This is a genomic window from Pseudomonas sp., assembly GCF_050739935.1.
Taxonomy (GTDB): Bacteria; Pseudomonadota; Gammaproteobacteria; order Pseudomonadales; family Pseudomonadaceae; genus Aquipseudomonas.
The window spans coordinates 57,672-114,214 of sequence record NZ_JBOICF010000010.1 but is presented as its reverse complement, the minus strand read 5'-3'; the positions used below and the strand labels follow the sequence as shown (position 1 = coordinate 114,214).

The following is a 56,543-nucleotide window of genomic DNA, read 5'->3' as shown; positions in this document are numbered from 1 at the left end:
AGGCGAGAAAGGCCTGCTTGGCGTAGGGATGGATACGCCCGTCGAAGTTGCGGTTGCCGGACAACACCGCCGTCGCGTACAGATCGCGGTCGATGATTTCCTGCTGAATCACCGGATCCAGTGCGCCGGACATGCCGTTGCAGGTGGTGCAGGCAAACGCCACTACGCCGAAACCCAGCTGCTCCAGTTCGCGGGTCAGTCCGGCTTCGTCCAGATACAGGGCGACCGTCTTCGAACCCGGTGCCAGCGAGGACTTGACCCAGGGTTTGCGGGTCAGGCCAAGCTTGTTGGCATTGCGTGCGATCAGGCCTGCGGCAATGACGTTGCGCGGGTTGCTGGTGTTGGTACAGCTGGTGATCGCGGCAATGATGACCGCGCCATCGGGCATCAGACCGGGGGTTTCTTCCCAGGCGCTGGCGATGCCTTTGGCCACCAGATCAGCAGTGGCGACCCGTGCATGCGGATTGGAAGGCCCGGCCATGTTCCGCACGACACTCGACAGATCGAAGCTCAGCACGCGCTCGTATTCGGCAGTCGCCAGGGTGTCGCCCCACAGGCCGGTGTGTTTGGCGAAGGTTTCGACCAGTTTCACCTGCTGGTCATCGCGACCAGTGAGCGTGAGGTAGTCGATGGTCTGCTGGTCGATGGAGAACATCGCCGCGGTGGCGCCGTATTCCGGGGCCATGTTGGAAATGGTGGCGCGGTCGCCCAGGGTCAGCGCGCTCGCACCTGCGCCGTGGAACTCCAGCCATGCACCGACGACCTTTTGCTTGCGCAGGAACTCGGTCAGCGCCAGCACCACGTCAGTCGCGGTAATGCCCGGCTGTGGGCGCCCGCTCAGCTCGACGCCAATGATGTCCGGCAGGCGCATCCACGAAGCGCGGCCGAGCATGACGTTTTCCGCTTCCAGGCCGCCGACCCCGATGGCGATCACGCCCAATGCGTCCACGTGTGGGGTATGGCTGTCGGTGCCGACCAGCGTGTCCGGGAACGCCACGCCATTAAGGGTCTGGATCACCGGCGACATCCGCTCCAGATTGATCTGGTGCATGATGCCGTTGCCCGGCGGAATCACTTCGACATTTTTGAACGCCTGCTTGGTCCAGTTGATGAAGTGAAAACGGTCCTCGTTGCGACGGTCTTCGATGGCGCGGTTCTTGTCGAATGCGTCCGGGTCATAGCCGCCACATTCCACCGCCAGCGAATGGTCGACAATCAGTTGAACCGGGACCACGGGATTGACTTGAGCCGGGTCGCCGCCCATGTCGGCAATGGCATCACGCAGGCCGGCCAGATCCACCAATGCGGTCTGCCCGAGGATGTCATGGCACACCACGCGGGCCGGGAACCAGGGAAAATCCAGATCGCGCTTGCGTTCGATCAGTTGCGTCAGGGACGCCTTGAGGGTCGCCGGATCGCAGCGCCGCACCAGGTTTTCGGCCAGCACGCGCGAGGTGTATGGCAGCGTTGCATAGGCGCCTGGCTTGATCGCATCGACAGCCTCGCGGGCATCGAAGTAATCCAGTGAAGTGCCGGGCAGTGTTTTGCGGTATTCAGTGTTCATCGTCTGGACTCGATCACGGTAGTTTCAAAGGCGGGCCTGCACCGGGACTGAACTGAACGCGGTGCAGGCATGTCGCCATTCAGCGTTGTTCGATTGGCACGAACTTGCGCTGCTCGACGCCGACGTACTCGGCGCTCGGACGGATGATGCGGTTGTTGGCACGCTGTTCGAACACGTGGGACGCCCAGCCGGTCAGGCGCGAGCAGACGAAGATCGGCGTGAACAGCTTGGTCGGGATGCCCATGAAGTGGTACGCCGAGGCATGGTAGAAGTCGGCGTTGGGGAACAGCTTCTTCTGCTCCCACATGGTCTTGTCGATGGCTTCGGAAACCGGGAACAGCACCGTGTCGCCCACTTCGTCAGCGAGTTTTTTCGACCAGCCCTTGATCACCTCGTTGCGTGGATCGTTGTCCTTATAGATCGCGTGGCCGAACCCCATGATCTTGTCCTTGCGCTCCAGCATGCCCAAAGTGCCCTTGACCGCCTCTTCAGCAGACGAGAACTTTTCGATCATCTCCATCGCCGCTTCGTTGGCGCCGCCGTGCAGCGGACCGCGTAAAGTGCCGATAGCAGCGGTGATGCAGGAGAACAGATCCGACAGGGTTGAGGCGCAGACTCGTGCAGTGAAAGTCGAGGCGTTGAATTCGTGCTCTGCATAGAGGATCAGCGAGACGTCCATGACCTTGCGATGCAGGTCGCTCGGCGTCTTGTCCAGCAGCAGCTTGAGGAAGTGGCCGCCGATGGACACTTCGTCGGTTACACAGTCGATGCGCTTGCCGTCGTGACTGAAGCGATACCAGTAGCACATGATCGCCGGGAATGCGGCCAGTAGACGGTCGGTGGAATCGCGCTGCTGCTCGAAGCTGGTTTCCGGCTCCAGGTTGCCAAGCATCGAGCAGCCGGTGCGCATCACGTCCATCGGGTGAGCATCGGCCGGAATGCGTTCGAGCACTTCTTTCAAGGCCTGCGGCAAGTCGCGCAGACCCTGGAGTTTTTTCAGATAACCGTCCAGTTGCGTCTGGGTCGGCAACTCACCGTACAACAGCAGATAAGCCACTTCTTCGAAGCGGGCGTCGGCGGCGAGTTCACGCACGTCATAACCACGGTAGGTCAGCCCGGCACCCGCCTGGCCAACGGTCGACAAGGCAGTCTGTCCGGCAACCTGGCCACGCAGACCAGCGCCACTCAATACTTTTCCTTCAGCCATTGCTCTCTCCAATCTTGTAGTTTTCGGGGAATCGGCAATTCATTGGTTCGTTCGCACGATCTTCAGAACGATGATATTTCCATGGAAGCGAATTTATTCGCGATTGGCCGGTACAGTCGCCCCATCCCTATCGCCTGACAGATCTTTCGCGAATGAATTCGCTCCCACAGGGTCCGCGTTCCAATCTGTAAATCGGCGCGGACTTCAGCTCTTCTTCTGCGCAAACAACGCATCCAGTTTTTGTTCGAAAGCGTGGTAATCAATGCGTTCGTACAGCTCCATCCGGGTCTGCATGGTGTCGACCACATTCTTCTGGGTGCCATCGCGGCGGATCGCGTTATAGACGTTCTCCGCAGCCTTGTTCATCGCACGGAATGCCGACAGCGGATACAACACCAGCGCCACTTCAGCCGACTTGAGTTCATCGGTAGTGAACAGGGGCGTCGAGCCGAATTCGGTGATGTTGGCCAGAATCGGCGCCTTCACCCGTGAGGCGAACAGCTTGTACATGTCGAGTTCGGTGATGGCCTCAGGGAACACCATGTCGGCGCCCGCTTCGATGCAAGCGGCGGCGCGATCCAGAGCCGATTCCAGCCCTTCCACCGCCAGCGCGTCGGTGCGCGCCATGATCACGAAACTGTCGTCGGTGCGCGCATCCACGGCGGCCTTGATCCGGTCGACCATTTCCTGCTGCGAAACGATTTCCTTGCCTGGACGGTGGCCGCAGCGCTTGGCACCCACCTGATCCTCGATGTGCATGGCGGCAGCGCCGAACTTGATCATCGACTTGACGGTTCGCGCGACGTTGAAGGCCGAAGCGCCGAAACCGGTGTCTACGTCCACCAGCAATGGCAGATCACAGACATCGGTGATGCGACGCACGTCTGTCAACACGTCATCGAGACCTGTGATACCCAGATCCGGCACACCCAGCGAGCCGGCGGCCACCCCGCCACCGGACAGATAGATGGCCTTGAATCCGGCACGTTGTGCGAGCAGTGCATGGTTGGCGTTGATCGCCCCGACCACCTGGAGCGGATGCTCGCTGGCGACGGCATCACGGAAGCGTTGGCCGGGAGTCATTCTTGAAGTCATTGTTCACCTCGGGCAGTGGCAGCTTGGTAGTGCTGTTCGATGTTGCGTTTCGACGCGCCGATATGACGACGCATCAAGAGTTCGGCCAATTCGCCGTCACGGTCGGCGATGGCATCGAGAATGCGATGGTGCTCGGTAAAGGCCATGCGCGGCCGGTTGGGCGTTGTGGAGAATTGAATGCGGTACATGCGCACCAACTGATACAGCTCGCCGCAGAGCATCTGGGTCAGGGTGCTGTTGCGCGCGCCTTGGATGATCCGGTAATGGAAATCGAAGTCGCCTTCCTGCTGGTAGTAGCCGACGCCAGCCTGAAACGCAGAATCGCGCTCGTGGGTTTCCAGTACATGACGCAACTCGTCGATCTCGTCGATGGTCATGCGCTCGGCCGCCAGGCGACAAGCCATGCCCTCCAGCGATTCGCGGATTTCGTAGAGCTCGACCAGCTCGGCATGACTCAACGACACCACACGAGCGCCGACATGGGGCACGCGCACCAGCAAACGCTGGCCTTCCAGCCGATGAATGGCCTCGCGCAAGGGGCCACGGCTGATGCCATAGGTGCGGGCAAGTTCCGGCTCGGAAATCTTGCTGCCGGGCGCGATCTCGCCTTTGACAATCGCTGCCTGAATGCGCCGGAATACGTTCTCCGATAGCGTCTCGGAATCGACCGGAATGGCATTGATGATTTCGGTGGCATCCAACATTGTCGACACCTTCTCATTGAACGAGGCTAAATCTAGCCAAATACCGCTCAATCAGTCAAAGACATTTTGCATAGTGTCGACAATCGTCTAATAACCTTCAAGCATGAGACGCTTCCTACGAACCCTGTCAGCCGTGCCCTTTGCTGGCGCTGCAAAACCTTCATGCTAGAATGCCGACCGCATTTGCCTGCCGTGACAGGCGATCCAGGGACGTCCTTACTGGCCGCGGCCCGCGCCTAACCCAATCCCGAGCGGACGTAAGCACTGCTCCTTGTTCCCCATCACCGCGCCAGGACCTATGAGCCGCCATCCTCTACTCTCTCTTTTCTGCCTGTATCTGCCGGGCCTGTTTTTCAGCGATTTCTGCATGGCCGCAGGCAAGACCGTCTACGGGTTGAACGAGTACGCGGAACTTGCCGGCATCGACCTGCAGGTCGCGGCAAAACTGGATACGGGCGCGAAAACCGCCTCCCTCAGCGCCCGTGACATCAAACGCTTCAAACGCGATGGCGAATCCTGGGTGCGCTTCTATCTCGCCATCGACGACGCCCACGAACATCCCATCGAACGACCTTTGGCACGAGTCAGCAAGATCAAGCGCCGGGCTGGCGATGTCGATCCGGACGATGAAAAGAAATACACCTCGCGGCCGGTGATCAGCCTCGACGTGTGCATGGGCAGCGCTTTGCGAACCGTGGAAGTGAACTTGACCGACCGAAGTGCTTTCCAATACCCGCTTCTGATTGGCTCCGAAGCCCTGAAGCACTTCGACGCGCTGGTCGACCCAAGCCTTAAATATGCAGCGGGCAAACCTGCCTGCATCACTGATGCTCAAACCGCAGAGTAACGACATGCGCTCTCTTACGCTCCATCTGAAAATCCTGATCACAGCCCTGGTGACACTGGGGATCGCGATCACGGCCTATCAGATATTGGTGCTCGGCATCCCGGTGACCGAAGACGAAACCGACGACCTCTGGAACATCGACGCCAAGGTCGAGTTCGTCGCCAACCCGAAAGACACGGTCAAGGTGCAGATGTACGTGCCGCCGCTCTCGCGGGATTACATCAGCCTCAACGAAAGCTTCATCTCCAATAATTACGGCGTGAACGTCAACCGCGTCGATGGCAACCGCAAGGTCACCTGGTCGGCACGTCGCGCCACCGGCAATCAGACGCTGTATTACCGGCTGGTGCTGACCAAGCGCTACAGCGGCGAAAAAGCCAAGGTCAAAGGCCCGATCTTTCGCGACAGCATTGCCGTCGAAGGCCCGGAAAAGATTGCCGCCGACGCCCTTCTCGCGCCGATTCGCCAACACTCCGCCGATGTGGAAACCTTCGTCAGCGAAGCGATTCGGCGTGTCAATAATCTGAGTGACGACAACGTCAAGCTGTTGCTGGCCGGCGACACATCGGTGCAGAACAAGGCCCGCATCACCGAGATCCTGCTGTCGGTGGCCCACGTTCCGGTGGAAAAGGTCCACACCATCCGCCTGGTTGCCGATCAACCGCAGATGCCCGAACTCTGGTTGCGTAGCTTCAACGGCAAGGACTGGCTCTATTTCAATCCGGAAACCGGCGAGGCCGGCCTGCCGCAGGATCGCCTGCTGTGGTGGGTGGGCAACGACAACCTGATCTCCGTCGAAGGCGGCAAAAAGGCCACGGTCAACTTCAGCCTGAACAACAGCGAGATGAATGCCATCCGCCTGGCCAAACTGACGGACGAAAGTACCGACGCCGACTTCCTCGAATACTCTCTGTACGGCCTGCCTCTACAAACGCAGCAGACCTTCATGATCATGGTGATGATCCCGATCGGGGTGCTGGTTATCCTGATCCTGCGTAACCTGATCGGCCTGCAGACACTTGGGACGTTCACGCCGGTGCTAATCGCCCTGGCCTTCCGCGAAACCCAGCTTGGCTTCGGCATCGTGTTGTTCACGATCATCACCGCATTGGGCCTGTCGTTGCGTTCCTATCTTGAGCATCTGAAGCTCCAGATGCTGCCGAGGCTGTCGGTGGTGCTGACGTTCGTGGTGGTGCTGATCGCCGCCATCAGTCTGTTCAGCCACAAACTGGGGCTGGAACGCGGCTTGTCCGTGGCGCTGTTCCCGATGGTCATCCTGACCATGACCATCGAGCGCCTGTCGATCACTTGGGAAGAACGCGGCGGCGGTTATGCGATGAAGGTCGCCATCGGCACGCTATTCGCGGCCTCACTGGCGCACATCATCATGAGTGTGCCGGAGTTCATCTACTTCGTATTCACCTTTCCGGCCATCCTGCTGATCCTGGTGGGCTTCATGCTGGCAATGGGGCGTTATCGCGGTTACCGCTTGACCGAGCTTATCCGCTTCAAGGCCTTCATCAAGGAAGACGCCGAACGGGAAAACATCAAATGATCGGCTGGTGGAAAACCTGGAAAGCGCTCGAAGCCAAAGGGATCATGGGCATCAACCGGCGTAACGCCGATTACGTGCTCAAGTACAACAAACGCAGCCTTTACCCCATCGTCGATGACAAGATCATCACCAAGGAGCGTGCCATCGCCGCCGGCATCCATGTGCCGCAGATGTACGGAATCATCTCCACCGAGAAGGAAATCGAGAAGCTCGACGACATCATCGGCGGGCGCAGAGATTTCGTGATCAAGCCGGCCCAGGGCGCGGGGGGCGATGGGATTCTGGTCATCGCCGATCGTTTCGAGGAGCGTTTTCGCACGATTTCCGGACGCATCATCAGCCACGAGGAAATCGAACATCAGATTTCCAGCATTCTCACCGGTCTGTATTCACTGGGTGGCCACCGGGATCGCGCGCTGATCGAATACCGGGTCACGCCTGACCCGATCTTCAAGAGCATCAGCTATGAAGGTGTTCCGGACATTCGCGTGATCGTGCTGATGGGCTACCCGGTAATGGCCATGCTGCGCCTTCCCACGCGCCAGTCCGGCGGCAAGGCCAACCTGCATCAGGGCGCCATCGGGGTCGGCGTCGACCTGGCGACCGGGCTGACACTGCGCGGCACCTGGCTTAACAACATCATCAGCAAACACCCCGACACCACCAATGCCGTGGATGGCGTGCAACTGCCGAACTGGGACGGTTTCATGCGCCTGGCCGCCGAATGCTATGAACTGTGTGGCCTCGGCTACATCGGTGTGGACATGGTGCTGGATCAGGATCGCGGCCCGCTGATCCTCGAACTCAACGCGCGCCCTGGGCTGAACATCCAGATCGCCAACGACTGCGGGCTGACCCATCGCACGCTGGCGGTAGAGCAACGACTGGATGAGCTGACTGCCGAAGGTCGTCACGACAGTCCTGATGAGCGGGTGAAGTTCGTTCAGGAGTTGTTTGGCCACGTTTGACTGATTTTTCCGGGGCCGTAGGTGAGCAAGCTCATTCCCACAGAGGCAGGCAGGATACCGGCGCCGTGGCACCCAATTCCGACACACCTCTAGGAGTCGGGTCGCCGGAAGACTACAATCGCCCTCCGCGCACCACGACTGATTTCCCTCGCATGCCAACCTGTTCCGTACACCCGCTCGCCTACCACGTCGACCCGGCCGGGTATTTTTCTCTGGTTCATCGCGCGCCTGGCGCCGTTCTGCTCGACAGCGGCCGACCTGCGGCGGACCGAGGCCGTTTCGACATTCTCAGCGCCTGGCCCGTTGAGACATTCATCCCCGGCTCAGAGGAAAGCGGCGCGGTGTTTCTGCACCGACTGCGCGACAGTCTGGCCGCCATGGGGCACGCCGATCTACCCGACAACAGCCCACTGCCTTTCGCTGGCGGAATGATGGGGTATCTGGCCTATGATTTCGGCCGCTTGCTTGAACCGCTGCCGAGCCTGGCCGTCGATGACCTGTATTTGCCCTCGGCACAACTGGGGTTGTACGCCTGGGCGCTGATCAGTGATCACCAGCAATGCACCACCGAACTGGTTTTCCATCCCACCCTTGGTAATGACGAACGTCAACGTTTGATCGACCTGTTCGAGCATCCGCACACCCCTGCCGATGCGGCCTTCAACCTCACTCAACCCTTCGCGCCGGACACCAGCGCTGAGCAATACCGACAGGCCATCGAGCAAATCCACGCCTACATTCAGGCAGGCGATTGCTATCAGGTGAATTTCGCCCAGCGCTTTCGCGCCAGTTACAGCGGCGATCCATGGACGGCGTATCAGGCATTGCGCCTCGCCTGTCCGACTCCGTTCGCCGGTTACCTGGGTTTGCCAGCGGGCGATGCGATCCTGAGTCTGTCGCCTGAGCGCTTCGTCAAAGTCAGCCAGCGGCAGGTCGAAACCCGCCCGATCAAGGGCACTCGCCCCCGAGGCAGGGATGCCGTCGAAGATGCGGCATACGCCAAAGAACTGCTGGCGAGCGAAAAAGATCGCGCTGAAAACCTGATGATCGTCGACCTGTTGCGCAACGATCTGGGACGCACCTGTCGCATCGGTTCGGTGAAAGTCCCCGAATTGTTCAGCCTGGAAAGCTATCCGAACGTGCACCATCTGGTCAGTGCCGTCACCGGTGAACTGGCGACGGGCAAGGACGCCCTGGACCTGATCGGCGGCAGTTTCCCCGGCGGTTCGATTACCGGCGCGCCGAAAATCCGCTCGATGCAGATCATCGACGAACTGGAACCCACTCGCCGCGCGTTGTATTGCGGGTCGCTGCTGTATCTGGACGTTCGAGGCGAAATGGACAGTTCCATCGCCATCCGCAGCCTCTTGGCCCAGAGCGGTCGGATCGCCTGCTGGGGTGGCGGCGGCATCGTCGCCGACTCGGACTGGGAGGCGGAGTATCAGGAGTCCATTACCAAGGTGCGGGTTTTGCTGAGTACCCTTGAAGCGTTGTGATCCATATTTTCATGTTGCCGCGCCGAGGGATTATGACCAACGGAATCTGTAGAAGCCGCTGGAGTTTGCGACAGTGGCGAATGCGGTGGATCAGATATAAGTGCATTGCATGACCTATCGCGTTCGCTGCCGTCGTAACCTCCGACGTCTCCTACAAGGCGCGTCAGTCATGGCATCTGCGGCCTACGCCGATCGCCCCTCACACTCTGTCCACGCACCGGAGGATTCAGGCAAACGAGCGTAGGTTTTTGATACCATCTGCGCCATTACGAGCGCCTAAGCGCCAATTCATATTAGGAAGCCGCCTGATGAGCCATCCCTTCGACGTCGCCGAGATTGCCGCGACCTACGCCGATAAATCCGCCTATGACATCCTCAAATTTGCCTTCCAGCACTTCGGCGACGAGCTGTGGCTTTCCTTCAGTGGCGCCGAAGACGTGGTGTTGGTGGACATGGCCTGGAAGATCAACAAGAACGTCAAGGTGTTCAGTCTGGACACTGGCCGTCTGCACCCGGAAACCTACCGTTTCATCGACCAGGTTCGCGAGCAGTACAACATCGCCATCGATATCGTCTCCCCTGACCGGGAAAAACTGGAGCCTCTCGTCAAGGAAAAGGGCCTTTTCAGCTTCTACAAAGACGGTCACGGCGAATGCTGCGGGATACGCAAGATCGAACCACTGCGGCGCAAGCTCAGCGATGTGAAGGCCTGGGCCACCGGCCAGCGTCGCGACCAGAGCCCGAGCACCCGCAACAACGTGGCTGTGGTCGAAATCGACAGCGCGTTCTCCACGCCGGAGCGCACGCTATACAAGTTCAACCCGCTGGCGCAGATGAGCAGCGCAGACGTCTGGAATTACATCCGCATGCTGGAACTGCCCTACAACAGCCTGCACGAGCGTGGTTTCATCAGTATCGGTTGCGAACCGTGCACGCGCCCTGTCCTGCCGAATCAGCATGAGCGCGAAGGTCGCTGGTGGTGGGAAGAAGCGACGCAAAAGGAATGCGGGCTGCATTCGGGGAATTTGATCACCAAAGCCTGACGGTCTGCGATCGAAACTGTGGGAGCGAATTCATTCGCGAAGTGGCGGTACAACCGATAAAGATCTATCGGCTGTACCCATGCTTCGCGAATGAACTCGCTCCCACAGGTTTTTACACGTCAGCTTGACCGAATCAATGCTCCGGCAGGACAACGCCGTCGAACAGCTCTTCGAGTTCCTGCTTGTTGTGACACTGGATGGCCTTGGCCATCACGTCGCGGGTCAGGTGCGGAGCGAATTTCTCGATGAAATCGCACATGAAGCCGCGCAGGAATGTGCCGCGGCGGAAGCCAATCTTGGTGATGCTGGCCTCGAACAGCTCGCTGGCATCCAATACCACCAGATCGCTGTCCAGCTTGGGATCCACGGCCATCTTGGCGACGATGCCGACACCCAGGCCCAGACGAACGTAAGTCTTGATCACGTCGGCGTCAGCTGCGGTGAATACCACCTTGGGCGTCAGCCCGCGATGGCTGAAGGCTTCGTCGAGCTTGGAGCGACCGGTGAAACCGAACACATACGTGACGATCGGGTATTCGGCGAGGATTTCCAGGGTCAGTTTCGGCAGCTTGGTCAGGGGGTGCCCCTGCGGTACGACCACGCAGCGGTTCCACGTGTAGCACGGCATCATCACCAGATCGCCGAACAGCTCCAGCGCTTCGGTGGCAATGGCGAAATCAACGGTGCCATCGGCGGCCATCTCGGCGATCTGCATCGGTGAGCCCTGATGCATGTGCAGCGCGACGTCCGGGTACTGTTTGATGAAATTGCTGATCACGGGTGGCAGCGCATAACGCGCCTGGGTGTGAGTGGTGGCGATCGACAGGGTGCCTTTCTTCTCGTTGGAGAACTCCTGAGCGATCTGCTTGATGCTCTCGACTTTGCGCAGGATTTCCCCCGCAGTGGTGATAATGCGTTCGCCGGCCGGCGTCACGCGGGTCAGATGCTTGCCGCTGCGCGCAAATACCTCGACCCCCAGCTCATCTTCCAGCAGACGGATCTGCTTGCTGATACCCGGTTGCGAGGTATAAAGGCTCTGCGCCGTCGCCGAGACGTTGAGGTCGTGGTGCGCCACTTCCCAGATGTAGCGCAATTGTTGAAGCTTCATATGTATCCCTCAAAGCCGGAAGACGCCACGGGCATCAGCGACGGTATATAACTGGATTAATGGTCAGGAAGGCAAATCTAGAACTTTTTATCACTTTTATTCGGTAATGGCACGCAGCTTTTTCAATGCCGTCATAATTTCCCGTATACCCTTAACCCCCGGCGCGGTTCTGTAGCATCGGCACCATGTACACCGGCACTTCTGAAAGCTGTAAAACCCGCGCCGCCGTGCGCCCGATCGGTGTATCCCCCTCGGCACCGTGGCTGTGACTGCCGACCACAAGCAAATCGACCTCAAGCCGTTGCGCCTGCTCGAGAATCACGTTGGACGGGTCGCCCTGCACGACGCGCACGCTGCGGATCAACTCCAGATCCTGGTTATCCTCCCCCAGCTCATCACGAAAACCGGCCAACATCCGCAGCTCGATGCCTTCGATGACCGTATTGACGCCCTCGCTGTGCAGCTCCCTGAGCACGTCTTCGGCCAGATAGCTTTGAAGCACGGATTCGGCGAACAGCCCCATGGGTTCGACGACATGAATCACATGCAGCTCCGCATTGAACGTTCGGGCCAGAGCCAGTGCATGCTGCAGGACGTATGGCGCATAAAGACCGAGGTCCGTGGCAAACAACATCGAGCGAATCATGTGACCTCCAGGCAAGCATGACAGGCGCAGACTCAACTGAGAGTAGCAGCGCGCGGACGAATCAGCCGGTTCGATACAGCTTTCCGGTCTAAAGATTCACTGTTTTAGCTCATTGCTGATGCCATGGGGTACGTGACCGGTGGCCACTACGTCACGCGCTTTCTCGCAATGACCGGGCTGGTCGTCGAAGAAGACGTCCGCTGCAAATGCCTCCAGAAACGCCGATTTTTCCAGACCGCCGAGAAACAGCGATTCATCCAGACGAATGTCCCACTCGCGCAAGGTGCGGATGACCCGTTCGTGGGCCGGCGCCGAGCGAGCGGTGACCAGGGCGGTGCGAATCGGGCACGACTCTTCCGGAAACTCACGCTGCAGCAGGTTCAGAGCCGCGAGAAAGGGTTTGAATGGACCACCAGGCAGCGGCAGCCGCGCCGCTTCGCGCTCACTGGCCTGAAAGGCTTGCAGGCCGCCGGACTGATAGATGCGTTCGGATTCGTCGGAAAACAGCACCGCATCGCCGTCGAAGGCGATACGCAGTTCCGCACTGGCGGCGCGTCGGGCACCCCCGGAAAGAATGGTTGCCGCGGCAAAGCCCGCATCCAGCGCGCTGCGCACGTCCTCGGCATGTGTGGAAAGGAAGAGGTGACTGCCGAAAGCCGCCAGATACGGAAACGGGCTACGACCACCGACGAATGCCGCCCGGGAAATGTCCAGACCGTAATGCTGAATGGAGTTGAAGACCCGCAGCCCGGTATCGGCACTGTTGCGTGATACCAGGACCACTTCCACTCGCGAGTGAGTCAGGCTGGCGTTCAGGCTCAGCAGTTTTTCCACCAGCAAAAAGGCATCACCAGGCTCCAGCACCTCGTCTTCGTGGTCGATCTGGTACTGCCGGTAAGCCGCCACGCCATCGCTCACGTAGATCGCGTGGCTTTCCCGCAGATCGAACAGTGCCCGCGAGGAAATCGCCAATACCAGTTTGCTGCCTGCGGTTTTCTTGGTCAGGTCGTTGGACATCATTTTTCCCTCAATCCATCACAATGAAAGCTGCCGGCCGTGTAATACCCCATCCCAGGAGGGGTTAAATTCATTCGCGAAACTGCCTTTTCCATTGATGGCGGCACGCTCAAGGCAGTGGTTTTTCAAGGTAAATCGTCGGGTGCTCGCGCCAGCGACTGATCAAGCCCTTGGATAATGGCTTCGGCAGAAAGCTTGCAACGCAACGCGCCATAGAATTCGCCGTCGCGCACGACGAACAGCGTCGGTAGGTGAAAAACACCATAACGCTGCACGGCCCCGCCATTCTCCTCAGCATCGATCCAGCACAACCGCTCAACCGGCAATGTCTGCTCTGGCAAATGCTGTCGTGCCCAACGGCAACTGGAACAGCCGAGGCTGGTGAATATCAGCAGCGAAACCCCGGGCAGCGTCAGCAATTGCTGATCCACGTCGAAATCCGTCAGTTGCAGTTGATCCACGCCAATCTCCCCTGGGTCTGCGGCACACTATATCCGCACACAAGCGGCAGTTTACAAACTTCGGGCCTGACGACTGACCGCTCAAACGGAAAATGCGTCCGAGAATGCCGCGCCTGTTGGACGAAAGCCACGTTTACCCATTGTCGAAGCACGGGTTAACGCGCTAAGGTTCCGCTCCCCGCTGCGCTCAACCATGCTGAGCTCCGCCGTAGGCGGCCAGCACCCGTGACCTGATGAGTAACACGATGGCTGATTTACCGATTGACGACCTCAACGTTGCTTCCAACGAGACACTGATCACTCCGGATCAGCTCAAGCGCGAAATTCCTCTCACCGCTGCCGCCCAGGCAACCGTGAGCCAGGGCCGCGAAGTTATCCGCAACATTCTCGATGGCAAGGACCACCGCCTGTTCATCGTGATCGGGCCATGCTCGATCCACGACATCAATGCCGCCCATGAATACGCCGAACGCCTCAAGGCGCTGGCTGCGGAACTGTCCGATACCCTTTATCTGGTCATGCGCGTGTATTTCGAAAAACCGCGCACGACTGTCGGCTGGAAAGGCTTGATCAACGACCCGTACCTGGACGACTCCTTCAAGATTCAGGACGGCTTGCACATCGGCCGTCAGTTGCTGCTGGATCTGGCCGAAAAAGGCCTGCCGACCGCCACCGAGGCCCTGGACCCGATCTCCCCGCAATACCTGCAGGATCTGATCAGTTGGTCAGCCATTGGTGCGCGCACAACGGAATCCCAGACCCACCGAGAAATGGCTTCCGGGCTGTCATCGGCGGTCGGTTTCAAGAACGGCACCGATGGCGGTCTGACCGTGGCGATCAACGCCCTGCAGTCAGTCTCCAGCCCGCACCGTTTCCTGGGTATCAACCAGGAAGGTGGCGTCTCCATCGTCACCACCAAGGGCAACGCCTATGGTCACGTGGTGCTGCGCGGTGGTAACGGCAAGCCGAACTATGATTCGGTCAGCGTTGCCCTGTGCGAACAGGCGCTGAACAAGGCGAAGATCAAGCCGAACATCATGGTCGACGCCAGCCACGCCAACTCCAATAAGGACCCTGCCTTGCAGCCGCTGGTCATCGAGAACGTCGCGAACCAGATTCTGGAAGGCAACGAGTCGATCATCGGTCTGATGGTCGAAAGCCATCTGAAATGGGGTGCGCAGTCGATTCCGAAGGATCTCGCGGACTTGGAATACGGCGTATCGATCACCGACGCCTGCATTGACTGGGAAGCTACCGAGAAGACCTTGCGCAGCATGCACGCCAAGCTCAAGGACGTGTTGCCCAAGCGCAAGCGTGGCTGATCAGGGCTTTGGAAACGACAACGCCGAGCATACGCTCGGCGTTCTTCATTGCGGGGATGGCATTTCAAAATATCATCTGACGCGTCTGGTCAGATCTTCGCCGCCTGTCGCTGATTGCGCTCCATATAGCGCTCGACATATGAGCACGACGGGATGACGGTGTAGCCGTTACTCTCGGCATAATCAAGCGCAACCTCGGTCAAGGCCGCGGCTATGCCTCGCCCCCGCAGTGCGTTGGGAACGAACGTACGATAGATATCCAGGGTCTGCTTCCCCAGATCCATATACGTCAGATAGGCGCGGTGACCGTCGATGTTGATCTCGAACTGGTGACCGGTCTCGTCATGGTGGATAGACAACGCCTCGCTCATCACTACTCCTCGCGGGTCTTGGAATTTGACCCCTACCTTACCGATGTTTGTCCGGCGAAGGAACTATCAGGCGGCGTGAAAACGACGTGAGCAGCAATATGGTCCTAAAACACCGGATAAAAATGCTCATTGAGAACACTTTCGCGATTTTACTGCGCCGGTTTTTACCTGGTCTTGCCTTCGCTCACGACTTTTTCTTGTCACCTGCAACGCCACCTCGTGCCTATTTGGGACACCCAGAAGCCCGCTTCTGCTCAACAAACGAGCACCCCGAATAGTAGGCGCCATTGCCGAATCTGCTCAAGGGAATCGAGGGCAATACGCGCTGCCGCACATCTGACCGCTCTGCCGGTTGAACCTGAAGCCTCCAGTGAATGTCCATTGAGACGCAAACGGCGTGCTTGAGTCACTCAAGCAGCACAGAACGAGCGTCATGACCGATCATCGTCTATACAAAAAAGGCTGCACGCGGTTAAACCTTTGCAGGCTCCAGAGCCCGCGGGCACATCGCCGACCCGCTTGACGATCTCGGGAACACGCCGCTCTGCTCATTTGCATCTGGCCCACTGACAGACGTTTCGCCTGGCAGCGCCGGGGTTTTTTCGAGAAAAAACGTGAGGAGTTGCACGGAAGCCTTTCTAAGCAAAGAATTTTATGCGGTTCTTGCGCTTAGTCCGTTTACTTACTACAAACAATGAGTAGTATGTACGCCGGTCATTTTCTCATTTTCGAGAGATGACTAATTTGATAGAAGTCCTTTAAGGGGAACACGATGAACAACGTTCTGAAATTCTCTGCTCTGGCCCTGGCCGCAGTTCTGGCTACCGGTTGCAGCAGTGCATCCAAAGAAACTGAAGCTCGTCTGACTGCAACTGAAGACGCAGCCGCTCGTTCGCAAGCTCGTGCCGATGAAGCCTATCGCAAGGCTGATGAAGCTCTGGCTGCTGCCCAGAAAGCTCAGCAAACTGCTGACGAAGCCAACGAGCGCGCTCTGCGCATGCTCGACAAGGCAAGCCGCAAGTAATAGTCCCTCGGGATTATTGATAAGCCGGTCCGGTTTCGGATCGGCTTTTTTGTTGCCCGTTTTTTGTGAGGACAACCTGTCCTCGAACGATTCTTCAGGCGATAAAAAACCCGTTCACCCTGCCCTGTCTCCAGAGCCCGGTGGACGGGTATCGGCGTCGAACCAGACTTATTGCAATGTCACCGGCGCATCGTTAACAACCGGAGCCTGCACGCCTGGCACCGCGATTTCGACAGGCATGCCATCCTCGGCAGCCACTACGTCACGCACTTCATCCCAATTGATACGCAGGCTGTTGGCCAGGTCTTCGCGCTTGAGCAGCGCGTTGATAACGGCGGTGTGCTTGTCGACCACCGAAGGGTTGCCGCTTTCGTCCAGGGGCGTATGCGCCTCGAGGTACACCTTGCCGCCGCTGACACCGAACTTGTAAGGCTCGTTCATGATGCGTACGGGTGTACCAATCGGAACCATGTCAGCCATTTCCAGCACGTTGTTGTTGTACATGCGGAAGCAACCGTGGCTGGTTCGCATGCCGATGCCGAACTTCTTGTTCGAGCCGTGGATCAGGTAGCCCGGCAAGCCCAGGCCGAACTTGAACGGCCCCAAGGGGTTGTCCGGGCCAGCAGGCACCACGTTCGGGAGGATGTCACCATCGGCAGCGTGCTCGGCCTTGACCGACGCTGGCGGGGTCCAGGTCGGGTTCGGGGTCTTGGCGGTCACCTTGGTGGTGGAAACCGGCGAGCCCCAGCCTTCGCGGCCGATACCCAGCGGGAAGGTGTACACCACGTTCTGGCCTTTCGGGTAGTAATACAAACGGTATTCGGCGAGGTTGATGACGATACCTTCGCGCGGCCCCGGCGGCAGGATGAAACGGGTCGGCAGAATCACCTGAGTGCCGGCGCCCGGCAGCCATGCATCGACGCCCGGGTTGGCCGCGATCATTTCCAGATAGCCCAGATCGTACTGGGTGCCCAGGTCAGCAAAGGTGTCTTCGTACTTGGCGGTGACGGTCTGCACCTGGCCGATGATGTCTTCGCCTGGCGGTGGCAACGGAAACTCCAGAGCGGAGACAGGGCCGGCCGCACACAGTGCAGCGAGCGACAGACAGCGGGCGAAAGCTGGAATGCGCGACAACATCCGGGGAATCCTTGGGTAAGCGGAAGGCTTGAATGAGCGCGATTGTACACGCACGCCGGGGCCTTCGGGAGTAGGCGCGATGGCTTACACGGTGTAATCGCTTTTACAGGGTCTGGTCCAGCTCCGGCCAGATCGGATGCCAACCCCTGCGCTGCGCATCGATGATTGCCCGGCACAGTGGACACAGGCGCTCATCCTGATAAATCGCCTGCTCGACGTTGGACCAGCGTGGTTGGGCGGGCAGCAGAGTACCGCAGAGAGTGCGGTCGGCGGAACCGGCCAGTTCCAGCTGCCGGGCGACGAGATGTACACGAACTTCCTGGCACGCGAACAGGTCGAGCTGCTCGTCAGGCTCGATCAATTGATAGGCGAAAAGGGACCAGGCAGGGCGGCGCATCAGGGGGCTCCGGATCGGGGGCGCCACATTAGCCGAAAGGCTTCGTTGGGAAAAGGGCTGGAGGGCTTTAATTTTGGCGGTTGTGGTGGGTCGAGGTTGGCTTTGGAAACGCGTGTAAATCCATTATCGGCGCGATGCTGATTACGGTTCTGCCTGACGGCATAAGCGTTTCGACTTCGTCGAGTTACTTGGAAAAGCCGGAATGCCGGACCAACCCCAAGCAACCAAGGGTGCCTGCTCCTGGTTTGGCCCTCCTGCGCCGGGTTCCCTCACTCCAACGAGGCCTGCATTAGGCTCGTACCCGGGTCGAGTTCTGCGGTGTCTGGACTATCGCGAAAAAGAACTGTAGCAGCACGGTTGGCAGGCGTGGCGTCCGCAAGATCGCTGCCGGCGAGCCGCACGGCCACAGGATTGCGCCATGCGATAAATCCCGATACCCCGCACAACCTGTAGGAGCTGGGTCAGCCAACCCATCTGCAACTGACCTACCGCCTTCGCCAGCAAGCCGGCTCCTACCGTAGGTCGAACTGTAGCGAAGAGCTGTGACCCCCTATCAGCGCCAACCAAGATTATGGATATGCTCCAGACCCCAACGCCAAAACTCCAACTTAAAGAAGCGCCTTCAGCTGCGGCCAAACATTCTCCAATAATCGAGCCTGAGCATTGGCCGCCGGATGTAACCCATCCGCCTGCGTATACTCAGGCACACCACCGACGCCTTCGAGCATGAACGGCACCAGAGCAACCTTCTTCTCGCTGGCCAGGTTGCTGTAGACCTCTTTGAACGCCGTGGTGTAACGCGCGCCATAGTTGGGTGGAATCTGCATCCCCAGCAGCAACACCTTGGCCCCCGCCGCACGCGAACTGTCGATCATCGACGCAAGATTTTGTTGCAATTGCGCAGGAGGTTGACCCCGCAGGCCATCATTGCCCCCCAATTCGAGGATCACCAGATCCGGCTTATGCTGCGCGAGCAGCGCCGGCAGCCGCGCCTGACCTCCGGCACTGGTGTCGCCGCTGACGGATGCATTGACCACCTTGTCCTTGTAGCCCTGCTCTGCCAGGCGCTTCTCCAGAAGACTCACCCAGCCCAAACGGGTATCCAGGCCGAAAGCCGCGCTGATACTATCCCCAACGATCAAAACCGTGCCTGCCATGGCTCCTTGAGACAACAGCAGCAAACCCAGGCCAGCACTTAAAAACCACGCACGCATCGGATTCTCCATGAGCGAAAGTATTCTCAGTGCTCGGAACCTCAGCAAAGTGGTCCCAAGCACCGAAGGTGACTTGACCATCCTGCACGAACTCTCCCTGGAACTAAACAAGGGCGATACCCTGGCCATCGTCGGCGCCTCCGGTTCCGGCAAATCCACCCTGCTCGGCCTGCTCGCCGGTCTGGACCTGCCCAGCGCAGGCTCGGTGACGCTGTCGGGGCGCAATCTCAGTGAGCTGGATGAAGACCAGCGCGCCAGGGTTCGCGCCGAACACGTGGGTTTCGTCTTTCAGTCTTTTCAATTGCTGGACAGCCTCAACGCGCTGGAAAACGTCATGCTGCCCATGGAACTGGAAGGCCGCAAAGACGCCCGCGAGCAGGCGCGCCACCTGCTGGAGCGCGTCGGTCTCGGTCAGCGCCTGACTCACACGCCCAAACAGTTATCGGGGGGTGAGCAGCAACGCGTTGCCATCGCCCGCGCCTTTGCCGCCGAGCCCGACGTACTGTTCGCCGACGAGCCCACCGGCAACCTCGACAGCCACACCGGCGAGCGCATCAGCGACCTGTTGTTCGAGCTGAACCAAGAGCGCAATACCACGCTGGTGCTCGTGACCCACGATGAACGCCTGGCTCACCGTTGCCGGCGCCTGATCCGTCTTGAAGGTGGCCGCCTGGTCGCCCCTATGGAGCCTTGATGGCACGTCTGCCGCTTGCCCGACTGCTGAGCCTCGCCGCCCGCCAATTGATGCGCGACGCCCGCGCCGGCGAACTGCGTGTGCTGTTCTTCGCCCTGGTGGTGGCGGTTGCCGCCAGCACCGCCATCGGTTATTTCGGCTCGCGACTGAACAGCGCGATGCTGCTGCGCGCCACTGAATTTCTCGGTGCGGACCTGATTTTAAGCGGCTCAACGCCCGCCAAACCCGAGCAGATCGAGGCCGGAGCGGCGCTCAGGCTCGACCACTCGCAGATCGTCATCTTTTCCAGCGTGGTCGCCACCGACAACGGCATTCAGCTTGCCAGCGTGAAGGCGGTGGATGCGGCCTATCCCCTGCGTGGCGAGCTGAAGAGCGCCGAGGCGCCTTATCAGCCGGAAGTCAGCGGCGGCGAGCCCCAACCCGGTGAAGCCTGGGCCGAAGCGCGAATTCTGGTGGCGCTGAATCTGAAGGTCGGTGACAGCATCGACGTCGGCTCCACGACCCTGAAACTCACCCGCGTACTCACTTACGAACCCGATCGCGCCGGTAATTTCTACAGCCTGACGCCGCGGGTCATGATCAACATGGCCGATCTTGAAGCGACCAAGGTCGTGCAGCCGGGCAGCCGGGTCAACTTTCGCGATCTGTGGCGCGGCACGCCGCAGGCGCTGGCGGCCTATCGCAAGGCTGTGGAACCCGGACTGGCGCCTAATCAGAAAATCGACGATGCCCGCGATGGCAATCAGCAGATTGGCGGCGCACTGGGCAAGGCCGAGCGTTACCTGAACATGGCAAGCCTGGTGGCCGTGCTGCTGGCAGGCGTTGCCGTTGCGTTGTCGGCGGCGCGCTTCGCGGTGCGGCGTTTCGACGCCAGTGCGCTGTTGCGCTGCCTTGGCCTGTCGCGTAACGAAGCGTTGGTGCTGTTCGGTATGCAGCTGGCGATGCTCGGCATCGCCGCCAGCGTAACCGGCGCCCTGCTCGGCTGGTTCGCGCAACTGGGTCTGTTTTACCTGCTGGAAGATCTTTTGCCGGCAGCGGTTCCGCCGGGGGGCTGGCTGCCGGCGTTGGCCGGCATCGGCACCGGGCTGGTCGCCTTGGCCGGTTTTGCCTTGCCGCCGCTGGCAGCTCTGGGTCGCGTGCCGCCACTGCGGGTGTTGCGCCGCGACATGCTGCCGATTCCCGCCAGCACCTGGCTGGTCTATGGCGCAGCGCTGTTTGCACTGGGGCTGATCATGTGGCGCCTGAGCCTGGATCTGGTGCTCACGTTCGCCCTGCTTGGCGGTGGCCTGATCGCGGCGCTGGTGCTCGGCGGCATCCTGCTGCTGACGTTGCAAAGCCTGCGCCGGCTGCTGGCCAACGCTTCGCTGCCGTGGCGCCTGGGCCTTGGCCAACTGCTGCGTCACCCCATGGCGGCGGCCGGGCAATCCCTGGCGTTCGGCCTGATCCTGCTGTCCATGGGATTGATCGCCCTGTTACGCGGCGAGTTGCTCGACACCTGGCAAAACCAGCTGCCGAAAGATGCGCCCAACTACTTCGCGCTGAATATCCTGCCCACCGAGCGTGACAATTTCGCCGAGCGCATGACTCGCCTGTCGACCCACAGCGCGCCGCTGTATCCGATGATCCCGGGACGTCTGATGAGCATCAACGGCGAGCCGGTGAGCAAGTTCGTGACCAAGGATTCACGGGGCGAGAACGCGACTCAGCGTGACCTCAACCTGACGTGGTCGGCCAATCTGCCGGAGGGCAACAGCATCACCGAGGGCCAGTGGTGGAATGATCAACTGCCCGCCGCTGACAGCATTCCCGGCGTTTCGGTGGAAACCAAACTCGCCAACAGTCTGAACATCAAGCTCGGCGACACCCTGAGCTTTGTGATCGGCGGCGCCAATCATGAAGTCAAGGTCACCAGCCTGCGTGACATTAACTGGGATACCTTCCAGCCGAACTTCTTCGTGATCTTCCAGCCCGGCACGCTCAAGGATGTACCAACCACTTACCTGACCAGCTTCTACCTGCCTCCCGGTCACGATCAGCAGATCGTCGAGCTATCCCGTGCCTTTCCGGCGGTGACGATCCTGCAAGTGGAGGCGCTGCTGGAGCAACTGCGCAGCATTCTCGATCAGGTCACGCTGGCGGTGCAGTATGTGTTGCTGTTTGTGCTGGCAGCGGGGCTGGCGGTGCTGTTCTCGGGTCTTCAGGCGACGCTTGACGAACGCATTCGCCAAGGTGCGTTGCTTAGGGCACTGGGCGCCAACCGCACGCTGCTGATCAAGGCACGACGCATCGAATTTGGTCTGCTGGGGGCGGTCAGCGGGGTGCTGGCGGCGCTCGGTTGCGAGCTGGTGAGCTTTGCGCTTTATCGCTCCGCGTTCAGTCTGCAGTGGTCACCACACCCGTGGCTGCTGGTGCTGCCGCTGATCGGCGCGCTGCTGGTCGGTGGCGCGGGCGTGTTTGGCACGCGTCGAGCGCTGAATGCCAGTCCACTGACGGTGTTGCGCGAGGGATAAAGCTCGATAGGGAGGGGGCCGACGCACAGCGTGTCGGCCCTTTTTCGTGACTACTCGCTGACCTGGTATTCGATTTTGGTCACCCACCAGAGCTTCTCCCCGGCAGGAATCCTGACCGTCAGTTCATCGCCCACTTCTTTTTTCAGCAGCGCGCGAGCCATGGGTGAATCGATGGAGATGTAGTCCATGCGCCCGTAGATTTCGTCATAACCCACGATGCGGAAACGCTTGGTCTCCCCCTCTTCGTCCTCGATCTCCACCCATGCACCGAAAAACACCCGGCCTTCCTGCTCCGGCGAATAAGCCACCACCCGCATATCTTCCAAGCGCTTGCGCAGATAGCGGATTCGACGATCGATCTCCCGCAGCAGCTTCTTGTTGTACTGGTAGTCGGCGTTCTCGCTGCGATCACCGAGCGATGCCGCCCAGGCAACCTTTTGCGTGATGTCCGGGCGATGCTCGCGCCACAGATAGTCCAGCTCTTTCTTCAGCGCCTCGTGGCCTTCGGTGGTGATGATTTTGGTACTCGACTCTGCCATCCGCAGCTTCCACGTAACGATCAGGTGATGCCACACGGCCGGGCCGAACGACAAGGGTCGTCACTACACTACATGGATGCGGCGACGGCAACCCATGGCCTGCGGATCGTGCGCAAATCTTTCAGTCGTTGGCTCGCTGATTATGACTGGCAACGAATTGGCGGAAACGCTCGGTGGGCAGGCCTTCGAACAATTCATCCGGCGTGCCCTGGGCATCGATAACGCCCTCGGCCATGTACACGACGCGGTTCGACACATGCCGAGCGAAGCCCATTTCGTGGGTGACGACCAGCATGGTCCGGCCCTCTTCCGCCAATGAGCGCATGACCCTCAGCACTTCGCCTACCAGTTCCGGGTCCAGCGCCGATGTGGGCTCGTCGAACAGCATCACTTGCGGATTCATCGCCAGGGCGCGGGCAATCGCCACCCGCTGTTGCTGCCCGCCGGAAAGGTGCGCGGGATAGTAGTCGCGACGATCATAGAGGCCGACTTTGTGCAGCAACTGTTCGGCTTCTTCGACGCATTCGGAGCGAGATCGCTTGAGTACCCGCAGCGGGCCTTCGATGATGTTTTGCAACACAGTCATGTGCGACCACAGGTTGAAACTCTGGAACACCATGCCCAGCTTGCTGCGCATCGCCTCGACCTGGCGCGTGTTGCTCGGCAGCAGGCGTCCGCTGGCGTTGTGTTTCATTTCGATGACTTCGCCATCCAGCACGATGCGGCCTTCGTCGGGGGATTCCAACAGATTGATGCAGCGCAGGAAGGTGCTCTTGCCGGATCCGCTGGCCCCCAGAATGGAGATGACGTCGCCTCTATGGGCGTCCAGCGAAATCCCCTTGAGCACCTGAACCGAGCCGAATGACTTACAGATGTTGCTGACCGACAACGCGGTTTCGAAGGTTTGATTCATGAAAGGCTCCGCGGCAATCAAAGGGATGAAGGCGTTTCAGCGGCCGGGGCGACCACACGTTGTACAGGGCGCTCGCGCAGATGCGGGGAGAGCCGATACTCGATCCACGACATGAAACGAACGATGAGGAAATTCAGCACCAGATAAATCAGCGCGGCACACAGGAAAACCTCCATGGTGCGGTAGGTACGCTGAATGATCTGCTGAGCGATGCCGGTGACATCCCACACTGTCACCAGGCTGGCGATCGCGGTGGACTTGACCATCAGAACCGCCTCGGTGGAATACGCAGGCAACGCCTGACGGAGCGTGACCGGACCGATAACCCGATACAACAGAGTCCAGCGACTCATGCCGACCGCCAGACCGGCCTCGATCTGGCCAGGGGGTACGCTTTGCAGGCCGCCGCGAATGATTTCGGCGGTATAGCCGGCGGTGCACATCGCCAGGGCTACCACTGCGCAACCGTAGGGGGACCTGAGGATTTCCCACATGAAGCTGCTGCGAATGGCCGAGAATTGCCCCAGTCCGTAATAGATCAGGAACATCTGGATCAGCAACGGGGTGCCGCGAAACAGCATGATGTAGAAGCGCGCCGGATAACTCAGGACCGGCCAGCGGCTGACCCGCATGGCGACCACGCCCAATGACAGCAGCAAACCAAGGGAGAGACTGGCAAAGAACAGGCTCAGTGTCGTGGGCAATGCGGCCAGCAGTTTGAGCATGGTGTCGCTGAGAAAGGCAAAGTCGATCATCGGTGTTCCCCACTCAAGCGTTCGGGTTGCGGCGTTGGGTACGCTGCACGCGCGTTTCGGCAATGTTGAACAGGCGCCCGGACAGGCCGGTGAGAATCAGGTAACAGGCCCCGCCGACGATGTAGAAGGTGAAGTATTGGCGCGTGGAGCCGGCGGCGACCTGGCTTGCGCGCATCAACTCGACAAGTCCGATAACCGAGATCAGCGCCGAATCCTTGAGGGTCAGTTGCCAGACGTTACCCAGACCCGGCAACGCGTAGCGCCAGACTTGCGGAATCAGCACGCGCCTGACCCGCATGCCCCAGGTCATGCCGATCGCCAGGGCAGCTTCCAGCTCGCCTTTGGCAACGGCCAGGTACGCGCCTCGATAAACTTCGGCCTGATAAGACCCCGAAATCAGCCCTACTGCCAGCGCGCCCACCAGGAACGGAGGCGTGTCGACGAAGCCTTCGCCACCGAACCAGTGGTGGACGGCACCCATCACGGTGGCCCCGCCGAAGTAGAACAGGTAGATCACCAGCAGTTCGGGAATGCCTCGAAACAGGATCGAGTAGATATCGCCGATATAGCGGAACAGTCGACGGCGCGAGAGCTTCGCGGCCGCCACCGCACTTCCTGCCACAGCCCCGACCACTAGCGCCGATAAGGTCAGCAGAACCGTCATGCCTGCGGCTTTGAGCAGCGCCGCGCCCCACCCGTGGTCGCCGAAGCTGAGCAGCTGAAAGAGATCCATAGCGTTATTCCCACCGCGAACAGTGAAAGGCCCGGCGTCCGAGGACACCCCTGAACCCATACATACTTGTCTTTACAAGCATATGCAATTTGGTTGCCAGATTGTTTCGAGCACTGCATGAAGCGTGGTGCAAGCTCTCTGTTCAGGCGATCTGCAACCCATAAGGTTCCACAGGCGGAACTGGAGTTCGTGATCGAATAGCTGTGGGACGCTTCACGCCGGGGCAATGGGAAACGTCCGGCCCCATGAAAGTGCGTAACGCCGTAACAACCGAATTATTGTCCTGCCAGCAGTTCGATGAGGTTCTGCACATTGGGCCGTTGGCGTTTTTCCGCCGGCACGAAGGCGCAGTAAGGATGCCCGAGCGGCAGGGATCTGGCCGACAATACGATCAGACGCCCCGCCGCCAGATCAGGCTGGGCGATGAGCTTCTGCCCTAGCGCGATTCCGCAGCCGAGCTTCGCCAGGGTGATCGACAGGCTCGACAAACCCGAGCGACGACCCAGCGCCGGATCAGGAGGCGCCTCGCCGATCTCACTGGCATACCAGTCGCTCCACGTCGGGTGGGAAGCATAGTTCGGACCCCACTGGGTATGGATGAACAGACTCGGGTGAACGCGCGTGAGGTCGAAATCACTGTTGCCATGGCGATACCAGAGTTCCGGCGCGCACAGCGGCACCACCTGATCGTGGACGAGGGGAATCACTTCAAGCACCGGGTAATGGTAGTCGCCGTAGCTCACGCGAATATCGACATCGTGCCGGGCCAGATCTACCGGATCGTCCTCGACCCGCACATCCACCGACAGCTGCGGATGGCTCTCCAGCAGCGCGGCCAGTTTCGGCGCTAGCCAGACTTCTGCCAACGAAAACGGCACGCTGACAATTAACCGCGTGCGCATCTCGCCTTCCAGCAAGCGCACGGTCATGGCAGCGATATCGTCAAGGGCGCGGGAGGTTTGTGGAAAGATCGCCAGTCCTGCATCGGTCAGGGACAGACGATTGCCGCTGCGTACGAATAACTTCTTGCCGAAATACTCTTCGAGATGACGGACTTGCTGACTCACCGCGGCGGCAGAGACACCCAATTCCTTCCCCGCCGCCACGAAGCTGGCCAGGCGTGCAGCCACTTCGAACGTTTTCACGGCATTCAGCGGCGGCAGTCTTTTCATCCATGCTCTCTCCAAAGTTTTTCTGAGGGGAGGCTAACAATTTTTGCCGTTGTCGCGAAGATTTTCCCACGTTAGCTTTAGGCCATAACCTATTCGGGAGGCTGACATGAACACCGTCATCGATCTTCAGCGCTATCCTCTGGATCAAGAAGGCACCGAGGCATGGAACACCCTGGTCGACAAGGCGCGGACAGAATTGGCCCACAACGGCATGTTCAGCCTTGAGGGCTTCATTCAGGCAGATAACATCGCGCTGGCGGCCGCGCAGATTCAGCCGATCATGGACGCCGAATCCCACACCCACAAGCGCTCGCACAACATCTACTTCAAGCCGCAAATTCCGGAGCTGCGGCCGGATCACCCAGCGCTGAAAAAAATCGAGACGGTCAGCCATACCCTCTGCGCCGACCAACTCAAGGACAGCCTGGTCACCAAGGTTTACGAGTACCCGCCCCTGGTGTCGTTTCTCAGCGCCGTCATGGAAAAGCCTGTGTTGTATGTCATGGCCGACCCCCTGGCGCGGGTCAATGTAATGAGTTATCGCCAGGGCGAAACCCTGAACTGGCACTTCGACCGCTCGGAGTTCACCACCACGCTGATGCTTCAAGCGCCGGAGCAAGGCGGCGAGTTCGAGTACCGCACCGATCTGCGCACTGCCGACAATCCCAACTACGAAGGCGTGGCCGAGTTATTGGAAGGTCGCGATCCCAAGGTGCAGAAACTGCGCTTGAGTGCTGGCACACTGAATGTGTTTCGTGGCAAAAATACCGCGCACCGGGTCACTCCCGTACAAGGTCAGCGCGAACGCATGGTCGCGGTGTTCTCGTATTACGAAAAACCTGGCGTGATGTTCACCCCCGAAGAGCAGATCGGCTTTTACGGGCGCGCTGCCCAACTGAACTCCGATGACACGGCGGCATAATAAAAATTAGCGATTCGCGGCTTTTGATCTAGCTTGACCCTGCCAGTCTTTTTTCAAACAAATCAGATGGGGAAACACATGGGCCACACCTACCACGTCACGAGAAGAATCCTCGCCTGTGCGGCATTGGGCAGCAGCCTCCTGTTCGGCCCGGCGGCGTTCGCCAAAGACTGGACTTCGGTTCGGGTCGCCACCGAGGGTGCCTACGAGCCCTGGAACATCACCCTTCCAAGCGGGGAAATCTCCGGTTTCGAACCTGAATTGCTCAAGGACGTCTGCGCCCGCATCAAGATCGAATGCAAGCTGCAGGCTCAGGATTGGGACGGCATGATCGCCGGGCTCAACGCCGGTAAATTCGACGTGCTGATGGACGCCATCGTCATCACCCCGGAGCGGGAAAAAGAGATCGCCTTCTCCAAACCCTACGCCAATACCCAGGCCGTCTTCGTCAGCGCCGATCCAAAGATCATCGCCAGCATGCCGAGCAATGACGTGATCAAACTCAGCGGCGATCCGACCAAGGACAAAGCCGCGGTGGACAAGATGAAAGAGTTGCTTAAGGGCAAAACCCTGGGCATCCAATCAGGCACCGCCTACACGAAATTCGTCGAGGAGAACTTCAAAGACATCGCGACCGTTCGCGAATACAGCAAATCCGCCGAGCACCTGCTGGACCTGAACGCGGGGCGCATCGATTTCGCCTTTGACGACGTGACCTTTTTCACCTCCGCTTTGGAAAGCCCCGATAACAGCGCCGTGAAAATGATCGGCCCGAAAATCGGTGGTGATATCTGGGGTCCGGGCGAGGCGCTGGGCTTTCGCAAAGCCGATAACGATCTTCGCGAGAAGTTCAACGGCGCCCTTACCGCTGCGCTGGAGGACGGAACCGTGAAGCGTCTTTCGGAGAAATGGTTCAAGGCTGACATTCGGCCTTGATGCCCTGCCGGGACAGCGGCTGACGTCGCTGGCCTGACCACTTGTGGGAGTGAGCTCGCTCACCAATAGCCAGGCAGGCCCCTGCATCTTCGGCGGCTGAAACAGGGCTTTAGTGAGCAAACTCACTCCCAAGATATTTATTGCCCCATCCGCGCCATCATTCCTTCCCACGAAAAATACCGCTTGGCGCTGAATTATTTCGTGTCCTCATGTATCTGATCGGAAAGTGCTGTGCCGCCAAAACGATGGCATTGACGCCAGGCAATACCGATTCAGCAACAGAGTGGCCCCTATGAAATTAGGCAAGAAAAAAGTCAAACCGATTGGATTGAGCGACATCACCATCGTCGACGACGCAAAGATGCGCAAAGCAATCACTGCCGCTGCGTTGGGCAATGCCATGGAGTGGTTCGACTTCGGCGTGTACGGTTTTGTCGCCTACGTGCTCGGCAAAGTGTTCTTTCCCGGTGCTGACCCCAGCGTACAGATGGTCGCAGCGCTGGCGACCTTCTCGGTCCCATTTCTGATTCGCCCGCTGGGTGGGCTGTTTTTTGGGGCGTTGGGCGACAAATACGGTCGACAGAAAGTCTTGGCGGCGACCATCGTGATCATGTCCCTCAGCACCACCGCGATCGGTTTGATCCCCTCTTACGCCTCGATCGGTATCTGGGCGCCGATCCTGCTGTTGCTGGCCAAGATGGCCCAAGGCTTTTCGGTGGGCGGCGAGTACACCGGCGCCTCGATCTTCGTCGCCGAGTACGCTCCAGACCGCAAACGCGGCTTCCTTGGCAGTTGGCTGGACTTCGGGTCGATCGCAGGCTTCGTGCTCGGCGCCGGCCTGGTGGTGATGATTTCCACCGTCATTGGCGAAGACCAGTTCCAGGAATGGGGCTGGCGTCTGCCGTTTTTCGTCGCTCTGCCTCTGGGCATGCTTGGGCTGTATCTGCGTAATGCCCTGGAAGAAACTCCGGCGTTCCAGCAGCACGTGGAAAAGCTCGAACAGGGCGATCGTGAAGGCCTGTCGGATGGCCCGAAAGTATCGTTCAAGGAGGTGGCGACCAAGCACTGGCGCAGCCTGCTCACCTGCATCGGCATCGTGGTCGCAACGAACGTTACGTATTACATGTTGCTAACCTATATGCCCAGCTACCTGTCGCATAACCTGCACTACAGCGAAAACCGCGGCGTGCTGATCATCATCGCAATCATGGTCGGCATGCTGTTCGTCCAGCCCCTGATTGGCTTCATCAGCGACAAGATTGGCCGCAAGCCCTTCATCATCGTCGGCAGCATCGCCCTGTTCATCCTCGCCATTCCGGCGTTCATGCTGATCATCAGCGGCAAGATCGGGCTGATCTTCGCCGGATTGCTGATCCTCGCCGTGGTGCTCAATTTTTTCATCGGCGTCATGGCCTCGACCCTTCCCGCGATGTTCCCTACCCACATCCGCTACAGTGCGCTGGCCAGCGCCTTCAACGTCTCGGTATTGATCGCGGGCCTGACCCCGACCCTGGCGGCCTGGCTGGTAGAAGCGACCGACAACCTGTACATGCCGGCGTACTACCTGATGGTGGTTGCGGTGATTGGCCTGGTGACCGGCGTGACCATGAAAGAAACCGCCAACAAACCCCTGCGCGGAGCGGCACCATCGGCATCGGATATTCATGAGGCCAAAGAGTTGTTGCAGGAACATCACGACAACATCGAGCAGAAAATCGAAGACCTCGACGCGCAAATTGCCGAGCTTGAAGCCAAGCGCAAGGAGCTGGTGGCGCAGCATCCGCGGATCAACGAGTAAACCAACGAGCCGCCTCCCCCGAAGGCGGCTTGATGCCTAACAAGCGGGAAAGGAGTTCTCAGTTGTGAGTCAAATCACCGCCCCGCTGCGTTTCATACGCCTCATCAGCACCCGCGTCCTTCTGATTCTCATCCATACAGCAGGAACATTCCGCAACGGCGTTATACATAGCCTGATGGTCCAGTAAACCTGCGCGCGAGTTTTGCGTAACAGGAGCGGTTCTTCTCGATCATGTAGTTCGAGTATCTGAGAGATAAATCGGTAAAAAGCTTTCTGACTCAAGTACTGATCATTAAGTCTTTCGATGAAGAGTTCCAGCAGGTCTTTTACAAAAGAAATAATAAGTGCACCCGGCAGCACGCACGCCGCAAAAGGGATAACCACAACCCACAGCATCAGTCGAATCAACGACCATGCATCTTCGAGATAGTCCGCCATCGAGGCGAAGACAGCCTCGGGAGTGATAGTCGCGATGACGATACCGGCAACCACGGCGACGAGCCCCGTCATGTACGCGGCGAAATTTGATCCTGTCGGAAGCCGGTAGAACGCGATAGCGTGAGTCCACATTGGATCCTGCGCCCGGCGTTTGACTTCACGGCGCCACTCCCATTCATCGATCAGCCGTTTTGCAAGCTGCTGCAAGTCATCTTCAGACTTGAAAATGTTTCTTAGATAGGCATGTTTTTCGCTATCCAGCGAGGCGTAAGGCGTCCTGAAGTTAACGCGTTTTATTGCCGGGTTTAGGCGTCGAAACCGTCGCTCGGCTCCTTGGAAATAGACCTGAAGCATGCCGAAGATTAATGGTATTTCGCACAGGAAAAGCCACGCTTGATCCCATGGCCGCAGCAATTGAATGTCGCTGGCCACCAGTAGATACAGATTCACGAACAGTATGGCCATGATCAGGCAGGCGAGCGCCACCGATAACCAAAGGACATAGGAGTCCAGCGCATAAAAAACCGGCGGCCGAAAAGTCTTGCGATAGTGCCGAATTTTGTCAGCGATTCCTTGCATTAATACCACCCTCCGTTCAAGGGCGGAGATATTAGCGATTTCGTTGGCTGCGGTCGTCTGCTGTTTCAAATCTGCGCCGTTTTCGCCATTTAGTACGACACATCCACGGGGGTTCCCGGTGATTCCCTGGCGATTCGAAGTGATCTTAGCGCCCTGGCCCTCGGTATTACGACGTGGAAACGTTGCCATTCCGGTACCGTAACCCTGTTCGGCCATACCGTGCCCGGCGGCGTGGCGATTAACCAAATCCCATCGAGATCGGTCGCCACGCTGTTGACCGACAAACCCGCCGAGCTTGCGGCCAGTCTGCAAAAAACCGACGCTGAATATGGCCGGCGCAACGGTGGAGACTTTGAAGTAAGCGCCAAGATTGAGGGCAAGGACGTCAATCTGGCAGTGACCGGGCATATCCGCGCACTCCTCCGAGCCGCAGTCGAGCGTGAAGCCGGTGGCGAGGATGCTGGACTTGATCAATAGCCTCGATGAAAGTTGCGCTCAAGCACAACCAGATCACCGATGCCGCTCGCTACGCCGCCGATAACTGGGGCCTCGACTACCTGGGCAGCAAGCTGGTGGGTTGGTTTTCTCCGATCGGTCATGGGCCGCTCACGGCATCGTCGATTATGTCGCGATGGACGGCAAAGCCTCCCGGAGCGCCGTAGATTTGTTGACTCTTTACTCAACGTTTACGGAGTCTGGACGTTCGTTTACGAGGAAACGGTGTTTCATAGGTCCATGGCGAACCCAAACATCTCGCCAGAGGAGACACCATGATTTCGAAGATGACCCAAGCCTTGATCCTGTCCGGTTGCCTGGTCGCTGCGGGTGCAGCGTCGGCGAGTGAACGCGATGTGGTGGTGCCAGTCATCGCCGGAGCGGCAGTCGGTGCAGTGCTGGCGACCGTGATCAGCGGTTCCGGCCACGATCGCAACCGCTCTCATTATCAGGATTACCGGCCACAGCCGCGTTATCAGCCGGTGTATCAGCCAGTGGCCTATGTGCCGGTGCAGCGGGTGGAATATCGCCGCTTCGCCCCGCCGCCGCCTCGCGGGTATCACGGTCGGGGTTATGACCGTCACTTTGATCATCGTGGGCAAGGTCGTTGGTAAGTGCTGTTGTTGTGAGGAGACCGCCGTCAGTGATGAGGGCGGTTTTGTTTTTGGGAGGAAGCATCGCGCTGGGTTTGGGCGGTTGCTGGTGGGGCCGGTAGGCCCTGCCTAAACGGCACGGAGGCCGCGCGAGCCGCCTCCCGCCATGAATATTGCGGATGGAAGCGGGCCGCTGCGCCCAACTGACTGGCAACCGTCTCAATGCCCGTGCACCGTCCACCCGACCAGACGCACGACAATGGGCCGAACCACCAGCACACAGACAAAGGCCGAAGGCATCGCCACGCGGTAGGCATTCATCACATTTTCCACATAGTTTGCGGTCAGCCCGAATTCAGCGAGGGTGATCACAAGGCACATCAAAAACGCCATGATCGTCGCCATGTACAGCGCAAAGACATAAGGCGTCATGTGTTTGGGGAAGCGAAATCGTACGCTTTTCCGGGCTCTGGCTTCAGTCATCAGCTCCTCCTGTTTCATCCTGAACGCAAAAGAGCGGCTAACTTAGCAACCGGTCACAGACACCGGTAGATCCACTGTGCTTGAATCACTGCTAAGTAAAATCAACGAATTGAGGCATCGAGCGATGGATATTCTCGGTTTGATCAACACGTTTATCCGCGTGGTAGAGAACGGCAGTATCGCCGCCGCCGCGCGCGCGCAAGGCGTGAGCCCCGCAGCCGTGAGCCAGAGCATCACTCGCCTTGAGGCTCATCTGGGCGTGCGTCTTTTGTCGCGCACGACCCGCAGCATGGCCTTGACCGAGAACGGCACGCGCTATTTCGAAAAGGTGCGGCATATCCCGCGAGACATCGACCTGGCATCGCAAGCGGCAGCGGTCGCCACTGAACCCCAAGGTCCGCTGTGCATCGCCACGACCTCTGCTTTCGGTCGTCATGTACTGGCGCCGCTGATGCCCGCGTTCAAACACGCCTACCCGCGCATCGACATCGAGTTGATCTGTACCGACCGGCGCGTCGATCACCGACTTGAAGGGGTCGATGTCAGCCTGCGCATCGATGCCCAGTTGAACGACCAATTGATTGCCCGACGCATCGCGTCACGCCCGTTCGTGTTCTGTGCGTCGCCTGCCTATCTGGATCGTGCCGGCGTCCCCACCAGTCACGAAGACCTCAAGCAGCATGCTTGCCTGGTGTTTCGCTACCCCACCGATGGCCGCTTTCTGCCTTGGGCTTTCGTGCTCGATGGCAAACGCATCGAAGCGAAGGTCAATCCCGGGTTCATCTGCGACGACATCGACATGATCGCCCAGATCGCCGTGAATGGAGGTGGGATCGCCCGCCTGGCGAGCTTTGTCGCGCAGCCAATGATCGACAGCGGCCAGCTGCTGCCGCTGTTCGATTCAGACAGCCGTAATGCCACCCATGCCGAGCCCGAGCCGATGCACATTTATGCCTGTGTCACCGAGCGTTCGGCATTGAATGCGAAGGTCAACGCGTTCATCGATTTTGTCGAAAATTCGCTGCGAAACGAGGCTGATTCACCTTAGTTAGAATGACCAGACCGGCCAGTACAAACCTTCGCCGGACAGTACTTTTTCCACGTCGGTGACTCAGGGCGCAGCGTCGCTTCTGGTCAGCGCGTTACGCGATTCGCGCTGGTTCAAGCCGGTGGAACGCGAAAACCTGCAGGACCTGCTCACCGAGCGCAAGATCGTGCGCGCGCTGGAGCAACCGTCCGACCGGGCGCAGACTCAGCTGCCACCGCTGCGTCCGGCCAACATGATCATCGAAGGCGCCATCGTCGCCTACGAAAGCAACGTACGCATAGGCGGTTTCGGCGTGCGTTACCTGGGCATCGGCCCTTCGGATCTGTATCGCCAGGATCAGGTGACCATCAACCTGCGTGCGGTCGACATCCGCAGCGGAGACATCATCCAGAGCGTCACCACCACCAAGACCGTACTCTCGATCCAGCTCGATTTTTCCTTGGCCGACTCACCCCGACCTGAAACTGGAAACTCGCCGTACTCATTGCCCGCTCAGCAATTCGCGGATCCGTTGCGCACCCTCAGGAGTCGCCGGGTTGTAGACGACCATGCCAAGGTCCGGACGCCCGTCCACGGCAAAACCCGAATACTCCAGCTCGATCGCGCCCAGGATCGGGTGGAGCAAGCGTTTGGTTCCCTCGCCGTGAACGCGTACGTCGTTGTCGCGCCAGAACATCGCAAACTCGGGACTGCGCAGACACAGTTCTTCGGCGAGTTTGCTGACCTCGGAGGCCGCGCCCGCGCGGATGGCGTCCGCTCGGAATGCCCCGACCACGAAGCGCGCCATCCCTTCCCAATCATCCTGGCGTTCGCGCACTCCGGCGCGGCAAAACATCAGGCGCAGAATGTTGCGCTCCTCCACAGGCAGCAGGCTGTAGTCGGTAAACACCACTGCAGCGGCGCGGTTCCAGGCCAGCACGTCCCAGGTCGCGGTCTTGATGATCGCGGGGCTGAACGCGAAGGTGTCCAGCAGCCTTTGCAGGCGCGGCGTGACGCCCTCGGGTGCGCGATAAATCACTTCCGGTGGATGTCCGAAAGCAAGCATGAACAGGTGTTCGCGTTCGGGCTCGGTCATCAGCAGACTCTGGGCGATACGGTTGAGCACTTCGGAGGACGGCGCGCCACCCCGCCCCTGCTCCAGCCAGGTGTACCAGGTGGGACTGATATTGGCACGCTGCGCGACTTCTTCCCGACGCAACCCCGGTGTGCGCCTTCGCGCATTGCTAAAGCCGAAGCTCGCAGGGTCCAGACGCGCCCGGCAACGCTTCAAATACGCACCCAATAGATGAACCGACTGATCTGACATGGCAACCCTGTTAGTTTTTATACCCTGATAACGTCACACCTTTAACCGGATAAAGACTACGCGCAGTGTTGGGCTTTCAGCAAAGAGGGATTGACCATGCGCGTATTTCTAACCGGCTCGACAGGTTTCATCGGCTTTCAGGTTGCACGGGAATTACTCGACGCCGGCCATCAGGTGCTGGGCCTGACCCGCTCTGATGAGGGCGAGCGCAGCTTGCTGGAACTGGGTGCCGAACCCCATCGAGGCAACATCGAAGACCTCGACAGCCTGCGTAAAGGCGCCGAAAACTGCGATGCCATCATTCATACGGCGTTCGATCACGACTTCGCCAGGTTCGTCGAGAACTGCCAGAAGGACTCGCGTGTGATCGCGGCGCTCGGTGCTGTGCTCGAAGGTTCGGCGCGGCCGCTGCTCATCACATCCGGCGTGGCAATGGGTTCGTCCGGTCCGGGTCAATTGGCAGACGAAGACTATTTCGATCCTGCGAATCCGCACCCTCGGACCGCCTCGGAACTGGCGGGCCAAGCCTTGAGCCAGCGAGGAGTCAACGTGGTGGTCTTGCGTCTGTCGCAGATCCACAACCCGGTCAAACAGGGATTGGTCACCTACCTCATCGACCTGGCGCGCCAGAAAGGGGTATCCGCCTATGTCGGTGAAGGCCACGAACACTGGTCCGCTGCGCACCTGGTGGATACCGCTCGGTTGTACCGCCTGGCTCTGGAAAAGCATCAGCCCGGTGCCCGTTACCATGCCTCTGCTGAACCAAGGATCGCCTTCCGGGATATCGCTCAGGTCATTGGCGAAGGGCTCGGTGTGCCGACCGTGTCGCTGTCGAACGACGAGGCGGCGGCGCATTTCGGCTGGATGGCAGGCTTTGCCGGACACGACATGTCGGCCGCGAGCGACAAGACCATGGCACGCCTGGGCTGGCAGCCGAAGGGACCAGGGCTGCTCGACGATCTCAGGGCGCTTTTTGGAAAGTAGGTTGGCGAGTGGTCCGGTCATTGCTTTCGCGTATGACTGTTGCCTGAGCCGCGTATCGCTTCGGTACGCGGCCAGCAGCACCGAGCTGATTAACGTTTCGGTTGGAGCTGATACCATCCAGACATTGATCAGCCGAGTGAAAGACATGAACCGTCGTAAAAAAATTAAGCAGCTATTGGAGGCTCACGCCAAAAAGGCCAGTGCCAAACTGGCGCCGCGCAACAAGCCTAAATACGTCAGTAAAGCTGACCGGTTGAAACTGGCTGCTGAAGCGAGTCAGGGCTCAGGTGACGCCTCCGAGGGCTGACTTTGCATCCTGTGCACCAGCGGAATCTACAAGTCCGGAGGGATTAAACCGACGGAGTTTGACCCGCTTGTTCGGCATCAAGCCAGGCGCGTACCGCAGAAGCATCGGCTGATCACAAACGTACGAGAGATCGGCCCCGAGGCGACGTTATCTTCTCGGCTCCAGAGGAGTTCGAGAATGGATCAATCGTTGCTGTTGTTCGGTGCCGGAATCGTGGGCGGGGTGATCAATGCCATCGCCGGTGGTGCGACTCTGATTACCTTCCCGATCATGCTGCTTGCCGGACTGCCCCCTGTGCTGGCCAATGCCACGAACGCGGTTGCCATCGCGCCGGGCCATTGGCTGGCAGCCGTTGCCGACAGAAGCAAGTTGCCTGCGCTCGACAGCGGCCTGATCTGGTCACTGGCGATAGCATTCTGCGCAGCAATGATCGGCGCCCTTCTGCTGCTTGCCCTCCCCGGCGAGACGTTCATGTTGCCGGTGCCGGGATTGATCGGCTTCGCCACCGCGCTGTTCGCCGCCGCGCCCATGCTCGGCCGGTGGTCCAGGCGAAAGCAGTCGTCAAAAACCGCAAGAAACGCGCTGCCCGCGCTGATACTGAGTTCGGTGTATGGCGGCTTTTTCGGTGCCGGTCTCGGCATCCTGCTCTCGGCGGTGCTGGCTCTGAGGGAGCCGGACGACATCCGCAAGGTCAAGGTACTGAAGAATCTGATCGCTGGCAGCGTCAGTCTGGCAGCCGTGGTGGTGTTCATCGCCAGGGACGCCGTGATCTGGACTGCGGCCGTGCCAATGCTGTTCGGCGCGCTGCTTGGCGGATACGCCGGCGGACATCTGACCCGATGGCTGCCAGGCTGGGCGGTACGCGCAATCGTGATAGGCACGGGTGTGTTCATGAGCATTTATTACGCCAGGCGGTACTGGTTTTAGCGCGAACACCGAAGTACCCAGCATCGCTGTATCGGCGCGGTTTGCCGGTGGTGGCGTCTTGAAATCCCCGGTCAAACACTGGAAACGAAGTTCAACCGTTGCGGGTCCAAGCGGATGTCTACCGAGCTTTGCCCTGTCATCCCCACCGCGACGAGCGTTACCGGTTTTGGCCGCGAGTGGCACAACGGGATGGTCGTCCGGGGCAGATGGCATTCTTGACTTTACGGAGAGCTGAATCATGACAACCCACACAAACGATACCCCTGTCTGGCTCATCACAGGCTGCTCGACCGGTTTTGGCCGGGCGCTGGCCCAACTGATCATCGACCGCGGCTGGCGGCTCATCGCGACGGCCAGAGACAAATCGCGAGTCGCAGACCTGAGAGCGAATGCCGAAGAGCGAGTGCTCGCGCTGGATCTCGACGTCACCAAGCCTGAGCAGATAGAGGCGGTTGTCGCGGCGGCCAAGGCGCAGTTCGGCCGGATCGACGTGCTGGTCAACAATGCGGGCTACGGCTACCAAAGCACCATCGAAGAGGGTGTCGAAGCTGAGATACGTGCTCAATTCGATGCCAACGTCTTCGGCCTGTTCGCAATCACCCGCGCAGTACTGCCCATCATGCGTGCTCAAAAAAGCGGCTGCATCATCAACATTACCTCAGTGGCAGGGCTGATCGGCTTTCCCGGTTCCGGCTACTATGCGGCCTCGAAGCACGCTGTTGAAGGCTGGTCCGACGCGCTCAGAACAGAAGTCACACCATTGGGTATTGCCGTCACCTGCGTTGAGCCGGGACCGTTTCGCACCGACTGGGCAGGACGTTCACTGCATCAGACCCCCACTGAAATTCCCGATTATCGGGAAACCGCAGGGGCGCGCCTGGAATCAACGAAGAAATCGAGCGGCAGCCAGGCGGGAGATCCAGTGCGTGCAGGCGAAGCCATGATTGCCATTACTCAAATGACCGAGCCGCCGCGCCATCTGCCACTCGGAAAATGGGGACACGACGCCGTGATGGCTGATCGTCGTGCGCGGTTGGAACAGATCGAAGGGGTGCGGGAGATGAGCCTGGCGACCGATTATCCAGACTGAGCCCTATGGCGGGATGCACCGTCCAATGCGTGCATCCCGCATTTCTCCTCGCAAATCATGAGTGACTCAACGACATATCGGACGCCGTTCGGGGAAGCAGGTCAGACCGACAGACCGATATTTTCCGTTGTCATCTTCATTGCGCGCAGCAGCTCAAACTACTGACATTACCCGGTTCCATCAGCCGAAATAGCGAACCCGAAAGGCATCGATCGCCACGGCGATGAAGATCATCATCCCCCCAATCATGCCGACATAGAACGATGGCACATTAACGATGGCCAGACCCACTTGAATGACGGTCAGCAGCAACACGCCGCCCAGCACCCCTTTTACATTGCCACGTCCGCCAAACACGCTGACACCGCCAATGATCGGCGCCGCAATTGCATAGAGCAGATAGCTGGAACCCTGGCTTGAGGTAATTGCCATCTGCCAGGACGCCAGCAAGAACCCGGCGAGCGCGGCGAGAAATCCGGAGATGGTATAGGTGATGATCTTGATCCGGTCGACACGAATCCCCGCCGAGTTCGACGCCACCGGGTTGCCGCCCACAGCGTAGATCGAACGGCCTAGCACTGTGCGTCGCAACATGACACCGATCACCAGCAACGCCACCAGAAACACTACCGGCATCAGCGGCCATTCGCCGAGCGTTGCCTGGCCGATCCAGATGTATCCGTCTGCGAGATTGGTCAAGGTCGTGCCCTGGGTCAGCGCCAGCAGAGCGCCTTGCAGAATGATCATCATCGACAACGTCTCGATCAGCGAGACCATTTTCAAACGGGTGATGCACAACCCGTTGAAGAAGCCGATAAGCGTGCCGACCAACAAGCCGATCAACATGGCGACGAACCACGGCAACCCGAGATCCGAATACGCCAGGGCACCCACCGCTGCTGAAAACCCCGCGTTCGCAGGTATCGACAGATCGATCTCGGCCACCAGCAGCGGCAGTGCCACGGCCAGGCCCAATGTCCCCAGCACCGTCGCCTGCACCATTACGTTCTGCAAATTGAACAGCGTGAAGAAAAACTCGTTGAAGCCCCCGAACAACGCCACCAGCGCAATCAACCAGATCCAGACCACGTTGTGCAACACCCAGCCCAATATGGCTTGGCGGTTGAGCTTTGTTTCAGCCGGGGCCACCCCGCTGCCGGCTCTTGTTGTATTGCTCATTTGCATGACTCCCGCCTTATTATTCACTTGCCTGTTGACCCTGCACCGATACACGCAGGCGTTCTACGGTGATGTCCGCGCCCCTCAGCGTTTCCTTGATGCTGCCCTGATCGAAAACACAGACCCGATCTACCGCACGCACCAGTTCATCGGTGTCGGTGGACACGATGATCACCGCCACGCCCGCGTTGCTCAGCTCGTCGATGATGCGCAGCACGTCCTGCTTGACGCCCATGTCGATACCGCGGGTTGGCTCATCGACCATCAACAACCGTGGCTGGGTCGCGAGCACACGCCCCAGGCATACTTTCTGTTGATTGCCGCCGCTGAGGGTATTGACCGAGTAGTCCGGGCTCAGCGCTTTTACGCCCATGGCATTAAAGTAATAACTCACCACCGAATCTTCGGCCGCGTGGTTGATGAAGCCCATCCTGGACCGCGCGGCCAGGGACGACAGCGCAATATTGGTGCCGATCGACATCTGCCCGACAGCCCCATCGCGGCGGCGGTCATCGGACAGGTAACCGATCCCGGCATCAAAAGCGTCATGCGGTGTTCGCGGCAGCGGACGTGGCGTTTCACCGTTTATCGAGAGTGTGCCAATCGCTGGATGCAGCCCGAAAATCGCCCGTGCCGCCTCTTTCGCCCCGGCGCCCGGCAAGCCCGTAAAACCGATAATCTCGCCCGGACCAATGTCCAGACTGTCCAGCGACAGGTATCTGCCACGCACCCCGCGCAGTGAAACAGCGGGCGGATGGCCTGAATGGTCACGGCGCTCGCGCTGGAAAAGCTCGACGCCGTGGCCGATGACCAATTCCGTCAACTGTTCCGACGACAGCGAGCTGACGTCGGACGAGCGTCCTGCGAGATTGCCGTCGCGCAGCACTGTCACTTCATCGCAGATTTCGAGAATCTCGTCGTTGTAGTGGGAGATGAAAATGAAGGTCACACCGTCGCGCTTTAACCGCAGCATGAAATCGAATAACTGTTGCCGGTCAGTGACGGTCAATGAGGCAGTGGGTTCATCGAGGATAATGACCTTTCCGCCCGAAAACATGGCTCGCAGGATGTTCAACTTGCGCCGCGCCACGGCGTCCAGATTTCCCGCAACGGCGTCGGGATCAATACCGGAACCCGCCAGCATGCGCGTCGCATCGGCGCTGAGGGCTTTCCAGTCGACGAAACCATGGTGGGTCGGCCAGACACCCAGCATCAGGTTTTCGGCGGCGGTCATGTTGCCGATGATCATCGGCTCCTGGGTCACGAGGAACACGCCCTCCTGCTCCATCGTCTTGACATCGACGTGCGCGAGCGCGCGACCGTTCATGAGAATCTGTCCCGAAGTGGGACTTACCTGTCCGGAAATGATGCCCACCAACGTTGATTTACCGGCGCCGTTTTCGCCGACCAGGCCATGGATCGAGCCTCGCCCGATCTGCGTCGTCACGCCGCGCAACGCGTGGACAGGACCATAGTTTTTGGTGACGTTCTCGATGCTGAGAATCGTATCGTCGAAGACCGCCTCATCACGCTGTTCTTGTAGGGCCATTTTGTCATCCCACCATCAACCTGTCGGAGAAACGCCGGAGCCCGCGCAGACACCCCGACGACGCTGAGAACCATGCCGAAAACCTTAGGCGGTAACGCCCCACTCCTTCTCGGCTACCGTGCCCCAGTGACGTTTATCGCTCACGTTTTCGGAATTGATCACGAATGGCGGGATGATGAGTGTCGGACCGGTCTTGCCCTGGACGATTTCACCCGACTCCCAGAAGTACTTCTTGTTGGTATATGTACCCAGCGGCACCGCTTCGCCCTTCAGCGAATGCTTGACGATCATCTCTACCGCAATCTCACCGTAGGCCACCGGATCCTGCGAGATACAAGCATCCATGTAGCCGTCCTGAATCCACTTCAACGCGACCGGTTCGCCATCAATATTGACGAAAATGATGTGCCCTTTCTCGCCCACCTTTTTCCATACGTTCTTTTGCTGAAGGGCTGTGACGATTCCGCGTGCGGGTGAGTCCGATGGTGCGTGAACAGCGTCCAGATCAGGGAATTCCGACAGCGTGGACAGGGTGACGGCGAGCATTTTCTCCAGTTGGCCTTCGGTGGGACGCGACAGGTATTTGATGTTCGGGTATTTGGCGAATACGGAATCCATGCCCTCTTTGCGCAGACGCCAGGCCACCGACGCCAGCGCGCCGTAGCAGTTGAGAACCGTGCCCTTGGGGCTGCCGTATTTCTGCTCCAGGCGTTTGACGATCTCTTCGGCCGCCATGACGCCGCCCCGGAAATTATCGAAGCTCACGGTGATCGCGACGTCACCTCCGTCGGCCGGAGTGTCAATGATGCCAACCGGAATCTTCTGCCGGTTATAACGGCGAATGGCGGAAACGATGGCCTGGCTGTCGATTGGATCTGAAATCATCGCAGAGGGATGCGAGAGCATCTGGCTTTGCCATTGCTCAAGTTGACGGGTGTTGTCGAAGCTGGCATTGGTCGCCTGGAAATTGCCGGAATTTGCCTCCACGGCGCGCTTGACCGCCTCCTGCTGAATGACGAAGAAGTAATAGTCCAGGCTCTTGTTGGCATACCGAATCGACAGCGGTGCCTGCGCCATGGCTGTTCGCCCGAGCATCGCGCCCAGGCCCAGCACTACACCGCCGGCCAGCACACTGCGACGGCTTACTTGAGATAGGTTTATCTTTTTCATGGGATTTTCTCCTATTTATTCTTGTTGGTTTTAAAACTATCTTTTGCTTTCCAGTCCTCCAGTGCGGCTCGTCCGTAACGCGACCCAAGGCCGCTGCAGCAACCGCCTACCGCAGTCGCACGTAGGATGATCCGTCAAAACAGCCCACGACCATGCCGGCGGCTTCACGGGTGAACAGGCCGTTTTCGACCACGCCCGGGATTCGGTTCAGCTCGATCTCCAGCGGCGCCGGATCCTTGATCACCGCGCCGCAGTGGCAGTCGAGAATAAAGTTGCCGCTGTCGGTGACTACCGGCTGCCCATCGCGCTCGCGACGCAAGATCTGCACTTCGGTGATACCGTGCTCGGTCAGGATCCGCTCGACCCGGCGCTGCGTCTGTTTCCAGGCGAATTGCACCACTTCCACCGGCAGCGGGAACCCGCCCAGGCAATCGACAATCTTGGTTTCGTCACACACGCAGATCATTTGTCTGGACGCATGAGCGATGATTTTCTCCCAGAGCAGACACGCCCCGCCGCCCTTGATCATGTTGAACTGACGGTCGATTTCGTCTGGCCCGTCGACCGTCAGATCGAGTTCGCCGATCTCATTGGGATCAGTGATTTCGATACCCGCTTCTCGCGCGACATCGTTGGTGGAGCGCGATGTCGTGGTGCAGGTCACCTGCAACCCATTGGCGACCAGCTTGCCCAGTTCACGAACGAAGAAATGCGAAGTGGTCCCGGAACCCAGGCCCAACTTCATGCCGTCGTGGACGAACTCCTCGATCACCCGCCGCGCCGCCACCTTCTTCGCTTCATTTTGTTGACTGCTCATCTGCTGCTCCTGCTGGGAGTGCGTTTTGCGGTGTGTGCCGCGCGACGTGTCCCGCGCTTGGTGGTTTAAATCTTGTCTGTCCGCCATGAGTCGAGGGCCGTCAACTGGTCAGGGAACTGACTGCCGCTGGCCACGGCGATGGCCGCAACCAACATGTTTGTCACCAAATGATGATTGAGCCGTGACGCCAGCGGGGTCATCAGTTCGGTGTGTTCGTAGGGCTTGACCGCGATAAGCACGTCGGATACGTGGGCCAGCGGACTGTCCTGCGCAGCGATCGACACCACCCTGGCCCCCGCCTCCCGCGCTGCGATGGCGACTTCGACCATTTGCCGCGTATGACCCGATTGCGAAAAAATCAGTGCCACTTCACCTTCGCGCGCACCTTGCGCATGCATGTCCTGCCGCTTGGCGCCCATCAGCGCCTGACAACGCATGCCGAGACGCTGGAACTTGTGTTCGGCATCCAGCGCGTTGACCACTGATATCCCGGTGGCATAAATGCCGGTCCAGCTCGCCGCCTGCAGACATTGCGCGGCCTCAGCCACACGCTCAGGCGCCAGGTCTTCGGCCAATCGCTGAATCGCATTCAACGAGTTGCGGCAGGTCTTGCGGACGATGTTTTCAACGCTGTCGTCCGGCGCGATCTGCTCGTAGGCAAAAGGTGCCGACGGGACTAGGTTTTGCACCAGATCCAGCTTGAAATCCTGATAGCTCTTGAAGCCAAAACGTCGGCAAAACCGCATGACGGTCGGGTCACTGACTGAGCAGGTTTCGGACAGTTTCGCCATGCTCATCTGCAGAACTTTGGACGGCGACGTGGACACGAAATTGGCGACGCGTCGCTCTGCGCGATGCATCTCCTTGCTCTCGAGAACGATGCGTTGCAATAAACTGGCCGTCATTTCTGCTCCTTGGCGACAGCCGGACTGCACTCCAACAAATCCACAAGACGGCTCAGACGCTGTGCTTGCGAAGTTTGCACCAGCGGCCCCCCGCCCCAGGGGACGACGAAAAACGGCACCCCGGCATCCAGCGCGGTTCGCTGGTCGACGCTGGTATCGCCCACGTAGGCCCAAGCTCCAACGGCAAGGTCCATCGCCTCGGCCACCGCCAGCAGATGGCCCGGCGCAGGCTTGCAGGCGGGCACTGCGTCAGCGCCCAGTGCGACATCGAATAATTCCGAAAGGCCCAACTGCTCCAACACCTTGCCGGTGACTGCATGGTTCTTGTTGGTGCAGATGCCCAGACGAATACCGGCGTCACGCAGCGCTTGCAGGTCTTCGCGCACATGGGGGAAAAAACGGGTGCTACCGGCCGGATCCTCGAGATAGGCCTGCAGGTAACCGTCGAAAGCGCGCTGCACCTCTGCCTCGTCGTAAGCGAGCCCAAGGTCTTCGAGAATGTCGATGATCAATCGCCGCGGCCCGTTACCGATGAACTGCTCGATGTGGGCAGCAGTGAGTACGGGCCAGTGGTTCAACGCGAAGCCGACATTCAGAGCTTTTGCAATGTCAGGCGCGCTGTCGATGAGCGTTCCGTCAAGATCGAAAATAAGCGCGGACCAGGCCGACATGAAACGGACTCCTGAATAAAAAACCAATCAAAAAACAGCTAATCAAAAATGGGCGCACCCAGATCAATGAAGGTTTGCCTGAGCGCGGGGTACAGATGGTGATAGATGCCGTGAGCGCGTGCGAACAGTTCAGCCGTGGCAGGATCGGGCGACTGGCGGGTAATGCCACGACAACTGGCGGCCGCGATTGCGGCATTTGGCCAGACCTCGACACCCAGCCCTGCGACCAGCGCCGCACCGAACGCTGCACCTTCGGCGGCGCCCTCGGTGGTCACCACATCGCAGCCGAAAATGTCCGCCTGAAGCTGTCGCCACAACGGCGAACGCGCACCGCCGCCAGAGGCCTTGACCAATCGCCCGTCAATCCCCAACGGCTTCATCAGGGCGTGCATATCGGCCAGCGCGTGCACCACGCCTTCCATTACGGCACGGGCCATGTCGCCATGCCCGTGACACGCCCTGAGACCGACGAAGGCCCCACGAGCGACCGGGTCGGGATGCGGACAGCGTTCACCGTTGAGGTACGGCAGAAACAGCAGACCACGGGCGCCGGCTGGGCTCTGCGCCGCTTCGGCGACCAGCTCGTCGAACGAAAGCGCACCTGCTTGCCGGCTGTTGCAGAACACGTCGCGAAACCAGCTCATTGAACCACCGGCATTCAGCGAGACGCCCATGCAGTGCCACTTGTCCGCAGCGACGTTGCAGAAAACCTGCAGCCTGCCGTCGGGGTTGTCGTGGGGCGTATCAAGCGCGGCAGCGAGAATACCCGCGGTGCCGATGGTTGTCTGCAACTCGCCCGGAGCGATCACGCCGGAACCAATGGTCTGAATCACCGAATCACCGCCGCCGCCAGCCACCGGCGTACCTTCCGGAAGTCCGAACAGCCGAGCACCCGCCGCAGAGATGCGCCCCGAAATGACTTGGGATTCGAACACCGGGGGGAACAATGCCGGATCGATTCCTATGCGCTCCATCAGGCCGGTGGCCCAAGTCCGCGAGCGCACATCGAACAGCCCGGTGCCCGAGGCGTCGGACACTTCGGTCGCCACTTCCCCGGTCAGGCACAGACGCAAATAATCCTTGGGGTTAAGCACCGTGGTCAGGCGTGCAAAAAGCTCAGGCTCATGGCGCTGCATCCACAGAATCTTGCCACCCGTGTAGCCCACCAGCATGCGGTTATTGGTGGCTGCCAATAGCCCTTGCAGGCCGCCCGCGGCTTCAGTGATCTGCGCGCATTCCGCGCCGTTGCGCTGATCATTCCATAGGATCGCGGGGCGCAACACTTGATGCGCAGCATCCAGTGGCACCAGCCCATGCATCTGCCCGGACAGGCCGACACACAGCAGATTGACGCCGGGCGCCTTGGCCAGTACACCGGCGACGGCCTGACGTGAACCTTCGATCCATAGCTGCGGATCCTGCTCAGTCCAGCCCGGCCGGGGCTGCGCCAGCGGATAAGTGGCGGTATCGGCGGCAATCACCGAACCGTGTGTGTCGAGCAGCAACGCCTTGCAACCCGAAGTGCCTATATCGATCCCGAGCAGCGCGTCCATGGCTCAATTTCCAACGCCATGGTGCAAGCGCACATGCTTGAAGTGGAAATACTCCAGCAATCCCTCACGACCGTGTTCGTAACCCACGCCGCTCTGCTTGCGGCCTCCGTACGGCGCGTTCATGATCCCGGCGTCGACGTTATTGATCGCCACATTGCCGTAATCGAGCGCGGTCGACAGCGTATGAATCTCGGTCAGGTCTCGCGCATAAACGTAAGAGGCCAGGCCATAAGGCGTGTCATTGGCCAGCTCCACAGCCTCGGCCAAATGGTCGAAAGGCGCGACACCTACCAGCGGGCCGAAGGTTTCTTCGGTCATGACCAGCATCCGGTGCGTGCAGTCGGCGACCACTGTGGGGCGAAAGAAATGGCCCTTGGCGTACTCATTGCCTTCTGGCGCCTTGCCGCCCGCCACCAGTCGCGCGCCTTTTTCCAGAGCATCGGCGAGGTGCGCACGGGTCTTGTTCAGCGGCTCGGCCGAGGCCATGGCACCCAGATCGGCGGCGGGAAACTCCAGTCCATTCTGCACGCTGAGCCCATCGGCCGCAGCGCCCAGCTTGCCGATGAATGCCTCGTACAGCGAGCGGTGTACATAAATGCGGTTTATCGCAATGCAGATCTGGCCGCAGTTGCGGAAGCTGCGTCGCAGTGCGCCCTTCACAGCCGCATCAAGATCCGCGCTGGCAGCGACCACCAAGGGGCAATTGCCGCCCAATTCCAGGGACATGCGTTTGACTTGCGGGCAGCTTTGCTGAATGTGCAAGCCAACCGCACTCGATCCGGTGAAGGCGATTTTCGCCACGTACGGATGGTCCACCAGTGCTTGCCCAACCACCGAACCCTTGCCCGTCAGCACATTGACCACACCTGCGGGAATGTCGGCCTCGGCGCATTTTTGCGCGATAGCCAATGCCGTATAAGGCGTCAGTTCAGCGGGCTTTATAACGATGCTGCAGCCGGATGCCAGACTGGCGCACAGCTTCCAGCCCACCAGTTCGGCCGGGTAATTCCACGGGGTAATGGCGCCGACCACACCAATTGGTTCACGCACCACCATGCTCTGAAAGCCCGGTTGGTCGTTGGGAATGATTTCGCCGTGTATCCGGGTCGCCTCTTCGGCATAAAAATGACAGGCCTCGGCCAGCTTGAGCACTTCGCCCTTGGCCTCGTTGACCGGTTTACCCTGCTCAAGGGTCATGATCTGCGCCATGTGCAGCGCGTCTGCGGCGATCAGATCACCTAGACGGTGCAAGGCATCAGCGCGGGTTCGTGGTAGTTCACGTGACCAGGTCTGAAAGGCGCGATGAGCAGCCGAGACCGCGTCATTGACTTCGTCAGGGGTAGCGGCGGCGATATGACCTATCACCTGACCATTAGCGGGGTTCTCCACAGGAAGGCGTTCACCAGTGCCTTTGCGCAACTGGCCGTCAATGAACAGGGCGCCTTCCAGCGCGGCAATCGATTCGAACAGAGCATTTTTATTATTGTTCATGGGGACCTTATTCATGAGGCTCCATCGCCTTCCTCTGAGAGTGGGCCAGTGCTGCAAAAACAAAAATATAGTATTGCTAGATTTTTGCAAGCGAGTTCACGGGTAGAATTCAGCTCGTCTGAAACCTCATAAAATCACGAACGTCGTCTAAATCCGTAAATAACGCCATTAATCAGCGAGTTATTGAGATATATAGCTTTCCAGGTAGAAAAATGGATATTGCACACCAAAGTCATGCTTGACGGTCTGAGAAGCTGAAACGTAGCATTACTACATACCAATAAAAATCAGCTTCACCAAAGAGGAGTAATGCTCATGCTTCCTTCTTCCCATCTGAACGCCAAGCTGGTCGGCCGTGTCTGGCTCCCGGACAAAGGCCCCAGCATCGTTATCCTGCGTGACCGACTCCTGATCGATGTCACCCCTTCGGTAATCTCAATGGCGGACTTCCTCGACAACGACCCTGCACAACGCTTCGATACGCTCACAGGCGAGTCGATTGGCAATGTTGAGGACATGGTGCTGGACCCAGCTCAAATGGGCTACCACGCCGACCGCCCTTGCCTGCTGGCACCTTGTGATTTCCAGGCACTGAAAGCCTGCGGGGTAACGTTCGCCAGGAGTATGGTCGAACGGGTGATCGACGAGCGTACCTCTGGCGATCCGGCACGCGCCGATGAATTGCGCGAGCGCATCGGCGCGCTGATTGGGACCACGCTTTCCAGCGTGCAGGCAGGTTCGCCAAAGGCAGCCGAGGTCAAGGCGGCGCTGATCGCCGAAGGTCTCTGGTCGCAGTATTTGGAAGTTGGGATCGGACCTGACGCTGAGGTGTTTACCAAGTCGCAGCCAATGGCGGCGGTGGGCTACGGCGCGCAGGTCGGCATCAATCGTATTTCAGAATGGAATAATCCCGAGCCCGAGATCGTATTGGCCGTCGATAGCCACGGAAATATCCGCGGCGCCACGCTTGGCAACGACGTTAATCTGCGCGACGTGGAGGGCCGCTCCGCGCTGCTGCTGGGCAAGGCGAAAGACAACAATGCTTCCTGCTCGATCGGCCCGTTCATTCGCTTGTTCGACGACAGCTTCACCTTGGCCGACATCGAAAACGCGACTCTGAGCATGGCGGTGACCGGGCTCGATGCGTTCGAGATGTCCGGCCATTCGAACATGGCCGAGATCAGTCGCAAGCCGGCAACGCTGGTTTCCCAGACGTGCGGCGACTCGCACCAGTATCCCGACGGTTTCATGCTGTTCCTCGGCACCATGTTCGCGCCGACCCAGGATCGCGGGCAAAAAGGCTCAGGCTTTACCCATCATCAAGGTGACGTGGTGGAAATTTCCACACCACTGCTGGGGACTCTGCGCAATACAGTGGTTTATTCGGATCAGGCCGCTCCCTGGACTTTCGGCACCCGAGCGCTCATGCGCAATCTGGCGAAACGGGGGCTGTTGTGAGCGAATCCACTCTGAAACTGGTCGTCACCGATCAGGCATTTGGCAATACCCGCCATGAAAAGGCTGCCGCGGATGCAGCGGGCGCGAGCTTCTCCGAGCATCAGTGCAGCACTGAAGATGAAACCATTGAGGTGGTGCGGGATGCGCACGCCGTGCTGAATAACTTCGCGCCGATGACCCGCCGGGTGATGCAGGCGATGGCCTCCGGCGCGGTCATCGTTCGTTATGGCGTCGGCGTCGATAATGTCGATCTGGCCGCCGCCAAGGCATTAGGCGTCCATGTGTGCAATGTTCCCGATTACGGCGTTGAAGAAGTTGCAGATCACGCAGCGGCGATGACCCTCGCCCTTTCGCGCAAGTTGGACCACTTTTGCAGCGCAATACACCGCGGCGAATGGAAAATCACGCAGATGGTCGACGGCTTGCGCTCGCTGCGCGCGACCACCGTAGGGTTAATTGGCCTGGGCCGGATCGCCCGGGCCTATGCGGCACGGATGAGGACTTTCGGCTGCCGCGTCGTCGGTTTCGATCCCTATGTCCCAGACGAGCAGGCACGCGCCGCAGGGATCGAACCCATGGACCGCGACGACGTCATCGCAGTTGCCAATGTGCTGTCATTGCATGTTCCGCTCACGCCTGAAACGCGCCACCTTATCGATGCCACAGCCATTGCACACATGCCCAAAGGCGCGATCCTCATTAACTGCTCGCGGGGTGGGCTGGTGGACGAAACAGCATTGAGCGAGGCCTTGCTCGCCGGTCATCTCTCAGGAGCCGGACTTGATGTATTCGAGAAGGAGCCACTGCCCGAGTCCTCGCCATTACGTGGGGCACCGCATTTGATCCTGTCACCCCACGCAGCGTTCTTTTCAGACGTTTCAGTCGAAAAGCTGCAGCAACTTGCGTCCGAAGAGGCACTGCGCGGGCTGCGCGGCGAGCCATTACGCTGCCCCCTGACCTGAGAGACAGATGATGAACTACCCTGGAAAGCTGGACTTGACTGGAAAGCTCGCGCTTGTGACAGGTGCAGGGCAAGGCATTGGGGCCGCGATTGCCGAAGCGCTTGCGGCGACCGGCGCGCAAGTGGTTTGCACCGACATCGTCTGCGAGCGCGCCGAAGCGACCGCACAGGGCCTGAGAGCCAAAGGTCACGAGGTGAGCGCCAGGCGTCTGGACGTCACCGACAGTACTGGTATCAACGCCTTGGCCGCGGAATTGCCTGCCTTGGACGTTCTGGTGTGCAACGCCGGAATCGTGACCAACACTTGCGCCGAAGACATGACCGACGACGAATGGGACAAGGTTCTAGCGGTCAACCTGACAGGCGTGTTTCGTACGTGCAGGGGTTTTGGTCGAAGGATGCTGGAAGCCGGACGAGGATCGATCATCAACATCGGTTCGATGTCTGGGCAAATCGTCAACACACCACAGCCTCAATGTCACTACAACGCATCCAAGGCGGGCGTGCATCACCTGACCAAATCGTTGGCTGTAGAGTGGGCAAGACGCGGCGTACGAGTCAACGCGGTTGCTCCGACTTATATTGAGACGCCTCTGCTGCAAGCGCTCGAAAGCGAGCCGGGGCTGATCCGCAAGTGGCTGGATATGACGCCTGCCGGACGGATGGGTCAGCCGCACGAAATTGCCAGCGTGGTGCAGTTTCTGGCATCGGACGCTTCAAGCTTGATGACCGGTTCAATTATCTCCGCCGATGCCGGCTATACGTGCATATGACGGAGACCGCATTGATCCTCGCGCCCTGCCTGTGACGCCAGTCATACCTACTGTGCATGCTGGAGGATGACAAGCTGCGGGTACCATTCGCTGCATCGGTGCCTGCTGCCGAGCACCACCGACACGACTACATGGTAAAGAAAGTCGCCAATGCATGGGCCAGCTCGCCCGGAGCCTGTTCCGCCATGTGGTGATCGCTGTCAATTCCCGCACCGGTAACAGTGTGGTCGGCCCACGGTTGCCACACCGCGAGGACATCGCCGTACAGTTTTTCCAGATCATCCTTTAACGACCAGATAACGTGCACCGGGCATTGAAGTTTGCGTCCGGCCTGCCTGTCTTCGCGATCATGCAGGTAGTCCAGCGCCAAGCCCGCGCGATAGTCGCCGAGCATGCCTTCGACTGTTTCAGGATCGTGGATCGCGGCCTGGAAATCTGCGTAATTGCCTGCGCCCATGTCCTCTTCGCGTCCCTGGTACCACGCCTTGGGATCAGCGAGGATCGCTCGCTCAGGTTTGTCAGGCTGGGCATAGAAGAACCAGTGCCACCATTGCGAGGCGAATTGCGCATTACACCGCTCAACGGCTTCCAGAATGGGCACACCATCCATGATCGCCAGCTTCACCACTCTTGATGGGTGGTCCATGGCGGTCCGAAAAGCGGTGTAGCTTCCTCGGTCATGACCGGCCAGATAAAACTCATCGAACCCGAGGTGATCCATCAGCGCAATACAATCACGGGCTTTTGCCCTTTTCGAAGAGGCCTCGTAATCATGAGGATCGGCTGGTTTGCTGGATCTGCCGAACCCGCGCAAATCCGGACAGATCACGGTGAAGGATCGCGCAAGCAACGGTGCAACCTTATGCCACGTCGTGTGTGTTCGGGGATGGCCGTGCAGCAGCAGCAAAGGTGGACCTGAACCGCCGTAGCGAACACGCAGTGTCGCTTCAGGCAACTCGATCATTTCGAGCCGAAAACCTTCGAACATCATCGCTCCTTACGAGACTCGCGGTGACGTATCGGAGGAGTGCCCCGACCCGAACCATCACCGCCCGGGCAAGGAGGCTTCGACCAAACGCCGCTAGTGGCGCATGTCAGCCTCCTGCGTTCCAACACCCGGAATCCGTCTGCGGGAAACCTCGTTATTGAGGAAAATCAGCGCCCTCGCTGACCTTCGCCCATTCGTCAAAGTCTTTGCTCATCGCTGCGACTTTGTTTCGCGCCGCACCGAGGGCTGCCTTGCCCAGCAATAGCCTCAACGGCGGCTGCTGCGCTTCAACGGCCTGAACGATGGCTGCCGCTGCGCGAACCGGATCGCCCGGCTGATTGCCGCTGTACTCGCGCATGGTGGAAATCCGCGCGCCCGCCGTTTGCTGGTAATCGTCGATGGTGTCCGCCACCGCGTTTGCCGAGCGGCCAGCCCAGTCGGTGCGGAAAGGTCCCGGCTCGACGAGAAGGACTTTGAGCCCGATGGGGGCAACTTCCTGGGATAACGATTCGGAGAGCGCCTCGACAGCGAACTTCGATGCGTTGTAAAAGCTTAGCGCTGGAAACGCAGCGATACCGCCGACCGATGAAATGTTCACGATATGGCCGCTGCGGCGCGAACGCATGGCGGGCAATACTGCCCGTGTCATTGCGCTGAGGCCCCAGACGTTGATCTCGAACATGCGCCTGGCTTCGTCGAGATCGCTTTCTTCGAATGAGCCGAAATAACCGACTCCCGCGTTATTGACCAGCACGTCGATACGACCGAAATGGCTCTGTGCGGTGGCAACGGCGGCGTCGACCTGACCCTGGTCTGTGACATCCAGCTCCAGCACCAGCGAGTGATCGGGAAAACCCGCAACGATGTCTTCGACCTGCCGGGTGTTACGCGCCGTGACGACGGTCGGGTAGCCGAGGCTCAAAGTATGCAGGGCGAGCTGACGACCGAAGCCTGTCGAACAACCGGTGATGAACCAGACTGGTTTATGGGCGTTTGAATTCATGATGGACCTCTAAGGTGAACACGATGTTTTCCGATCTTGCGCTTCCTGCTTAATCGTGAGAAGCCGCATAATCCGAAAGACCTTTTTAGCAGGCCTAAATAATGTCCGAACCCGACTTCCAGCAGCTGCGTGTGTTCATGCAGGTGGCACAGGCACGTAGCTTCACTCAGGTCGCCGACTCTACCGGTCTGTCGGTGTCCACGATCAGCAACACGGTGCGGACGCTGGAGAAGCACATGGGCCTGCAGTTGCTGACCCGCACCACCCGCAGCGTCAGCGTGACTGACGCCGGGAAGTTGCTTATCGAGAAAATCGCCCCGTTGATGGAGGATCTGCACTCGGTACTACGAAGCGTATCCGAGACTGCCAATGACGTGAGCGGCACCTTGCGGCTCACCGTTCCGTCCAGCGCCAGCAGATTAGTGATTCAACCGCTGCTCAAACGGTTTCTTCTTCAGCACAAGGGAATCAGGCTCGAAGTGGCCGTAGACAACAGTCTGGTCGATATTGTCAGCCATGGTTTCGATGCCGGCATTCGATATGACGATGTCCTGTCCGAAGACATGGTCGTCGTCCCCCTCATTTCCCCCATGGAGTTCATCGTCGCCGGTTCACCGGCCTACGTTGCCGCGCGCGGGGTCCCTGTGCTGCCCGAGGACTTGTTGAACCATGACTGCATCAACTACCGAAATGCGGAGACTGGGCTGCTGCCCAAATGGGATTTCGAGCAATCAGGCAAAGCAGTGAAAATTGCTGTCCAGGGCAGAGTCGCCAGCAATGACACCGACCTGATCATCCGGGCCGCGCTGGACGGTTTCGGTTTTGCGTACGTGGCGCGAAAAATGGTCGAACCGCAGTTGAATGACGGCTCCCTGATTCCGGTACTCGAAGACTGGTCCGCGCCCTGCACGCTCTACCTTTACTACTTCAACAGGGCTCATTTGCCCAAGAAGCTGAGAGTATTCATCGACTTTCTCAAGCAGGACGCCGCCGCTGCGCACGATCAGCTGTAGGTCGAAAAACACGCCGCGCCGCCTCGCTGGATCGTCCGCCCGAAATCGATAACGAGGGTTCAAAACCAGGCTGGATTGCCTGCCCGTTGCTCCGCGCATCAGGGGTCTGGTCGGGGCGGCAACGTCGAAGGTGTCATAGCAGAACTGCACCCGGCCATAGACGCTTGCTCACCAGGTCACGAACTACATCGCGAATGACCACCCGCACCGCCAACGCCGCCGGCGAAAGCTCATCGTCGGGGAGACTCGCCAACGTGTTGCGACGCATCAGGTTGCGCTCATGGATATGCACCACACACAGTCCGGAATCGGCAGAGCGTGCGGCGGCGGCGCCGGGCTGCAACGTGGCGGCGACGCCTCGGCGGACGACGTCCATCAGGATCGCCAGGCCGTCGATTTCCATCACCACATTCAGGCGCATGCCCGCTGCTTCAAAGGCATTGGCCAGGGTTGCGCGCAAGCCATGACGGCTGCTGGGCAACACCAGCGGGATGTCGCCGATCTGCGCCAGACTGAGCGTCTCGCCCGGCGGAATCCCGGGAAAGCCCGGCGCGTGCAGGAGCGTGACCGCCTCGTCCAGCAACGGAATCAGCGTCCAACGCCGAGCGATATCGGCCTGGAACACCACCGCCAGATCCAACTGCCGCGCATTGAGCTGGCTGCTGAGGTAACCGGAAAGCATCTCGACCAGATGCAACTGGATATCGGGATACCGTGCGCGCATCGCTTCGATCAGCGGCAACGCCAAGACGCTTGCAGTCGTCGGTGGCAAGCCAACACTGACGTAGCCACGCATGCGTCCTCGTTGCGCTGCCTGCACCGCTGCGTCGGCCTGGCGCAGGGTCAGTTGAGCGTGATGCAGAAAGGCTAATCCAGCGGCAGTTGGACTGACACCCGTGGAGGTACGATTGAGCAGGCGCGTCGCGAGTTCATCCTCAAGCTTGCTCATCTGTTGGCTGAGCGCCGAAGTCCCGATACTCAGCTCGAGCGCTGCGCGACCCAGGCTGGTCATCTCGACGACTTTGACGAAATAGCGAAGTTGACGCAGTTCCACAGCGGTTCCTTGGTAGGGATCAACCGCCAGCTTCGGTGCTAACGACAAGACTTGCAAGCTGCAGCGGCCAGGTATCACCGCTGGGTCAGGTAGTGTTGCAGACGCTGCAGAAATATATGCGTGACCCGCGCTTCGTTCCCGGCGCTGAAGCCTGCGCTGTGCGGGGTGACGATCACGTTAGGCAGGCTCCAGAGTGGCGAGGTATCGGCCAGCGGTTCGTGGTTGAATACATCCAGGTAAGCGCCAGCGATGTGGCCGGTCTGGAGGGCCTGGAGCAACGCCGATTCATCGATTACCTCGCCTCGCGCCACGTTGATGATCCGTGCGCCTCGTGGCATTTGCGCCAGAGCCTTGGCATCGATCAACTGGTGGGTCAGCGGCGACAGCGGGCAAGCGAGAATCAGCCAGTCACAACGGTCCAATGCCTGGGGCAATTGCTCGTAGCTCAGACAGCCCTCCCCGGCCTGACGGCTGACGACCTGCACCTCAAGGCCCAACGTCTGGAGCCACAGGGTCAGGGTTTGCCCGATCGGCCCCCTGCCCACCAGCGTGACACGCTGTCCATCCAGGTCTGCGGGCAGCCCACTGCCCAGCAGGGGCTTCCAGCTTCGTGCCTGCTGTGCCAGCCACAGTTGGGGGAAGTGCCGGGCCAGCGCCAACAACCCGGCCAACGCAGTCTGCGCCACCACCCGCGCGTTGGCCCCGGCCGAGGTCGTAACCGCTACGCCCTTGGCTTGCAATTGCTTGAAAATGTCGCGATCCGCCCCGGCCGAATGGGTATGTACCCAGCGCAGACGATCACTGCGTAGCAAGGCGTCGTAAAAGCTGCGCGTCTCGGGCAGGATCTGGTGCTTGGTGGACAAACCGGTGACATCACGGGAAATGAACGCGACTTCGGCGTTGTCGTCCTCTACGTTGACCACCCGATAGCCTGAGGTGCCGAGTAGCGGGTCCAGGCGCGGTCTCAAAGCCTCGGCGCAGCGCGGGGAAACCAGCAGATTCAACGGGTTTTGCAACGTGTTCAATGGACACCTCGATCCAGATTGACGGCCGCTGGCAACGAAACCTTGCCGGCTCGGCGTTGACGATGAGTACGGCGTAGCCACAGAAACAGCTGCAACAACACCATCACCGTGGTAATGCCCACGAATACCGCGCTTATAGGCTCCCTCACAAACACCAGAAGATCGCCCCGGGACAGTAGCAGCGCCCGCCGGAAGTTTTCTTCCACCATTGGCCCCAACACATAGCCCAGCAGTACAGAGGCTACCGGAAAGTCCAACGCTACCAGCACTGCGCCGATGACGCCAAAGACCAACACCTCGGCCACCGGAAACAGGCTGTTGCGAGTGCTGAACACACCGACTGCGATAAAGAACAAGGCGGCCGGCAACAGAAACCGGTAAGGCACTCGCAGCAGTTTCACCCAAAGGCCGATCAGCGGCACATTGAGCATCACCAGCAGAACGTTGCCGATCCAGAAACTGGCAATCAGCCCCCAGAACAGGTCGGCGTGCTCGGTGATCAACTGCGGGCCAGGCTGAATGCCCTGAATCAGCA

Annotated in this window: 54 protein-coding genes and 2 pseudogenes (2 of these 56 cut by a window edge); 24 read left to right on the top strand and 32 right to left on the bottom strand. The window is 59.4% G+C overall.

Annotated features, from left to right (window positions below; genetic code table 11):
* From acnD to ACRER8_RS01195, 4 genes are all read right to left on the bottom strand, one after another.
* Nucleotides 1-1,564, bottom strand: partial view of a Fe/S-dependent 2-methylisocitrate dehydratase AcnD gene (gene acnD / locus ACRER8_RS01210; protein WP_431744544.1) — the 5' portion only. 1,028 nt of this gene lie to the left of the window's left edge; only the first 1,564 of its 2,592 coding nucleotides appear in the window; it begins with the start codon at nt 1,562-1,564; the stop codon falls past the left edge of the window.
* A gap of 79 nt (nt 1,565-1,643) precedes the next feature.
* Nucleotides 1,644-2,771 (bottom strand): bifunctional 2-methylcitrate synthase/citrate synthase, encoded by a 1,128-nt coding sequence (gene prpC / locus ACRER8_RS01205; protein ID WP_431744543.1) that lies wholly within the window; start codon nt 2,769-2,771, stop codon nt 1,644-1,646.
* Nucleotides 2,772-2,975: 204 nt separating this feature from the next.
* The gene (prpB, locus tag ACRER8_RS01200) at nt 2,976-3,866 is read right to left on the bottom strand and encodes a methylisocitrate lyase (protein WP_431744542.1); all 891 of its coding nucleotides are present in this window, start codon (nt 3,864-3,866) and stop codon (nt 2,976-2,978) included.
* Nucleotides 3,863-4,570, bottom strand: a complete 708-nt coding sequence (locus ACRER8_RS01195) for a GntR family transcriptional regulator (protein ID WP_431744541.1) — start codon at nt 4,568-4,570, stop codon at nt 3,863-3,865. Before ACRER8_RS01195 ends, prpB begins: the two co-directional genes overlap by 4 nt.
* 298 nt (nt 4,571-4,868) lie before the next feature.
* On the opposite strand from ACRER8_RS01195, the gene ACRER8_RS01190 reads away from it, so the two are divergent.
* The 5 genes from ACRER8_RS01190 to ACRER8_RS01170 all read left to right on the top strand — a co-directional run bounded on the left by ACRER8_RS01190 (nt 4,869) and on the right by ACRER8_RS01170 (nt 10,479).
* Nucleotides 4,869-5,417: an ATP-dependent zinc protease family protein gene (locus ACRER8_RS01190; protein ID WP_431744540.1), complete on the top strand. Its 549-nt coding sequence runs from the start codon at nt 4,869-4,871 to the stop codon at nt 5,415-5,417.
* A 4-nt stretch (nt 5,418-5,421) separates the two neighbouring features.
* A complete protein-coding gene (locus ACRER8_RS01185) occupies nt 5,422-6,972 on the top strand; it encodes an inactive transglutaminase family protein (RefSeq protein WP_431744539.1) in 1,551 nt (516 codons plus the stop codon).
* Nucleotides 6,972-7,940: an alpha-L-glutamate ligase-like protein gene (locus ACRER8_RS01180; protein ID WP_431744549.1), complete on the top strand. Its 969-nt coding sequence runs from the start codon at nt 6,972-6,974 to the stop codon at nt 7,938-7,940. Before ACRER8_RS01185 ends, ACRER8_RS01180 begins: the two co-directional genes overlap by 1 nt.
* Before the next feature lie 152 nt (nt 7,941-8,092).
* Complete coding sequence (gene pabB / locus ACRER8_RS01175) at nt 8,093-9,436, top strand: aminodeoxychorismate synthase component I (RefSeq protein WP_431744538.1); 1,344 nt, start codon at nt 8,093-8,095, stop codon at nt 9,434-9,436.
* Between the two features lie 308 nt (nt 9,437-9,744).
* Entirely contained in the window at nt 9,745-10,479 is a 735-nt protein-coding gene (locus ACRER8_RS01170; protein WP_431744537.1) for a phosphoadenylyl-sulfate reductase, read from the top strand.
* Between the two features lie 133 nt (nt 10,480-10,612).
* Here ACRER8_RS01170 and cysB read toward each other — a convergent pair whose 3' ends face one another.
* The 4 genes from cysB to ACRER8_RS01150 form a co-directional block, all read right to left on the bottom strand.
* On the bottom strand, nt 10,613-11,587 hold the full coding sequence (cysB, locus tag ACRER8_RS01165; RefSeq protein WP_062382408.1) for an HTH-type transcriptional regulator CysB: 975 nt from the start codon (nt 11,585-11,587) through the stop codon (nt 10,613-10,615).
* A gap of 151 nt (nt 11,588-11,738) precedes the next feature.
* Nucleotides 11,739-12,233 carry a universal stress protein gene (locus ACRER8_RS01160; RefSeq protein WP_431744536.1) on the bottom strand — a complete coding sequence of 165 codons (495 nt, stop codon included), beginning with the start codon at nt 12,231-12,233 and terminating at the stop codon, nt 11,739-11,741.
* Between the two features lie 96 nt (nt 12,234-12,329).
* The gene (locus ACRER8_RS01155; RefSeq protein ID WP_431744535.1) at nt 12,330-13,250 is read right to left on the bottom strand and encodes a 5'-nucleotidase; all 921 of its coding nucleotides are present in this window, start codon (nt 13,248-13,250) and stop codon (nt 12,330-12,332) included.
* Between the two features lie 125 nt (nt 13,251-13,375).
* Nucleotides 13,376-13,711 (bottom strand): thioredoxin family protein, encoded by a 336-nt coding sequence (locus ACRER8_RS01150; RefSeq protein WP_431744534.1) that lies wholly within the window; start codon nt 13,709-13,711, stop codon nt 13,376-13,378.
* Between the two features lie 245 nt (nt 13,712-13,956).
* Between ACRER8_RS01150 and ACRER8_RS01145 the strand changes: the two genes are divergently transcribed.
* Nucleotides 13,957-15,033, top strand: a complete 1,077-nt coding sequence (locus ACRER8_RS01145) for a 3-deoxy-7-phosphoheptulonate synthase (RefSeq protein WP_431744533.1) — start codon at nt 13,957-13,959, stop codon at nt 15,031-15,033.
* A gap of 89 nt (nt 15,034-15,122) precedes the next feature.
* On the opposite strand, the gene ACRER8_RS01140 is transcribed toward ACRER8_RS01145, so the two are convergent.
* Entirely contained in the window at nt 15,123-15,404 is a 282-nt protein-coding gene (locus ACRER8_RS01140; RefSeq protein WP_110949711.1) for a GNAT family N-acetyltransferase, read from the bottom strand.
* Between the two features lie 772 nt (nt 15,405-16,176).
* Here ACRER8_RS01140 and oprI point away from each other — a divergent pair.
* Complete coding sequence (oprI, locus tag ACRER8_RS01135; RefSeq protein WP_003199355.1) at nt 16,177-16,428, top strand: outer membrane lipoprotei OprI; 252 nt, start codon at nt 16,177-16,179, stop codon at nt 16,426-16,428.
* Between the two features lie 168 nt (nt 16,429-16,596).
* Here the strand turns inward: oprI and ACRER8_RS01130 are convergent, their stop codons facing one another.
* The 3 genes from ACRER8_RS01130 to ACRER8_RS01120 all read right to left on the bottom strand — a co-directional run bounded on the left by ACRER8_RS01130 (nt 16,597) and on the right by ACRER8_RS01120 (nt 19,176).
* Complete coding sequence (locus ACRER8_RS01130; RefSeq protein ID WP_431744532.1) at nt 16,597-17,565, bottom strand: L,D-transpeptidase family protein; 969 nt, start codon at nt 17,563-17,565, stop codon at nt 16,597-16,599.
* A gap of 103 nt (nt 17,566-17,668) precedes the next feature.
* Nucleotides 17,669-17,962, bottom strand: a complete 294-nt coding sequence (locus tag ACRER8_RS01125; RefSeq protein WP_110949709.1) for a hypothetical protein — start codon at nt 17,960-17,962, stop codon at nt 17,669-17,671.
* A 608-nt stretch (nt 17,963-18,570) separates the two neighbouring features.
* Complete coding sequence (locus ACRER8_RS01120; RefSeq protein ID WP_431744548.1) at nt 18,571-19,176, bottom strand: arylesterase; 606 nt, start codon at nt 19,174-19,176, stop codon at nt 18,571-18,573.
* 10 nt (nt 19,177-19,186) lie between these two features.
* Here ACRER8_RS01120 and ACRER8_RS01115 point away from each other — a divergent pair, with 10 nt between their 5' ends.
* Both ACRER8_RS01115 and ACRER8_RS01110 read left to right on the top strand, forming a co-directional pair.
* Nucleotides 19,187-19,870, top strand: a complete 684-nt coding sequence (locus tag ACRER8_RS01115) for an ABC transporter ATP-binding protein (protein WP_431744531.1) — start codon at nt 19,187-19,189, stop codon at nt 19,868-19,870.
* The gene (locus ACRER8_RS01110) at nt 19,870-22,380 is read left to right on the top strand and encodes an ABC transporter permease (RefSeq protein ID WP_431744530.1); all 2,511 of its coding nucleotides are present in this window, start codon (nt 19,870-19,872) and stop codon (nt 22,378-22,380) included. The genes ACRER8_RS01115 and ACRER8_RS01110 overlap by 1 nt, the downstream gene beginning before the upstream one ends.
* A gap of 50 nt (nt 22,381-22,430) precedes the next feature.
* Here the strand turns inward: ACRER8_RS01110 and greB are convergent, their stop codons facing one another.
* The 5 genes from greB to ACRER8_RS01085 form a co-directional block, all read right to left on the bottom strand.
* The gene (gene greB / locus ACRER8_RS01105) at nt 22,431-22,919 is read right to left on the bottom strand and encodes a transcription elongation factor GreB (protein WP_431744529.1); all 489 of its coding nucleotides are present in this window, start codon (nt 22,917-22,919) and stop codon (nt 22,431-22,433) included.
* 121 nt (nt 22,920-23,040) lie between these two features.
* Complete coding sequence (locus ACRER8_RS01100) at nt 23,041-23,832, bottom strand: ABC transporter ATP-binding protein (protein ID WP_431744528.1); 792 nt, start codon at nt 23,830-23,832, stop codon at nt 23,041-23,043.
* Nucleotides 23,833-23,849: 17 nt separating this feature from the next.
* The gene (locus tag ACRER8_RS01095) at nt 23,850-24,587 is read right to left on the bottom strand and encodes an ABC transporter permease (RefSeq protein ID WP_431744527.1); all 738 of its coding nucleotides are present in this window, start codon (nt 24,585-24,587) and stop codon (nt 23,850-23,852) included.
* Between the two features lie 13 nt (nt 24,588-24,600).
* A complete protein-coding gene (locus ACRER8_RS01090) occupies nt 24,601-25,320 on the bottom strand; it encodes an ABC transporter permease (protein WP_431744526.1) in 720 nt (239 codons plus the stop codon).
* Between the two features lie 275 nt (nt 25,321-25,595).
* Nucleotides 25,596-26,492, bottom strand: a complete 897-nt coding sequence (locus ACRER8_RS01085) for a LysR substrate-binding domain-containing protein (RefSeq protein ID WP_431744525.1) — start codon at nt 26,490-26,492, stop codon at nt 25,596-25,598.
* A gap of 106 nt (nt 26,493-26,598) precedes the next feature.
* Between ACRER8_RS01085 and ACRER8_RS01080 the strand changes: the two genes are divergently transcribed.
* From ACRER8_RS01080 to ACRER8_RS01060, 5 genes and pseudogenes are all read left to right on the top strand, one after another.
* Nucleotides 26,599-27,414, top strand: a complete 816-nt coding sequence (locus ACRER8_RS01080; RefSeq protein ID WP_431744524.1) for a HalD/BesD family halogenase — start codon at nt 26,599-26,601, stop codon at nt 27,412-27,414.
* 78 nt (nt 27,415-27,492) lie between these two features.
* Complete coding sequence (locus tag ACRER8_RS01075; RefSeq protein ID WP_431744523.1) at nt 27,493-28,350, top strand: transporter substrate-binding domain-containing protein; 858 nt, start codon at nt 27,493-27,495, stop codon at nt 28,348-28,350.
* 292 nt (nt 28,351-28,642) lie between these two features.
* Complete coding sequence (gene proP, locus ACRER8_RS01070) at nt 28,643-30,148, top strand: glycine betaine/L-proline transporter ProP (protein WP_431744522.1); 1,506 nt, start codon at nt 28,643-28,645, stop codon at nt 30,146-30,148.
* Nucleotides 30,149-31,381: 1,233 nt separating this feature from the next.
* Nucleotides 31,382-31,832: pseudogene (locus ACRER8_RS01065) on the top strand (dipeptidase); the annotation flags it as partial.
* A 103-nt stretch (nt 31,833-31,935) separates the two neighbouring features.
* Complete coding sequence (locus ACRER8_RS01060) at nt 31,936-32,274, top strand: hypothetical protein (RefSeq protein ID WP_431744521.1); 339 nt, start codon at nt 31,936-31,938, stop codon at nt 32,272-32,274.
* 198 nt (nt 32,275-32,472) lie between these two features.
* Here ACRER8_RS01060 and ACRER8_RS01055 read toward each other — a convergent pair whose 3' ends face one another.
* The gene (locus ACRER8_RS01055) at nt 32,473-32,736 is read right to left on the bottom strand and encodes a DUF2798 domain-containing protein (protein ID WP_431744520.1); all 264 of its coding nucleotides are present in this window, start codon (nt 32,734-32,736) and stop codon (nt 32,473-32,475) included.
* A 124-nt stretch (nt 32,737-32,860) separates the two neighbouring features.
* Here ACRER8_RS01055 and ACRER8_RS01050 point away from each other — a divergent pair, with 124 nt between their 5' ends.
* Nucleotides 32,861-33,784, top strand: a complete 924-nt coding sequence (locus ACRER8_RS01050; RefSeq protein WP_431744519.1) for a LysR family transcriptional regulator — start codon at nt 32,861-32,863, stop codon at nt 33,782-33,784.
* Between the two features lie 7 nt (nt 33,785-33,791).
* Nucleotides 33,792-34,208, top strand: a pseudogene (locus ACRER8_RS01045) (CsgG/HfaB family protein); the annotation flags it as partial.
* 57 nt (nt 34,209-34,265) lie between these two features.
* Here ACRER8_RS01045 and ACRER8_RS01040 read toward each other — a convergent pair.
* A complete protein-coding gene (locus ACRER8_RS01040; RefSeq protein ID WP_431744518.1) occupies nt 34,266-35,090 on the bottom strand; it encodes a helix-turn-helix transcriptional regulator in 825 nt (274 codons plus the stop codon).
* 96 nt (nt 35,091-35,186) lie between these two features.
* Between ACRER8_RS01040 and ACRER8_RS01035 the strand changes: the two genes are divergently transcribed.
* From ACRER8_RS01035 to ACRER8_RS01020, 4 genes are all read left to right on the top strand, one after another.
* On the top strand, nt 35,187-36,074 hold the full coding sequence (locus ACRER8_RS01035) for an SDR family oxidoreductase (RefSeq protein ID WP_431744517.1): 888 nt from the start codon (nt 35,187-35,189) through the stop codon (nt 36,072-36,074).
* Nucleotides 36,075-36,219: 145 nt separating this feature from the next.
* Nucleotides 36,220-36,381: a DUF2986 domain-containing protein gene (locus tag ACRER8_RS01030; RefSeq protein ID WP_431744516.1), complete on the top strand. Its 162-nt coding sequence runs from the start codon at nt 36,220-36,222 to the stop codon at nt 36,379-36,381.
* Between the two features lie 177 nt (nt 36,382-36,558).
* Nucleotides 36,559-37,308 (top strand): sulfite exporter TauE/SafE family protein, encoded by a 750-nt coding sequence (locus ACRER8_RS01025; RefSeq protein WP_431744515.1) that lies wholly within the window; start codon nt 36,559-36,561, stop codon nt 37,306-37,308.
* A 238-nt stretch (nt 37,309-37,546) separates the two neighbouring features.
* On the top strand, nt 37,547-38,398 hold the full coding sequence (locus tag ACRER8_RS01020; RefSeq protein WP_431744514.1) for an oxidoreductase: 852 nt from the start codon (nt 37,547-37,549) through the stop codon (nt 38,396-38,398).
* A 180-nt stretch (nt 38,399-38,578) separates the two neighbouring features.
* Here the strand turns inward: ACRER8_RS01020 and ACRER8_RS01015 are convergent, their stop codons facing one another.
* The 8 genes from ACRER8_RS01015 to ACRER8_RS00980 form a co-directional block, all read right to left on the bottom strand.
* The gene (locus ACRER8_RS01015) at nt 38,579-39,577 is read right to left on the bottom strand and encodes an ABC transporter permease (protein WP_431744513.1); all 999 of its coding nucleotides are present in this window, start codon (nt 39,575-39,577) and stop codon (nt 38,579-38,581) included.
* A gap of 19 nt (nt 39,578-39,596) precedes the next feature.
* Nucleotides 39,597-41,126 carry a sugar ABC transporter ATP-binding protein gene (locus tag ACRER8_RS01010; protein WP_431744512.1) on the bottom strand — a complete coding sequence of 510 codons (1,530 nt, stop codon included), beginning with the start codon at nt 41,124-41,126 and terminating at the stop codon, nt 39,597-39,599.
* 84 nt (nt 41,127-41,210) lie between these two features.
* Nucleotides 41,211-42,296 (bottom strand): sugar ABC transporter substrate-binding protein, encoded by a 1,086-nt coding sequence (locus ACRER8_RS01005; protein WP_431744511.1) that lies wholly within the window; start codon nt 42,294-42,296, stop codon nt 41,211-41,213.
* 106 nt (nt 42,297-42,402) lie between these two features.
* Nucleotides 42,403-43,113: a ribose 5-phosphate isomerase A gene (gene rpiA / locus ACRER8_RS01000; protein ID WP_431744510.1), complete on the bottom strand. Its 711-nt coding sequence runs from the start codon at nt 43,111-43,113 to the stop codon at nt 42,403-42,405.
* A gap of 65 nt (nt 43,114-43,178) precedes the next feature.
* Nucleotides 43,179-44,018: a MurR/RpiR family transcriptional regulator gene (locus tag ACRER8_RS00995; protein ID WP_431744509.1), complete on the bottom strand. Its 840-nt coding sequence runs from the start codon at nt 44,016-44,018 to the stop codon at nt 43,179-43,181.
* The gene (locus tag ACRER8_RS00990; protein ID WP_431744508.1) at nt 44,015-44,689 is read right to left on the bottom strand and encodes an HAD family hydrolase; all 675 of its coding nucleotides are present in this window, start codon (nt 44,687-44,689) and stop codon (nt 44,015-44,017) included. Before ACRER8_RS00990 ends, ACRER8_RS00995 begins: the two co-directional genes overlap by 4 nt.
* A gap of 38 nt (nt 44,690-44,727) precedes the next feature.
* On the bottom strand, nt 44,728-46,242 hold the full coding sequence (gene xylB / locus ACRER8_RS00985; protein ID WP_431744507.1) for a xylulokinase: 1,515 nt from the start codon (nt 46,240-46,242) through the stop codon (nt 44,728-44,730).
* A gap of 3 nt (nt 46,243-46,245) precedes the next feature.
* Entirely contained in the window at nt 46,246-47,733 is a 1,488-nt protein-coding gene (locus ACRER8_RS00980) for an aldehyde dehydrogenase family protein (RefSeq protein WP_431744506.1), read from the bottom strand.
* Nucleotides 47,734-48,048: 315 nt separating this feature from the next.
* On the opposite strand from ACRER8_RS00980, the gene ACRER8_RS00975 reads away from it, so the two are divergent.
* The 3 genes from ACRER8_RS00975 to ACRER8_RS00965 are packed head-to-tail and all read left to right on the top strand — an operon-like array spanning nt 48,049 to nt 50,925.
* Nucleotides 48,049-49,191: a fumarylacetoacetate hydrolase family protein gene (locus ACRER8_RS00975; protein ID WP_431744505.1), complete on the top strand. Its 1,143-nt coding sequence runs from the start codon at nt 48,049-48,051 to the stop codon at nt 49,189-49,191.
* Entirely contained in the window at nt 49,188-50,153 is a 966-nt protein-coding gene (locus tag ACRER8_RS00970; RefSeq protein WP_431744504.1) for a C-terminal binding protein, read from the top strand. Before ACRER8_RS00975 ends, ACRER8_RS00970 begins: the two co-directional genes overlap by 4 nt.
* A 7-nt stretch (nt 50,154-50,160) precedes the next feature.
* The gene (locus tag ACRER8_RS00965; protein ID WP_431744503.1) at nt 50,161-50,925 is read left to right on the top strand and encodes an SDR family NAD(P)-dependent oxidoreductase; all 765 of its coding nucleotides are present in this window, start codon (nt 50,161-50,163) and stop codon (nt 50,923-50,925) included.
* Between the two features lie 127 nt (nt 50,926-51,052).
* On the opposite strand, the gene ACRER8_RS00960 is transcribed toward ACRER8_RS00965, so the two are convergent.
* A complete protein-coding gene (locus ACRER8_RS00960) occupies nt 51,053-51,832 on the bottom strand; it encodes an alpha/beta fold hydrolase (protein ID WP_431744502.1) in 780 nt (259 codons plus the stop codon).
* Nucleotides 51,833-52,067: 235 nt separating this feature from the next.
* The gene (locus tag ACRER8_RS00955; RefSeq protein ID WP_431744501.1) at nt 52,068-52,916 is read right to left on the bottom strand and encodes an oxidoreductase; all 849 of its coding nucleotides are present in this window, start codon (nt 52,914-52,916) and stop codon (nt 52,068-52,070) included.
* A gap of 101 nt (nt 52,917-53,017) precedes the next feature.
* Between ACRER8_RS00955 and ACRER8_RS00950 the strand changes: the two genes are divergently transcribed.
* Nucleotides 53,018-53,929: a LysR family transcriptional regulator gene (locus tag ACRER8_RS00950; protein WP_431744500.1), complete on the top strand. Its 912-nt coding sequence runs from the start codon at nt 53,018-53,020 to the stop codon at nt 53,927-53,929.
* A gap of 133 nt (nt 53,930-54,062) precedes the next feature.
* Here ACRER8_RS00950 and ACRER8_RS00945 read toward each other — a convergent pair whose 3' ends face one another.
* The 3 genes from ACRER8_RS00945 to ACRER8_RS00935 form a co-directional block, all read right to left on the bottom strand.
* A complete protein-coding gene (locus ACRER8_RS00945; RefSeq protein ID WP_431744499.1) occupies nt 54,063-54,983 on the bottom strand; it encodes a LysR substrate-binding domain-containing protein in 921 nt (306 codons plus the stop codon).
* A gap of 74 nt (nt 54,984-55,057) precedes the next feature.
* Nucleotides 55,058-56,008, bottom strand: a complete 951-nt coding sequence (locus ACRER8_RS00940; protein ID WP_431744498.1) for an NAD(P)-dependent oxidoreductase — start codon at nt 56,006-56,008, stop codon at nt 55,058-55,060.
* Nucleotides 56,005-56,543 carry the 3' end of a tripartite tricarboxylate transporter permease gene (locus ACRER8_RS00935; protein ID WP_431744497.1) on the bottom strand. 1,015 nt of this gene lie beyond the right edge of the window, so the window shows 539 of its 1,554 coding nt (coding positions 1,016-1,554); its start codon lies beyond the right edge, outside the window; it ends in the stop codon at nt 56,005-56,007. The genes ACRER8_RS00940 and ACRER8_RS00935 overlap by 4 nt, the downstream gene beginning before the upstream one ends.

What these genes read in the sequence shown, in the direction of transcription:
- prpC (WP_431744543.1), bottom strand. Translation starts at nt 2,771, where the DNA reads ATGGCTGAAGGAAAAGTATTGAGTGGCGCTGGTCTGCGTGGCCAGGTT.
- prpB (WP_431744542.1), bottom strand. Translation starts at nt 3,866, where the DNA reads ATGACTTCAAGAATGACTCCCGGCCAACGCTTCCGTGATGCCGTCGCC.
- ACRER8_RS01195 (WP_431744541.1), bottom strand. Translation starts at nt 4,570, where the DNA reads ATGTTGGATGCCACCGAAATCATCAATGCCATTCCGGTCGATTCCGAG.
- ACRER8_RS01190 (WP_431744540.1), top strand. Translation starts at nt 4,869, where the DNA reads ATGAGCCGCCATCCTCTACTCTCTCTTTTCTGCCTGTATCTGCCGGGC.
- ACRER8_RS01185 (WP_431744539.1), top strand. Translation starts at nt 5,422, where the DNA reads ATGCGCTCTCTTACGCTCCATCTGAAAATCCTGATCACAGCCCTGGTG.
- pabB (WP_431744538.1), top strand. Translation starts at nt 8,093, where the DNA reads ATGCCAACCTGTTCCGTACACCCGCTCGCCTACCACGTCGACCCGGCC.
- ACRER8_RS01170 (WP_431744537.1), top strand. Translation starts at nt 9,745, where the DNA reads ATGAGCCATCCCTTCGACGTCGCCGAGATTGCCGCGACCTACGCCGAT.
- cysB (WP_062382408.1), bottom strand. Translation starts at nt 11,587, where the DNA reads ATGAAGCTTCAACAATTGCGCTACATCTGGGAAGTGGCGCACCACGAC.
- ACRER8_RS01160 (WP_431744536.1), bottom strand. Translation starts at nt 12,233, where the DNA reads ATGATTCGCTCGATGTTGTTTGCCACGGACCTCGGTCTTTATGCGCCA.
- ACRER8_RS01155 (WP_431744535.1), bottom strand. Translation starts at nt 13,250, where the DNA reads ATGTCCAACGACCTGACCAAGAAAACCGCAGGCAGCAAACTGGTATTG.
- ACRER8_RS01145 (WP_431744533.1), top strand. Translation starts at nt 13,957, where the DNA reads ATGGCTGATTTACCGATTGACGACCTCAACGTTGCTTCCAACGAGACA.
- ACRER8_RS01140 (WP_110949711.1), bottom strand. Translation starts at nt 15,404, where the DNA reads ATGAGCGAGGCGTTGTCTATCCACCATGACGAGACCGGTCACCAGTTC.
- oprI (WP_003199355.1), top strand. Translation starts at nt 16,177, where the DNA reads ATGAACAACGTTCTGAAATTCTCTGCTCTGGCCCTGGCCGCAGTTCTG.
- ACRER8_RS01130 (WP_431744532.1), bottom strand. Translation starts at nt 17,565, where the DNA reads ATGTTGTCGCGCATTCCAGCTTTCGCCCGCTGTCTGTCGCTCGCTGCA.
- ACRER8_RS01125 (WP_110949709.1), bottom strand. Translation starts at nt 17,962, where the DNA reads ATGCGCCGCCCTGCCTGGTCCCTTTTCGCCTATCAATTGATCGAGCCT.
- ACRER8_RS01120 (WP_431744548.1), bottom strand. Translation starts at nt 19,176, where the DNA reads ATGCGTGCGTGGTTTTTAAGTGCTGGCCTGGGTTTGCTGCTGTTGTCT.
- ACRER8_RS01115 (WP_431744531.1), top strand. Translation starts at nt 19,187, where the DNA reads ATGAGCGAAAGTATTCTCAGTGCTCGGAACCTCAGCAAAGTGGTCCCA.
- ACRER8_RS01110 (WP_431744530.1), top strand. Translation starts at nt 19,870, where the DNA reads ATGGCACGTCTGCCGCTTGCCCGACTGCTGAGCCTCGCCGCCCGCCAA.
- greB (WP_431744529.1), bottom strand. Translation starts at nt 22,919, where the DNA reads ATGGCAGAGTCGAGTACCAAAATCATCACCACCGAAGGCCACGAGGCG.
- ACRER8_RS01100 (WP_431744528.1), bottom strand. Translation starts at nt 23,832, where the DNA reads ATGAATCAAACCTTCGAAACCGCGTTGTCGGTCAGCAACATCTGTAAG.
- ACRER8_RS01095 (WP_431744527.1), bottom strand. Translation starts at nt 24,587, where the DNA reads ATGATCGACTTTGCCTTTCTCAGCGACACCATGCTCAAACTGCTGGCC.
- ACRER8_RS01090 (WP_431744526.1), bottom strand. Translation starts at nt 25,320, where the DNA reads ATGGATCTCTTTCAGCTGCTCAGCTTCGGCGACCACGGGTGGGGCGCG.
- ACRER8_RS01085 (WP_431744525.1), bottom strand. Translation starts at nt 26,492, where the DNA reads ATGAAAAGACTGCCGCCGCTGAATGCCGTGAAAACGTTCGAAGTGGCT.
- ACRER8_RS01080 (WP_431744524.1), top strand. Translation starts at nt 26,599, where the DNA reads ATGAACACCGTCATCGATCTTCAGCGCTATCCTCTGGATCAAGAAGGC.
- ACRER8_RS01075 (WP_431744523.1), top strand. Translation starts at nt 27,493, where the DNA reads ATGGGCCACACCTACCACGTCACGAGAAGAATCCTCGCCTGTGCGGCA.
- proP (WP_431744522.1), top strand. Translation starts at nt 28,643, where the DNA reads ATGAAATTAGGCAAGAAAAAAGTCAAACCGATTGGATTGAGCGACATC.
- ACRER8_RS01060 (WP_431744521.1), top strand. Translation starts at nt 31,936, where the DNA reads ATGATTTCGAAGATGACCCAAGCCTTGATCCTGTCCGGTTGCCTGGTC.
- ACRER8_RS01055 (WP_431744520.1), bottom strand. Translation starts at nt 32,736, where the DNA reads ATGACTGAAGCCAGAGCCCGGAAAAGCGTACGATTTCGCTTCCCCAAA.
- ACRER8_RS01050 (WP_431744519.1), top strand. Translation starts at nt 32,861, where the DNA reads ATGGATATTCTCGGTTTGATCAACACGTTTATCCGCGTGGTAGAGAAC.
- ACRER8_RS01040 (WP_431744518.1), bottom strand. Translation starts at nt 35,090, where the DNA reads ATGTCAGATCAGTCGGTTCATCTATTGGGTGCGTATTTGAAGCGTTGC.
- ACRER8_RS01035 (WP_431744517.1), top strand. Translation starts at nt 35,187, where the DNA reads ATGCGCGTATTTCTAACCGGCTCGACAGGTTTCATCGGCTTTCAGGTT.
- ACRER8_RS01030 (WP_431744516.1), top strand. Translation starts at nt 36,220, where the DNA reads ATGAACCGTCGTAAAAAAATTAAGCAGCTATTGGAGGCTCACGCCAAA.
- ACRER8_RS01025 (WP_431744515.1), top strand. Translation starts at nt 36,559, where the DNA reads ATGGATCAATCGTTGCTGTTGTTCGGTGCCGGAATCGTGGGCGGGGTG.
- ACRER8_RS01020 (WP_431744514.1), top strand. Translation starts at nt 37,547, where the DNA reads ATGACAACCCACACAAACGATACCCCTGTCTGGCTCATCACAGGCTGC.
- ACRER8_RS01015 (WP_431744513.1), bottom strand. Translation starts at nt 39,577, where the DNA reads ATGAGCAATACAACAAGAGCCGGCAGCGGGGTGGCCCCGGCTGAAACA.
- ACRER8_RS01010 (WP_431744512.1), bottom strand. Translation starts at nt 41,126, where the DNA reads ATGGCCCTACAAGAACAGCGTGATGAGGCGGTCTTCGACGATACGATT.
- ACRER8_RS01005 (WP_431744511.1), bottom strand. Translation starts at nt 42,296, where the DNA reads ATGAAAAAGATAAACCTATCTCAAGTAAGCCGTCGCAGTGTGCTGGCC.
- rpiA (WP_431744510.1), bottom strand. Translation starts at nt 43,113, where the DNA reads ATGAGCAGTCAACAAAATGAAGCGAAGAAGGTGGCGGCGCGGCGGGTG.
- ACRER8_RS00995 (WP_431744509.1), bottom strand. Translation starts at nt 44,018, where the DNA reads ATGACGGCCAGTTTATTGCAACGCATCGTTCTCGAGAGCAAGGAGATG.
- ACRER8_RS00990 (WP_431744508.1), bottom strand. Translation starts at nt 44,689, where the DNA reads ATGTCGGCCTGGTCCGCGCTTATTTTCGATCTTGACGGAACGCTCATC.
- xylB (WP_431744507.1), bottom strand. Translation starts at nt 46,242, where the DNA reads ATGGACGCGCTGCTCGGGATCGATATAGGCACTTCGGGTTGCAAGGCG.
- ACRER8_RS00980 (WP_431744506.1), bottom strand. Translation starts at nt 47,733, where the DNA reads ATGAACAATAATAAAAATGCTCTGTTCGAATCGATTGCCGCGCTGGAA.
- ACRER8_RS00975 (WP_431744505.1), top strand. Translation starts at nt 48,049, where the DNA reads ATGCTTCCTTCTTCCCATCTGAACGCCAAGCTGGTCGGCCGTGTCTGG.
- ACRER8_RS00965 (WP_431744503.1), top strand. Translation starts at nt 50,161, where the DNA reads ATGATGAACTACCCTGGAAAGCTGGACTTGACTGGAAAGCTCGCGCTT.
- ACRER8_RS00955 (WP_431744501.1), bottom strand. Translation starts at nt 52,916, where the DNA reads ATGAATTCAAACGCCCATAAACCAGTCTGGTTCATCACCGGTTGTTCG.
- ACRER8_RS00950 (WP_431744500.1), top strand. Translation starts at nt 53,018, where the DNA reads ATGTCCGAACCCGACTTCCAGCAGCTGCGTGTGTTCATGCAGGTGGCA.